49 protein-coding genes and 1 pseudogene (1 of these 50 running past the window's edge) are annotated in these 57,671 nt (G+C 64.0%); 26 read left to right on the top strand and 24 right to left on the bottom strand.

Translation table 11 applies throughout. The annotated features are described in order from the left end of the window. Both IVA79_RS18525 and IVA79_RS18520 read right to left on the bottom strand, forming a co-directional pair. A protein-coding gene (locus tag IVA79_RS18525) for a VOC family protein (protein WP_247555215.1) crosses the window boundary here: on the bottom strand, window positions 1–824 show its 5' portion. Its footprint begins 34 nt before the window's first position; the window shows 824 of its 858 coding nt (coding positions 1–824); it begins with the start codon at window positions 822–824; the stop codon falls past the left edge of the window. Window positions 825–967: 143 nt separating this feature from the next. Then, window positions 968–2,158 carry a urate hydroxylase PuuD gene (locus IVA79_RS18520; protein ID WP_247555212.1) on the bottom strand — a complete coding sequence of 397 codons (1,191 nt, stop codon included), beginning with the start codon at window positions 2,156–2,158 and terminating at the stop codon, window positions 968–970. A gap of 197 nt (window positions 2,159–2,355) precedes the next feature. On the opposite strand from IVA79_RS18520, the gene IVA79_RS18515 reads away from it, so the two are divergent. Beyond that, entirely contained in the window at window positions 2,356–3,690 is a 1,335-nt protein-coding gene (locus IVA79_RS18515; protein WP_247555211.1) for a sorbosone dehydrogenase family protein, read from the top strand. Between the two features lie 50 nt (window positions 3,691–3,740). Here IVA79_RS18515 and IVA79_RS18510 read toward each other — a convergent pair whose 3' ends face one another. Further along, entirely contained in the window at window positions 3,741–4,541 is an 801-nt protein-coding gene (locus IVA79_RS18510) for an SDR family NAD(P)-dependent oxidoreductase (protein WP_247555209.1), read from the bottom strand. A gap of 250 nt (window positions 4,542–4,791) precedes the next feature. On the opposite strand from IVA79_RS18510, the gene IVA79_RS18505 reads away from it, so the two are divergent. The 4 genes from IVA79_RS18505 to cyoD are packed head-to-tail and all read left to right on the top strand — an operon-like array spanning window position 4,792 to window position 8,639. After that, the gene (locus IVA79_RS18505; protein ID WP_247555207.1) at window positions 4,792–5,625 is read left to right on the top strand and encodes a cytochrome ubiquinol oxidase subunit II; all 834 of its coding nucleotides are present in this window, start codon (window positions 4,792–4,794) and stop codon (window positions 5,623–5,625) included. Further along, window positions 5,615–7,615, top strand: coding sequence for a cytochrome o ubiquinol oxidase subunit I (cyoB, locus tag IVA79_RS18500; protein ID WP_247555387.1), 2,001 nt, complete (start codon window positions 5,615–5,617; stop codon window positions 7,613–7,615). Before IVA79_RS18505 ends, cyoB begins: the two co-directional genes overlap by 11 nt. Further along, the gene (locus IVA79_RS18495; protein ID WP_247555204.1) at window positions 7,615–8,256 is read left to right on the top strand and encodes a cytochrome (ubi)quinol oxidase subunit III; all 642 of its coding nucleotides are present in this window, start codon (window positions 7,615–7,617) and stop codon (window positions 8,254–8,256) included. Before cyoB ends, IVA79_RS18495 begins: the two co-directional genes overlap by 1 nt. Beyond that, window positions 8,253–8,639: a cytochrome o ubiquinol oxidase subunit IV gene (cyoD, locus tag IVA79_RS18490; protein ID WP_247555202.1), complete on the top strand. Its 387-nt coding sequence runs from the start codon at window positions 8,253–8,255 to the stop codon at window positions 8,637–8,639. The genes IVA79_RS18495 and cyoD overlap by 4 nt, the downstream gene beginning before the upstream one ends. 221 nt (window positions 8,640–8,860) lie before the next feature. Here the strand turns inward: cyoD and IVA79_RS18485 are convergent, their stop codons facing one another. Then, window positions 8,861–9,649: a thermonuclease family protein gene (locus tag IVA79_RS18485; protein WP_247555200.1), complete on the bottom strand. Its 789-nt coding sequence runs from the start codon at window positions 9,647–9,649 to the stop codon at window positions 8,861–8,863. Window positions 9,650–9,850: 201 nt separating this feature from the next. On the opposite strand from IVA79_RS18485, the gene IVA79_RS18480 reads away from it, so the two are divergent. From IVA79_RS18480 to IVA79_RS18470, 3 genes are all read left to right on the top strand, one after another. Continuing rightward, complete coding sequence (locus tag IVA79_RS18480) at window positions 9,851–11,449, top strand: GMC family oxidoreductase (RefSeq protein WP_247555196.1); 1,599 nt, start codon at window positions 9,851–9,853, stop codon at window positions 11,447–11,449. A gap of 7 nt (window positions 11,450–11,456) precedes the next feature. Then, window positions 11,457–11,906, top strand: coding sequence for a hypothetical protein (locus IVA79_RS18475; protein ID WP_247555193.1), 450 nt, complete (start codon window positions 11,457–11,459; stop codon window positions 11,904–11,906). A 92-nt stretch (window positions 11,907–11,998) separates the two neighbouring features. Further along, complete coding sequence (locus IVA79_RS18470; RefSeq protein ID WP_247555190.1) at window positions 11,999–13,018, top strand: trypsin-like peptidase domain-containing protein; 1,020 nt, start codon at window positions 11,999–12,001, stop codon at window positions 13,016–13,018. Window positions 13,019–13,284: 266 nt separating this feature from the next. On the opposite strand, the gene IVA79_RS18465 is transcribed toward IVA79_RS18470, so the two are convergent. Beyond that, window positions 13,285–16,761: an indolepyruvate ferredoxin oxidoreductase family protein gene (locus IVA79_RS18465; protein WP_247555187.1), complete on the bottom strand. Its 3,477-nt coding sequence runs from the start codon at window positions 16,759–16,761 to the stop codon at window positions 13,285–13,287. A gap of 154 nt (window positions 16,762–16,915) precedes the next feature. On the opposite strand from IVA79_RS18465, the gene IVA79_RS18460 reads away from it, so the two are divergent. From IVA79_RS18460 to IVA79_RS18450, 3 genes are all read left to right on the top strand, one after another. Beyond that, entirely contained in the window at window positions 16,916–17,869 is a 954-nt protein-coding gene (locus IVA79_RS18460) for a hypothetical protein (protein WP_247555182.1), read from the top strand. Window positions 17,870–18,175: 306 nt separating this feature from the next. Beyond that, window positions 18,176–18,874, top strand: coding sequence for an isochorismatase family cysteine hydrolase (locus tag IVA79_RS18455; protein ID WP_247555180.1), 699 nt, complete (start codon window positions 18,176–18,178; stop codon window positions 18,872–18,874). Between the two features lie 10 nt (window positions 18,875–18,884). After that, on the top strand, window positions 18,885–20,537 hold the full coding sequence (locus IVA79_RS18450) for a regulator (RefSeq protein WP_247555178.1): 1,653 nt from the start codon (window positions 18,885–18,887) through the stop codon (window positions 20,535–20,537). Window positions 20,538–20,605: 68 nt separating this feature from the next. On the opposite strand, the gene IVA79_RS18445 is transcribed toward IVA79_RS18450, so the two are convergent. The 11 genes from IVA79_RS18445 to IVA79_RS18395 all read right to left on the bottom strand — a co-directional run bounded on the left by IVA79_RS18445 (window position 20,606) and on the right by IVA79_RS18395 (window position 30,153). Then, a complete protein-coding gene (locus IVA79_RS18445; protein WP_247555176.1) occupies window positions 20,606–20,902 on the bottom strand; it encodes a hypothetical protein in 297 nt (98 codons plus the stop codon). Between the two features lie 96 nt (window positions 20,903–20,998). Then, window positions 20,999–21,823 (bottom strand): carbohydrate ABC transporter permease, encoded by an 825-nt coding sequence (locus IVA79_RS18440; protein WP_247555386.1) that lies wholly within the window; start codon window positions 21,821–21,823, stop codon window positions 20,999–21,001. A 5-nt stretch (window positions 21,824–21,828) separates the two neighbouring features. Next, window positions 21,829–22,767, bottom strand: a complete 939-nt coding sequence (locus IVA79_RS18435; protein WP_247555174.1) for a sugar ABC transporter permease — start codon at window positions 22,765–22,767, stop codon at window positions 21,829–21,831. Further along, on the bottom strand, window positions 22,764–24,089 hold the full coding sequence (locus IVA79_RS18430) for a sugar ABC transporter substrate-binding protein (protein ID WP_247555172.1): 1,326 nt from the start codon (window positions 24,087–24,089) through the stop codon (window positions 22,764–22,766). The genes IVA79_RS18435 and IVA79_RS18430 overlap by 4 nt, the downstream gene beginning before the upstream one ends. Before the next feature lie 79 nt (window positions 24,090–24,168). Beyond that, on the bottom strand, window positions 24,169–24,948 hold the full coding sequence (soxA, locus tag IVA79_RS18425) for a sulfur oxidation c-type cytochrome SoxA (protein WP_247555170.1): 780 nt from the start codon (window positions 24,946–24,948) through the stop codon (window positions 24,169–24,171). Then, window positions 24,945–25,262, bottom strand: a complete 318-nt coding sequence (gene soxZ, locus IVA79_RS18420; RefSeq protein WP_247555169.1) for a thiosulfate oxidation carrier complex protein SoxZ — start codon at window positions 25,260–25,262, stop codon at window positions 24,945–24,947. The genes soxA and soxZ overlap by 4 nt, the downstream gene beginning before the upstream one ends. After that, window positions 25,262–25,729 (bottom strand): SoxY-related AACIE arm protein, encoded by a 468-nt coding sequence (locus IVA79_RS18415; protein ID WP_247555167.1) that lies wholly within the window; start codon window positions 25,727–25,729, stop codon window positions 25,262–25,264. Before IVA79_RS18415 ends, soxZ begins: the two co-directional genes overlap by 1 nt. An 8-nt stretch (window positions 25,730–25,737) precedes the next feature. Continuing rightward, window positions 25,738–26,190, bottom strand: a complete 453-nt coding sequence (gene soxX, locus IVA79_RS18410) for a sulfur oxidation c-type cytochrome SoxX (RefSeq protein WP_247555165.1) — start codon at window positions 26,188–26,190, stop codon at window positions 25,738–25,740. Beyond that, entirely contained in the window at window positions 26,183–27,454 is a 1,272-nt protein-coding gene (locus tag IVA79_RS18405) for an NAD(P)/FAD-dependent oxidoreductase (RefSeq protein ID WP_247555163.1), read from the bottom strand. Before IVA79_RS18405 ends, soxX begins: the two co-directional genes overlap by 8 nt. 54 nt (window positions 27,455–27,508) lie before the next feature. Next, entirely contained in the window at window positions 27,509–29,692 is a 2,184-nt protein-coding gene (locus IVA79_RS18400; protein ID WP_247555160.1) for a molybdopterin cofactor-binding domain-containing protein, read from the bottom strand. An 11-nt stretch (window positions 29,693–29,703) separates the two neighbouring features. Next, the gene (locus IVA79_RS18395; RefSeq protein WP_247555158.1) at window positions 29,704–30,153 is read right to left on the bottom strand and encodes a (2Fe-2S)-binding protein; all 450 of its coding nucleotides are present in this window, start codon (window positions 30,151–30,153) and stop codon (window positions 29,704–29,706) included. A gap of 261 nt (window positions 30,154–30,414) precedes the next feature. Here IVA79_RS18395 and IVA79_RS18390 point away from each other — a divergent pair, with 261 nt between their 5' ends. Next, window positions 30,415–32,016 carry a B12-binding domain-containing radical SAM protein gene (locus tag IVA79_RS18390; RefSeq protein WP_247555156.1) on the top strand — a complete coding sequence of 534 codons (1,602 nt, stop codon included), beginning with the start codon at window positions 30,415–30,417 and terminating at the stop codon, window positions 32,014–32,016. Between the two features lie 15 nt (window positions 32,017–32,031). Here the strand turns inward: IVA79_RS18390 and IVA79_RS18385 are convergent, their stop codons facing one another. Further along, complete coding sequence (locus IVA79_RS18385) at window positions 32,032–33,420, bottom strand: MFS transporter (RefSeq protein WP_247555154.1); 1,389 nt, start codon at window positions 33,418–33,420, stop codon at window positions 32,032–32,034. 1,132 nt (window positions 33,421–34,552) lie between these two features. Between IVA79_RS18385 and IVA79_RS18380 the strand changes: the two genes are divergently transcribed. The 4 genes from IVA79_RS18380 to IVA79_RS18365 all read left to right on the top strand — a co-directional run bounded on the left by IVA79_RS18380 (window position 34,553) and on the right by IVA79_RS18365 (window position 38,557). Further along, entirely contained in the window at window positions 34,553–36,187 is a 1,635-nt protein-coding gene (locus IVA79_RS18380) for a hypothetical protein (RefSeq protein ID WP_247555152.1), read from the top strand. A 61-nt stretch (window positions 36,188–36,248) separates the two neighbouring features. After that, a complete protein-coding gene (locus tag IVA79_RS18375; RefSeq protein ID WP_247555150.1) occupies window positions 36,249–37,289 on the top strand; it encodes a TAXI family TRAP transporter solute-binding subunit in 1,041 nt (346 codons plus the stop codon). Beyond that, window positions 37,286–37,915, top strand: coding sequence for a hypothetical protein (locus IVA79_RS18370; RefSeq protein ID WP_247555149.1), 630 nt, complete (start codon window positions 37,286–37,288; stop codon window positions 37,913–37,915). Before IVA79_RS18375 ends, IVA79_RS18370 begins: the two co-directional genes overlap by 4 nt. Before the next feature lie 24 nt (window positions 37,916–37,939). Beyond that, window positions 37,940–38,557, top strand: a complete 618-nt coding sequence (locus IVA79_RS18365; protein ID WP_247555147.1) for a hypothetical protein — start codon at window positions 37,940–37,942, stop codon at window positions 38,555–38,557. 196 nt (window positions 38,558–38,753) lie between these two features. Here the strand turns inward: IVA79_RS18365 and IVA79_RS18360 are convergent, their stop codons facing one another. Together IVA79_RS18360 and IVA79_RS18355 are read right to left on the bottom strand one after the other, a co-directional pair. Beyond that, entirely contained in the window at window positions 38,754–39,566 is an 813-nt protein-coding gene (locus IVA79_RS18360) for a Crp/Fnr family transcriptional regulator (protein WP_247555145.1), read from the bottom strand. Between the two features lie 339 nt (window positions 39,567–39,905). After that, a complete protein-coding gene (locus tag IVA79_RS18355) occupies window positions 39,906–40,649 on the bottom strand; it encodes an SDR family oxidoreductase (RefSeq protein WP_247555384.1) in 744 nt (247 codons plus the stop codon). Between the two features lie 160 nt (window positions 40,650–40,809). On the opposite strand from IVA79_RS18355, the gene IVA79_RS18350 reads away from it, so the two are divergent. From IVA79_RS18350 to IVA79_RS37000, 4 genes and pseudogenes are all read left to right on the top strand, one after another. Beyond that, a complete protein-coding gene (locus IVA79_RS18350; RefSeq protein WP_247555144.1) occupies window positions 40,810–41,580 on the top strand; it encodes a methyltransferase domain-containing protein in 771 nt (256 codons plus the stop codon). Window positions 41,581–41,776: 196 nt separating this feature from the next. Next, window positions 41,777–42,778 carry a DctP family TRAP transporter solute-binding subunit gene (locus IVA79_RS18345; protein ID WP_247555141.1) on the top strand — a complete coding sequence of 334 codons (1,002 nt, stop codon included), beginning with the start codon at window positions 41,777–41,779 and terminating at the stop codon, window positions 42,776–42,778. Between the two features lie 155 nt (window positions 42,779–42,933). Further along, window positions 42,934–43,407: pseudogene (locus IVA79_RS37005) on the top strand (TRAP transporter small permease); the annotation flags it as partial. A 222-nt stretch (window positions 43,408–43,629) separates the two neighbouring features. Beyond that, window positions 43,630–44,910: a TRAP transporter large permease subunit gene (locus IVA79_RS37000; protein ID WP_247555382.1), complete on the top strand. Its 1,281-nt coding sequence runs from the start codon at window positions 43,630–43,632 to the stop codon at window positions 44,908–44,910. 216 nt (window positions 44,911–45,126) lie between these two features. Here IVA79_RS37000 and IVA79_RS18330 read toward each other — a convergent pair whose 3' ends face one another. Next, window positions 45,127–46,197, bottom strand: coding sequence for a glycosyltransferase family 4 protein (locus IVA79_RS18330; RefSeq protein WP_247555139.1), 1,071 nt, complete (start codon window positions 46,195–46,197; stop codon window positions 45,127–45,129). A 273-nt stretch (window positions 46,198–46,470) separates the two neighbouring features. On the opposite strand from IVA79_RS18330, the gene IVA79_RS18325 reads away from it, so the two are divergent. The 4 genes from IVA79_RS18325 to IVA79_RS18310 are packed head-to-tail and all read left to right on the top strand — an operon-like array spanning window position 46,471 to window position 52,346. Beyond that, complete coding sequence (locus tag IVA79_RS18325; protein ID WP_247555137.1) at window positions 46,471–48,234, top strand: ABC transporter ATP-binding protein; 1,764 nt, start codon at window positions 46,471–46,473, stop codon at window positions 48,232–48,234. 58 nt (window positions 48,235–48,292) lie between these two features. Next, on the top strand, window positions 48,293–50,497 hold the full coding sequence (locus IVA79_RS18320; protein WP_247555135.1) for an amylo-alpha-1,6-glucosidase: 2,205 nt from the start codon (window positions 48,293–48,295) through the stop codon (window positions 50,495–50,497). 20 nt (window positions 50,498–50,517) lie between these two features. After that, window positions 50,518–51,036, top strand: coding sequence for a PRC-barrel domain-containing protein (locus tag IVA79_RS18315; protein WP_247555133.1), 519 nt, complete (start codon window positions 50,518–50,520; stop codon window positions 51,034–51,036). Between the two features lie 23 nt (window positions 51,037–51,059). Further along, window positions 51,060–52,346 (top strand): MFS transporter, encoded by a 1,287-nt coding sequence (locus IVA79_RS18310; protein WP_247555131.1) that lies wholly within the window; start codon window positions 51,060–51,062, stop codon window positions 52,344–52,346. A 58-nt stretch (window positions 52,347–52,404) separates the two neighbouring features. On the opposite strand, the gene IVA79_RS18305 is transcribed toward IVA79_RS18310, so the two are convergent. The 4 genes from IVA79_RS18305 to fixL form a co-directional block, all read right to left on the bottom strand. Continuing rightward, the gene (locus IVA79_RS18305) at window positions 52,405–53,103 is read right to left on the bottom strand and encodes a helix-turn-helix domain-containing protein (protein WP_247555129.1); all 699 of its coding nucleotides are present in this window, start codon (window positions 53,101–53,103) and stop codon (window positions 52,405–52,407) included. A gap of 84 nt (window positions 53,104–53,187) precedes the next feature. Continuing rightward, window positions 53,188–53,622 (bottom strand): response regulator, encoded by a 435-nt coding sequence (locus IVA79_RS18300; protein WP_247555127.1) that lies wholly within the window; start codon window positions 53,620–53,622, stop codon window positions 53,188–53,190. Window positions 53,623–53,664: 42 nt separating this feature from the next. Further along, window positions 53,665–54,285 (bottom strand): response regulator FixJ, encoded by a 621-nt coding sequence (fixJ, locus tag IVA79_RS18295; RefSeq protein WP_346658194.1) that lies wholly within the window; start codon window positions 54,283–54,285, stop codon window positions 53,665–53,667. Next, window positions 54,285–55,802 (bottom strand): sensor protein FixL, encoded by a 1,518-nt coding sequence (gene fixL, locus IVA79_RS18290; RefSeq protein ID WP_247555124.1) that lies wholly within the window; start codon window positions 55,800–55,802, stop codon window positions 54,285–54,287. Before fixL ends, fixJ begins: the two co-directional genes overlap by 1 nt. Window positions 55,803–55,997: 195 nt before the next feature. On the opposite strand from fixL, the gene IVA79_RS18285 reads away from it, so the two are divergent. Both IVA79_RS18285 and IVA79_RS18280 read left to right on the top strand, forming a co-directional pair. Beyond that, window positions 55,998–56,831 (top strand): universal stress protein, encoded by an 834-nt coding sequence (locus tag IVA79_RS18285; RefSeq protein ID WP_247555119.1) that lies wholly within the window; start codon window positions 55,998–56,000, stop codon window positions 56,829–56,831. Window positions 56,832–56,864: 33 nt separating this feature from the next. Continuing rightward, on the top strand, window positions 56,865–57,290 hold the full coding sequence (locus IVA79_RS18280) for a CBS domain-containing protein (RefSeq protein ID WP_247555116.1): 426 nt from the start codon (window positions 56,865–56,867) through the stop codon (window positions 57,288–57,290). Window positions 57,291–57,671: the final 381 nt, after the last annotated feature.

Below are 57,671 nucleotides of genomic sequence, written 5' to 3'. Positions count from 1 at the left end.
GCCTTGGCCGGCGGCACGCAGATCGCGGGTCCACTGCGCACGGCAGCGGAGCCCAGCGCCTTCTCCGTTGCCGCAAGATCGCCGCTGACGAGCACCAGCGCCGCGCCGCCCCGCTCGGAGAGGCTGGCGAGCGGCACGCCGGGATAGCGCTTGGCGAGCTGGTCCAGCGTCAAATAGACGAAGTCGGCGCGATCGCCGCCGGAGGGCACCGTGACCGCGCCATCGGCTTCAGCCTTCGGCTCACGGTCGATCAGCCGTCCCAAATGCGCGGCTTCCTGCGCGGGTTCGGGCGTTGCGATCAGCGTCTGCTTGATCCGCTTGGCCGCATTGGCGTGCGTCATCAGTTCGGGAATCCAGACCGTCTCGCGGGTCTTGTGCTGGCAGGCGAAGATGCGCACGCCGCCCGGCGCTTCCGCGGTCGGCCACATGAAGGTACGGAATTTCGCCGCCGAGACCGTGCCATCAGGCAGCATCACCGGCCGTTCGAAATCGGTCGGACCGATCGGCGTCAGGCCACGCGCGCGGATCTCCTCCGCGCCTGCGGCGGAATCGACCGCGGTGAAGGCGATGCGCTCGATGCCTTCGCCGCGCTTCTCGAGGAAAGCGCGCGCCGGTGCGTTGTGCTCGGTCGCAGCGAGCACGCCGAGCAGCTCCATATAGTCGGGGTCGAACATGATGGTGTAGTTGCCGGTGCCCATATGCGCACTATGCGTGCCGCGCGGCGAGATGGTGAAACCGAGCCGCCGGTAGTTCTCGGCCGCCTTGTCGAGGTCCTGCACCATGACCACGGCGTGGTCGATACCGATGACGTTGTTGAGGGCCACTGTTCTTTCCCCGCGAATGCAAACTGACTTCAGGCCGCGCCGGCGACCGCAGCTCTTGTCTACGCCGGATAGGCGGTCGAGTCATTTTCTAATCGATGCGAGATGCGGAATTACATTCAACGAAATGCGCCATTGGATGACGATCAGTGCGCCTGCTCGATATAGGCGGCAAGGATCGCACGCTCCTCGCTTGTCATCTCGGTGATGTTGCCCGGCGGCATCGCGCTCGACCAGGCCGCGACACGGCCGATCAGGCGGATGTTGCGATGGATGTGCTCGGGCGCATCGAGCAAGATGCCCTTCGGCGCGGTGACGATGCCGGCCCAGACCGGTTCGGCGGCGTGGCACATGCTGCACCGGGACATCACGATCTCCTCGACGGCGGCGAGCGTCGGCGGTGCGGGCAATGCGGTTGTCTTGACGTCGCGCGGGCCGGCCGCGGAGAGAAGCAAGATCGCGATCACGCCGATTGCGGTCACGCCCCACACCCACCACGGCGATTTGCGTCCCGCATGGCGCTCGTTGAAGAAGTGGCGGATCACGGGGCCGAGCGCCAGGATGATCGCGACGATGATCCAGTTGAAGCGCGTGGCGTAGAGCAGGGGATAGTGGTTGCTGATCATCAGCACGACCACGGGCAGCGTCAGATAATTGTTGTGGACCGAGCGCTCCTTGCTGGCCTTGCCGAGCTTCGGATCGGGCGCCTCTCCCGCGATCAGGCTGGCCACGATCTTCTTCTGGTTCGGGATGATCAGCGCGAAGACGTTGGCGACCATGATGGTGCCGATGATCGCGCCGATCTGGTTGAAGGCGCCGCGTCCGCTGAGCACATGGGTGAAGGCATACGTTAGGCCGACCAGGAACAGATAGCCGCCGATGGCAAAGGGCAGCTCGCGCTGCGCAAGCCCGGTGCGGCAGGCGGCTTCATAAAGCAGCCATGCCAGCGCCAGGCTAAAGAAGCTGAACAGCCCGGCCTGGAATGGCGTGAGGTCGAGGATCGACTTGTCGACCAGGAACAGATCGGCCTCGAGATAATAGACCACCACCATCAACGCGAAACCGGACAGCCAGGTGGTGTAGGCCTCCCATTTGAACCAGGTCAGCTCGTCCGGCATTTGGCTCGGGGCCACCAGATACTTCATGATCCGGTAGAAGCCGCCGCCATGGACCTGCCAGGCCTCGCCCTGCACGCCATCTGGCAGCTCGGCCTTCGGCTTCAGGCTGAGATCGAGGGCGATGAAATAGAAGGAACTGCCGATCCAGGCGATCGCGGCGACCACGTGCAGCCAGCGGAGCAGCAGGCTCGCCCATTCCGATATGATGGATCCCCACATGATCATCCCGTCAATTGCGACAGCGATGCCGCAGCTTTGATGACCGCAACCCCCGCTCTACCAATGTGTCGCACCTATCCGCGGTGATTTCCAGTACGATGGGTTGCACCTGATGCCCATCGTGCGAGCATCAGCTGACGTGGGATGCGGCACAGCCGCGGTGGTCGAAGTTCGAGACTGCAGGCCGGGAGGTCAACGTGAAGAGCCGAATTTTGTCCGTAGCGATATCCGCGGGACTTCTGGTTGCGACTGCCGCGCAGGCGGAGCCGGTGCTGCAGGGCAAGGACGCCTATGGCGATTGGCGGGCCGACAAGCCTGGCACGGTCAGGCTGATCCGGCCGCAGGATCTGGTCAGGCCCGGCGCGACGCGGTCGGTGGCGAGCTCGTCGCGCGTGGTGCCGCGTCCGTCGGACGCGGAGCTTCGGGTGCCGGCAGGATTCAAGATCGAGCTATTCGCCGAAGGCCTGCGCACGCCGCGCGTCGTGCGGGTGGCGCCGAACGGCGACGTGTTCGTCGCGGAGACGCGGGCGGGCAACATCCGCGTGCTGCGCGCAGGCGAGGGCGGCAAGGTCGCGACCAACGAGGTGTTTGCGACGGGGCTCCGGCAGCCATTCGGCATCGCCTTCTTTCCGAATGGCGACAATCCGCAATGGGTCTATGTCGCCAATACCGACAGCGTCGTCCGCTTTCCCTATCAGGCCGGTGATCTCAAGGCGCGCGGCAAGGCCGAGACGATCGTGGCGAGCCTGCCGCATGATGGTGGCCATTCCACCCGCGACATCGTCTTCACGCCCGACAACAAGCGCATGCTGGTGTCGGTCGGCTCGCTCAGCAACGTCGCGGAAGGTTTGGGCACGCCCCCGGGCGGGATGGAGGCCTGGGCGAAAGCGCAACCGCTCGGCGCGGCCTGGGCGAGCGAGACCGAGCGCGCCGCCGTGCTGGCTCTTAGTCCTGACGGCAAGGACCGGAAGATCTACGCCACCGGCATCCGCAATTGCGTCGGCCTTGCGATCCAGCCGCAGACCGGACTGCCCTGGTGCTCGACCAACGAACGCGACGGCCTCGGCGACGACCTCGTGCCCGATTACGTGACCAGCGTGAAGGAGGGTGGCTTCTACGGCTGGCCGTGGTTCTATATCGGCAGCAATGAAGATCCGCGCCACGTCGGCGCGCGGCCGGACCTCAAGGATAAGGTGACCGTGCCGGATGTGCTGATTCAGCCGCATTCGGCCTCGCTCGGCATGACGTTTTATCAAGGCACGCAGTTTCCGCAGGAGTACCAGGGCGATGCCTTCGCCGCCGAGCACGGCTCCTGGAACCGGTCGAAGCGCACCGGCTACAAGGTGATCCGCATCCGCATGAAAGACGGCAAGCCGACCGGAGAGTACGAGGATTTCGTCACGGGATTTGTCGTGAGCGATACCGAGGTGTGGGGCAGGCCGGTGGGAGTCGCCGTGGCGAAAGACGGATCACTGCTGATCTCGGAAGATGGCAATGGCACGATCTGGCGGGTGACAAGCGTGCGGCAATGACGGTGCATGCTTCGCCTCTCCTCGCAAGCGGGGAGAGGGAGAAGAAAGATCTACCCCCGCCGCACGCTCGCCCCGCCGTCCACCGGCAGTGTCACGCCGGTGATGAAGTCCGCTTCATCCGACGCCAGGAACAGCGCGGCGTTGGCGACGTCCCATCCGGTGCCCATTTTCCTGCGCAGCGGCACCTTGCTGTCGCGTTCGGCTTCGACCTCGGCGCGGGACTTGTGCCATTCGCGGGCACGGGTATCGACCGCCATCGGCGTGTTCATCAGGCCGGGCAGGATGACGTTGGCGCGGATACCGTATTCGGCGTTCTGGTAGGCGAGCTGTTCGGTGAAGGCAATCATCGCCGATTTCGTCGCCTTGTAGGCGACGTAAGGGTAGGTCGTGATTGCCGCCATCGAGGAGATGTTGATGATGGCGCCGCTTCGCTGCGCACGCATGATCGGGATCACCTCTTTCGCCGCGAGAATGCAGCTCTTGAGGTTGATGGCGACGACGCGGTCGAACGCCTCTTCGGTCAATTGCAGCAGCTCGGCATCGCCGCCGGCAAGGCTGACGCCGACATTGTTGTGCAGCACGTCGATCCTGCCCCAGCGCGATTGCGCATCCGCCACCATCGCCTTGATGTCGGCAGCTTTGGTCACGTCGGCCTTGAAGGCCGTGGCGGTGCCGTGTTTCGCGGCGATCATCGCGACCGTTTCCTGCGCAGACTCCAGATGATGGTCGACGCACAAGACCTTTGCACCCTCGCGCGCGAAGGTCAGCGCGGTGGCGCGGCCGTTGCCCATGCCTTCGCCGGGGCTCTGGCCGGCGCCGACCACGATGGCAACCTTGTCCTTCAAGCGCATCTCGGTTCACTCCCTGATCCCGTATTTCCCATTATTTTCGTGCAGATTAGCAATGGCTCCGCGCGGAGAGAAGGGCGCGGCTCCTGCGTTCATGTCATTGACATCACATGGAATTGCATGTTGCGGCCGGTCCACCGCGCATAGCTGACCCCGGCGGTTCAGGAACCGTTCCGAGGTCGCCGCGTTTGTTGCGGAGCCTTTCCCGCGCTAGGCTCTGTCCCGGGGCTTCCCAACCGCCAGTGGCTTGCCGATGAATCTGCTCGATCCGCAAGGGCCCGTAGCTGCGGCCAACAGCACCATCCTGGTCGATTCCGTCTTCATCATGCTCGTGATCGTCGTGCCGACCATTGTCGCGATATTGGCCTTTGCGTTCTGGTTTCGCGCCTCCAATACCAAAGCGCGCTACCAGCCTGACTTCGTCTATTCCGGCCGGGTCGAGATGGTGGTGTGGTCGATCCCGGCGCTCACCGTCATCCTGCTCGGCGGCGTCGCCTGGATCGGTTCGCACCAGCTTGATCCCGCAGCCCCCGTGCCCGGCACCGGCAGCCCGGTCCGCATCCAGGCCGTCTCGCTCGACTGGAAATGGCTGTTCATCTATCCGGACCAGCGCATCGCCACCGTCAACACGTTAACGGTGCCGGCCGGTGCCGAGCTGAATTTCCAGCTGACGTCGTCGAGCGTGATGAACACATTCTTCATCCCGCAGCTCGGCAGCATGATCTACACCATGAACGGCATGGTAACGAGGCTGAACCTGCGCGCCGACAATGAAGGCAAGCTGCAGGGACTGTCGGCGCATTTCTCCGGCGACGGCTTTCCGGACATGATGTTCGACGTCAACGTGATCTCGCCGCTCGCCTTTCCGGATTGGGTGGCAACCACAGCGAAGACCGACGCCGTGTTGAACGAAGACAGCTACAAGAAGCTGATGCAGCAGGGCATCGAGAAGGGCAGGCCGGCCTATCGCCTCGAAGATCCACGCCTGTTCGATTTGATCGCGACCCAGCACATTCCGCCGGGGCCGGGCCCGGAACTGACCTCCGATGCCGGCCGTCCGCACAGTGGAGGCCATGATGCTCGGTAAGCTCGATTGGTCGGCCATCCCGTTCGACCAGCCGATTCCGCTCGTCGCGGGCGCGGTGGTGCTGATCGCGATTCTCGCGGTGCTGATCTGGGTCGTGGTGAAGGGGCATCTGCCCTATCTCTGGCACGAGTGGATCACCAGCGTCGACCACAAGCGGATCGGCGTCATGTACATTCTGCTGGCTTCGGTCATGCTGCTGCGCGGCGGCAGCGACGCCATCATGATGCGGATCCAGCAGGCGGTCGCCTATCAATCGCAGGGCTATCTGCCGCCGGAACACTACAACCAGATCTTCTCGGCGCACGGCACCATCATGATCTTCTTCGTGGCGATGCCGTTCGTGATCGGGCTGATGAACCTGGTCGTGCCGCTCCAGCTCGGCGTGCGCGACGTCGCGTTCCCGACGCTCAATTCGGTCGGCTTCTGGCTGACCGCGACCGGCGCGCTGCTGGTCAATCTCTCGCTCGTCATCGGCGAATTCGCGCGCACCGGTTGGCTCGCCTTTCCGCCGTTGTCGGGACTGTCCTATTCACCGGGTGTCGGCGTCGATTACTACGCCTGGTCGCTGCAGATATCCGGCGTCGGCACGCTGGTGGCCGGCATCAATCTCGTCACCACGGTGCTGAAGCTGCGCACCAAGGGCATGAACTATCTGCGCATGCCGATGTTCTGCTGGACGACACTTGCATCGAACCTGTTGATCGTCGCGGCCTTCCCGATCCTCACCGCCACGCTCGCGATGCTCTTGCTCGACCGCTATCTCGGCTTCCACTTCTTCACCAACGAGGCCGGCGGCAACGTCATGATGTTCATGAATCTGATCTGGGCCTGGGGCCATCCGGAGGTCTACATCCTGGTGCTGCCTGCGTTCGGCATCTTCTCCGAGGTGGTGTCGACCTTCTCCGGCAAGGCGCTGTTCGGCTATCGCTCGATGGTGCTTGCGACCATGGCAATCTGCGTCGTCTCCTTCATGGTCTGGCTGCACCATTTCTTCACGATGGGCGCGGGCCCAGATGTGAACGCCATCTTCGGCATCGCCAGCATGATCATCGCGATACCGACAGGCGTGAAGATCTACAATTGGCTGTTCACGATGTATGGCGGCCGCATCCGTTTCGCGACGCCGATGCTGTGGTCGGTCGGCTTCATGGTGACATTTATCATCGGCGGCCTGACGGGCGTCCTTCTCGCCGTGCCGCCGGCCGACTTCATGCTTCACAACAGCATGTTCCTGGTGGCGCACTTCCATAACGTCATCATCGGCGGGGTGCTGTTCGGCGCCTTCGCCGGCTTCGAATACTGGTTTCCGAAGGCGTTCGGCTTCCGCCTCGACGAACGCTGGGGCAAGGCGGCGTTCTGGTTCACTTTCATCGGCTTCTTCGTCACCTTCATGCCGCTCTACATCGCCGGTATGCTCGGCATGACCCGCCGCATGCAGCACTATGATGTTGCGGCGTGGCGGCCCTGGATGATCGTTGCGGCGATCGGCATGGCGGTGCTGACGATCGGCGTGATCTGCCAGATCGTGCAGCTCGTCGTCAGCATCCGCAATCGCGAAGTGCTGCGCGACCGCACCGGCGATCCCTGGGACGGCCGCTCGCTGGAATGGGCGACCGCGTCGCCGCCGCCGGTGTTCAATTTCGCCTTCAATCCCGATGTGCGCGGTGAGGACGCCTATTGGGACATGAAGGTCCATGCCCGGCAGCAATCGTTCGAGCACGAAGGACCCGAATACCAGGACATCGAGATGCCCCGGAATTCGCCGACCGGCTTCGTCTGCGCGTTCTTCGCCACCATCATGGGCTTTGCGCTGATCTGGCACATCTGGTGGATGGTGATCTTGGGTGGTCTTGGCGCGTTCGCGACCTTCGTCGTGTTCGCCTGGCGGGACCATGACGAATACGTCATTCCGGCCGAGGAAGTCGCCCGCATCGACCGCGTCAATCTCGAGGAGCGGCGCAGCCTTGTCAGCATGGCGGGGGCAGTCTGATGACGATGACCGCAACCGCCGGCCACGCGCACGCCGATCCCCATCACATCGGGATCGTCATCGAACATCCCGGACCCGCCTCGAAGCGGATCGTGACCGCCTACGGCTTCTGGGTCTTCCTGCTCTCGGACATCGTGATGTTCTCCTGCTTCTTCGCAGCCTATGCGGTGCTGTCAGGCCAGACCGCCGATGGCCCGAAGGGCTCTGAGATATTCGAGCAGAGGAACGTCGCGATCGAGACGGTCTGCCTGCTCTTGTCGAGCTTCACCTGCGGCATGGCCAGCATCGCCGCCGACGTGCGCAACCGGTTCTGGTTCTATCTCGGCATGAGCGTGACCTGCGTGCTCGGGCTCATATTCCTCGTCATCGAGTTCCGCGAATTCGCCGATCTCGTCACGCGCGGCTATGGCCCGTCCCGCAGCGCGTTCCTGACCGCGTTCTTCTCGCTGGTCGGCTGCCACGGCCTGCATGTCTCCGCCGGCGTGTTGTGGCTGCTCACCATGATGGCCCAGGTGTTCGCAAAAGGCTTCCGCGCCGATATATTGCGCCGGATGATGTGCTTTGCGCTGTTCTGGCATGCGCTCGACATCATCTGGGTCGCAGTGTTCTCCGTCGTCTACCTGCTGGGGAGTGGCGCATGAGCGATCAGACGCATATGCCGGCCGGGCACGATCTCGCGCCGGGTGACGAAGAGCAACACAGTGTCGGCACCCGGATCCTGGGTTACGTGGTCGGCCTTGTTCTGGCGCTGCTGCTCACGGCGACGTCGTTCTTCATCGCCGGCACGGATCTGGTCTGGCAGCCCTCCATCCCCGTCGCACTGATCGTGCTCGCGATTGCACAGATGGGCGTGCACCTGGTGTTCTTCCTCCACATCACCACGGGCCCCGACAACACCAACAACGTGCTGGCGCTCGCCTTCGGGCTGCTGGTGGTCTTCCTGGTGGTCGGAGGCACGGTCTGGATCATGGCGCATCTGAACGCCAACATGCCGCCGATGGACCACATCATGCGGATGCAGTGAGAGAACCTGCACACAAAGAAGAAGAGCCGCTTGTGATGACAAGCGGCCCAAGTCTAGGGAGGAAACGCCCAAGCAAAGACAATCCGATAAGATCGTCTGCCAAGGAAGCGCGCGCGCAAAGCGCGTGCGCACTTTGATTGAGTGCCGCAACTCCCGCCGAAGTTCAATTCCGGAGCAATACGGTCCCGGACTACCACTCACGGGTGCGTGAACGGCTTTGTTCACTTCGGCCGGCGGCAATTATACGCCTTGCGGAAACCGGCCGCCTGGGCGTCGTCCTCCGAGCAGAACCAGCGGTCCGGCTTGGTGGTCGCCGGGTAGCTCGGGCAGCCCCGCAAATGATAGATGCCGATATTGCCGGTGACGCGGGCGCGCACCGCAAGCTTGCCCTTGATGCTGCAACTCGGCGGCATCGTCAGCTCCTCCGGGAACAGCGCGGCGCGGATTTCCTTGTCCCGGTCCTGGCGGCAGGCAGCGCCCAGCAGTGCGCCGTCCTTCTTGCCGGCGCGGAAGTCCTGCGGTGCGACAAAGCAGCCCTTCCAGATTCCCATGGCGGTTGTCTTGGCCTCAGTCGCAGCCGGCTTGACGTTCGCCTTGATCGGCTCCCGCGCGACGGCAAAACCGAGCTTGACCAGCTGCTCGTTCAACGTCGCCTTGTCGCCCTCGGCCGTGCAGATCGCCCGGTGCCGCTTGCCAAAACTCTTCTCCGGCCCGACGTCGTCGCAGCGCACCGTCCGTTTGTTGATCAGCTTGGTCAGCTGGTCGCGGGCCTCGATGCCGCAGGTCCAGGAATCGGCGTGATCGTCGATACAGATCTGGTCCAGCTCGGGCGCATCGACGCCATCGAGCCGGTAGGTGACGTCGCCAAGCTGGATGGAGTTGCCGTCGCGGACCGTCGCGGCGGCCGTCAGCGCGGAAGCCGGCTCGGACGATGCCAGGAATCCGGACAGGGCGAAAAACCCAACGAGCGCAAAAGCGCGGGCGGCGGCAATAACATTTCGGAAGGACATACGGTCTCGCTATCGATGGCTCGGGCGCCTGTTCCTAGCATCCGGACGTGGCGATACCAATGGTCTGCACCCTGCGAAGTGCGACATTCCGGCCTCGCGGCTTTACTCCCCGCCCGCTCTGATCCTATCGTTCGCGGGCCTTGCGAACGGTGCAGGCCGAATCGCCCGGAAAGCGGCGAGGGCGGGAGGAAAAAGGTTGCGATGAAAGACCCCGTGGACGTCCTGATCATCGGCGCCGGCGCATCGGGCGCTGCGGTGGCGTGGTCACTGGCCGAGACCAAGATGCACATTCTCTGCCTGGAGCAGGGCGGCTGGATGAACCCGGCGGAATATCCGAGCACGGGCCGGGACTGGGAGGCGAAATTCTACGGCGAGTGGTCGTCGAGCCCAAACGTTCGCGGCCGGCCTGAGGACTATCCTGTTAACGACGACAATTCGCCGATCAAGGTCGTCAACTACAATGCGGTCGGCGGCTCGACGGTGATGTACACCGCGCATTGGCCGCGGCTGCATCCCTCCGATTTCAAGGTGAAGACGCTCGACGGCGTCGCCGACGACTGGCCGATTGATTACGACGCGCTGACCCCGTTCTTCGAAGAGAACGACCGAATGATGGGCACGTCGGGGCTATCGGGCGATCCGCTCTCGCCGCTGACGCATCCGCCGATGCCGCAGCAGCCGCTCGGCCTGTCCGGCGCCATCATCGCCAAGGCCATGAACAAGCTCGGCTGGCACTGGTGGCCGTCGGATACCACTGTGGCGACGATGGACTATGAGGGCCGGGCGCGCTGCATCAATCTCGGCCATTGCACGCCGGCCTGCGCCCAAGGCGCGAAGTCTTCCACCGACATCACCTATTGGCCGCATGCGATCCGCGCCGGCGTCGAGCTGCGCACCCATTGCCGGGTGCGCGAGATTACCACCGACGAGAACGGCATGGCTTCGGGCGTGGTCTACTACGACAAGGACGGCGTCGAGCAGTTCCAGCCGGCGCATGTCGTCATCATCGCCTGCAACGGTGTCGGCACGCCGCGGCTGCTGCTGAACTCCGCATCGAGCCGCTTCCCGAACGGACTTGCCAATTCGTCCGGTCTCGTCGGCAAGAACCTGATGTTCCACCCCTACGCGCAGATCTACGGCTATGTGAAGGAGCCGACCGACTCTAACCGCGCGCCGCCGACCTGCCTGTGGAGCAAGGAGTGGTACGACACCGACCCCTCGCGCGGCTTTGTGCGCGGCTACGGCGTCCAGTTCGTGCGCGGCGCAGGTCCCGTGTTCGAGGCCGTGGTCAGCGAGCAGAAGGGCATTTTGCCGTGGGGCGAGGATCATCATCGCATCTTCCGCAAGCTCAACGGCCACCGGCTGGGCTTCTCGGCGATCTGCGAGGATCTGCCGGAGGAGCATAATCGGGTCACGCTCGATCCGGTCCTGAAGGACAGTCACGGCATTGCCGCGCCGAAGATCGACTACACCATCAGCGAGAACAGCCGGAAGATGATGGAGCATGCGCTGGCGCGGGGTCGGGAGGTCCTCGAGACGGCCGGGGCGACCGACATCTGCATCAACTCGCCAATCCCCTGGGGCGGCTGGCATCTGCTCGGCACCGCGCGGATGGGCACCGATCCCGCGCGCTCCGTGGTCAACGAATGGGGGCGTACGCACGATGTGAAGAACCTCTTCATCGTCGACGGCAGCATCTTCGTCACCTCGGGCGGTGTGAATCCGACCTCCACCATCCAGGCCCTCGCGCTGTACATCGCCGACCAGATGAAGCAGCGCCTCGCCAATTTGTTTGATTGAGGCCGTCATGTCCGCAGACACTCAACTGACGCGCGTGCAGCGCGATGACCTCCGCACCGTCGCCGCCATGATCGTTCCGGCCAGCGACGCGTACAAGGTGCCCGGCGCCGACGATCCCACGATCCAGGCCGATATGCTGGCAACGCTCGGCCGCGACACCAAATTGGTGGCGGCGGCGCTGGATCATCTGGCGCGGCTGGCAGGTCGGCCGCTCGCCGAGCTCGATGCCGCCAGGCGCGATGCGGTGGCGCAGGAGTTTCGCGCGGCCGGCGGCGTGCCCGCCGCAACGCTCGTCCGTGTCGTGCTGCAATGCTACTACCGCGACGACCGCGTTCTGGGATCGCTCGGGCTCGAGCCGCGCGCGCCGTTTCCCAAAGGCCATGTGCTCCCGGACGGTGATTGGTCGCTGCTCGATCGGGTCAAGGCCAGGGGCGGCTCGCTGCGGCGCGCGCCCTAGCCATCTGGGCAGTCCAGCCCCTGCACTCCAGGCGGACATCTTGCGCGGCAGGGAACAGGCCACCATCTGTGTGAGCCTCACGGACTCTTGCCATGCTGGATTTCACCTCAGATATCGCCGATGACGCACCGTCATCGCGAACGGCGGCGGCTGCCCCGGTCGACGACCGGGCGCTGCTGGACGCCTATTCCAATGCCGTCATCGACGTGACCGACCGCGTCGGTCCTGCGGTCGTGCGGGTCGAGACCGGGCCAAAAGTGCCGAACGGCCGCGAGCGCGGCGGGCTCGGCTCGGGCATCGTGATCTCGCCGGACGGACTCGTCCTCACCAACAGCCATGTGGTCGGCACGTCGAAGGAGATCCGGCTGCGCGACGTCGAGGGCCATGTCGGCGAGGCCCAGGTGCTCGGCGTCGATCCCGACACCGATCTGGCGCTGCTGCGCGCCAACGGCGTGCGCCATTTGCCTTATGCCGCGCTCGGCAACTCCAAGACCTTGCTTCGCGGCCAACTCGTGATCGCGATCGGCAATCCGCTTGGCTTCGAATCGACCGTGACCGCCGGCGTGGTCTCCGCGCTCGGACGCTCGATCCGCTCGGTCAGCGGGCGCACCATCGAGGACGTGATCCAGACCGATGCCGCGCTCAACCCCGGCAATTCCGGCGGCCCGCTGGTGTCGTCGAATGCCGAGGTGATCGGCATCAACACCGCCATCATCAACGGTGCTCAAGGCATCTGTTTCGCGGTCGCCAGCAACACGGCGCAATTCGTGCTGTCGGAGATCATCCGCCACGGTTATGTCCGCCGCGCTTATATCGGCGTCGCCGGGCAGACCGCGCCGGTCCCGCGGCGGCATGCGGTGTTGGCCGGGGTCGAGAACAAGATGGGCGCGCTCCTGATGCAGATCGAGCCGGATGGCCCGGCGGCGAAGGCAGGCCTGTTGCCCGGCGACGTCGTGATCAGGCTCGACGGCGTCGAGATCAACGGTGTCGACGATTTGATCCGCGTGCTCGACCGCGACCGCATCGGCCGGCGGCTTGCCATGAACGTGCTGCGGCTCGGCCGCCTGCGGGCGATCGACATCGACCCGATCGAGCGAAGGCCACAACGCTAGCGCTCGCCGGGGGCTGCGCTGACGTTCGAGTACATCACGGAGCGGCATCTGGCGAAGGGTGGGGTGGCGGCGTCGGTGAGTGCTGCGACGGCGGCAGTCTAAACCGTCATTTCCGCTATATCCGCGTCATTGCGAGCGGAGCGAAGCAATCCAGAAATCTCTCCGCGGCGGCAGTCTGGATTGCTTCGTCGCATCAGCGCAAAATTGCTACGCAATTTTGTCGCGAGCTCCTCGCAATGACGTGGAGTGAGTGCGGGCTGGCCCCGCTACTCCGCCGCCGCGGCAAAGCGGCTGTTCTCGAGCTCCGCTTCCAGCCGCGCCGCCTCGGCCGCCGCGAGCTTGACGTTGGCTTCCTTGACATGGCCGAAGCCGCGGATCGTCTCCGGCACGCGGGCGAGCCTTGCCAGTAGAGGAATCTGCTCCGCCTTCAGCCCGGACATCCGCTGGTCGATCATCGCCAGATAATCCTCGATCAGCTTTCGCTCGGTCCGGCGCTCATCGGTGCGGCCAAATGGATCGAATGCGCTGCCACGCAGGAATTTGAGCCTGGCGAGAACGCGGAAAGCGTGGATCATCCAGCTGCCGAACTCCTGCTTCTGGAGCCGGCCCGTCGCCCCGTCACGCTTGGCGAAGATCGGCGGCGCCAGATGGTATTTCAGCGTGAAGTCGCCGTCGAACTTTTCCGACACCTTCTTCGCGAAGCTGCCGTCGGTATAGAGCCGCGCGACCTCGTACTCGTCCTTGTAGGACATCAGCTTGAACAGGTTTTTTGCGACGGCTTCGGTGAGCTCGTTGGACGCTGGCGAGGCGGCGGCTTCCGCCTTCCGCACCTTGGCGACCGCGGCGAGATAGCGGTCCGCATAGGCCTTGTCCTGATAGGAGGTCAGGAATTCGGCGCGCGTCGCGATGACGTCGTCAAGCGACTTGGTCGGCGAGGCGGCGCGGCTCTTGAACTGTAGCACGCTGCGCACCCGCGACATGTCGTGGGCGGCCAATCGCCCCCAGGTGAAGGCGAACTTGTTCATCTCGATCGCGGCGCCGTTGATCTCGATGGCGCGGAGCAGGGCCTCAAGCGACAGTGGGATCGCGCCCTTCTGGAAGGCGAAGCCGAGCATGAAGGGATTGGTCGCGATGGAATCGCCCATCAACGCTGAGGCAATGCCCGTGGCGTCGATGATGTCGAGGTTCTTGTCACCGATGGCGTCGCGCAGCACGGTCTGCATCGTGCTCATCTCGAAATCGAGATCGGGGTTTTGCACGAAGCTCGCGGTCGGTTGCAAATCGGCGTTGATGTATGCTTTCGTCACGCCGCGCTCGGTACGGCTGAGTGCGGAGGGACCTGCCGAGACGATCATGTCGCAGCCGAGGATGACGTCGGCACCGCCGGTGGTGATGCGAACTGCGGAGATGTCCTCCGGCTTCGGAGCGATACGGACATGGCTCATCACCGCTCCGTTCTTCTGCGACAGGCCCGTGAAGTCGAGCGCCGAGCAGCCGCGGCCGTCGACATGGGCCGCCATGCCGAGCAGCGCGCCGATGGTGATGACGCCGGTGCCGCCGATGCCGGTGACGAGGATGTTGTAGGGCCCATCAAGCTCGCGCGCCGGCGGAAGTGGCAGGTCGGCGAACAGCTGGCCGGAGTCCACTGCCGAGGTCTTCATGCGCTTGAGGGTGCCACCATGTACGGTCACAAAACTGGGGCAAAAACCTTCGACGCAGGAAAAGTCCTTGTTGCAGTTCGACTGGTCGATCTGGCGCTTGCGGCCGAACTCGGTCTCCAGCGGCTGCACCGAGACGCAGTTGGACGCCTGCGAGCAATCGCCGCAGCCTTCGCAGACGAGTTCGTTGATGAAGGCGCGCTTGGCGGGATCGGGATAGAGCCCGCGCTTGCGGCGGCGGCGCTTTTCGGCGGCGCAGGTCTGGTCGTAGATCACGACCGTGAGGCCCTTGATGTCGCGCAGCTCGCGCTGCACGGCGTCGAGCTCGCGGCGATGATGGATGGACGCGCCTTGCGGGAAGTAGTTTCCTTGCGGGTACTTGGTCGGATCGTCCGAGACGATCGCGAGCCGCTTGACGCCCTCGGCCCAGACCTGATGCGCGATCTGCGCGACGTTGAAGGCGCCTTCGGCCGGCTGGCCGCCGGTCATCGCCACGGCGTCGTTATAGAGGATCTTGTAGGTGATGTTGACGCCGGCCGCGGAAGCGGCGCGCAGCGCCAGCAATCCGGAGTGAGTGTAAGTGCCGTCGCCGAGATTCTGGAAGATGTGGGTCTCGCTCGTGAAGGGCGACTGACCGATCCAGTTCACGCCTTCGGCGCCCATATGCGAGATCAGATCGGTGCGGCGGGTCGGCATGCTCAGGGCCATGCCGTGGCAGCCGATGCCGGCCATGGCGCGGCTGCCTTCGGGCACGCGTGTCGAGGTGTTGTGCGGGCAGCCCGAGCAGAAGAACGGCGTGCGCGCGAGCTTGATCGGAGCGCTGGAGGTGACGGGATTGTCGAACGCCTCGAGCCGCGCGAGGCGCTGCTCCAGCACGGGGCTGTGATGGCCGAGCTTGCGCAAGCGCGCCAGCAGCGCGGAAGCGACGATGGTCGGCGTCAACTCACCCTCGCTCGGCAACAGTGGCGCGCCGGTTTCGTCGCGCTTGCCGGTGACGGTCGGGCGTCTGGATGCATCGATATTGTAGAGGATGCGCATCAGCTGGTCTTCGATGAAGCCGCGCTTCTCTTCGACCACGAGCACGTCCTGAAGACCCTCAGCGAAACGTTTCGCGCCGCTTTCCTCCAGCGGCCAGGTCAGCGCGACCTTGTAGATGCGAAGGCCGAGATCCTGTGCGTCCTTGTCGATAATGCCGAGATCGGCGAGTGCCTGGCGCAGATCGAGATAAGCCTTGCCGGTCGCGACGATGCCGAGGCGTGCCGGTTTGGAATCGAGCACGATGCGGTCGAGGTGGTTGGCGCGGGCGAAGGCCTGCACCGCTTCCATCTTCGGGCCGAACAGGCGCCTCTCGGCGTCCAGCGGCGGATCCGGCCAGCGGATGTTCAGGCCGCCGGGCGGCATCTCGAAATCATCGGGCAGCCTGATCCGGATACGCTCAGGGTCGCTGTCAATCGACGCTGAGCTCTCGACGGTCTCGCTGATCGCCTTGAAGCCGACCCAGCAGCCGGAGAAGCGCGACAGCGCGAAGCCGTAGAGGCCGAGGTCGAGATAATCCTGGAGTGTCGCCGGATTGATCACGGGGATCAGCGCCGCCGCGAACACCTGCTCGCTCTGATGCGCCAGCGTCGAGGACTGGCAGCCATGGTCGTCGCCGGCCAGCGCCAGCACGCCGCCACTCCGCGAGGTACCGGCCGCATTGGCGTGCTTGAGCGCGTCGACCGAGCGGTCGACGCCGGGGCCCTTGCCGTACCAGATGCCGAACACGCCATCGACCTTGGCGCCGGGAAACAGGCCGACCTGCTGGCTGCCCCAGACGGCGGTCGCCGCCAGGTCCTCGTTCAGGCCGGGGACGAAGGCGATGTCGTGCTGCTGGAGGTGCGACTTCGCGCGCCACAGCGCGTGATCGTACATGCCGAGCGGGGAACCGCGATAGCCCGAGATGAAGCCGCCGGTGTTGAGTCCCTGAAGCCGGTCGCGTTCGCGCTGCAACATCGGCAGGCGGACCAGGGCCTGTGTGCCGGACAGGAAGATCCGCTTCGATTCGAGCCGGTATTTGTCGTCCAGCTCGACCTGCAACAGCGTCATTTCGGAAGTCCCCGGCTCTCTGGGTTTGCGCTGCGGGAGGGATTGGCGGCGGCGCGACGCGAATTGTGACAGTCAAGAGCATGGCCGGCGAAGTCAATATCGCTGGCCGCATCCGTGGCGCTCCTGCTAGTCATGGCTGCCTGTGGAGAGCACCATGACTGCAAACGCATTCGTCACTGAGATCATCGAGACCGGAGGGGCCTTGATCGGGCCGTGGCGTCAGCCGCGCCAGATGCTGCAAGCGCAAACCTACGATGCACACGCCTCGATCCATGATGACTCGACGGCACAGAAGCTGGGCTTCAAGGGCGGCACCATCGAGGGACCGACTCATTTCAGCCAGTTCGCACCGCTCGGCGAACGGCTGTGGGGACGGACCTGGTTCGAGACGGGGTGTCTCTCCGCGCATTACCGCAGCGTCTGTTATGAAGGCGAGGAGGTGCAGGCCATCCTGTCGAAGCCGCTGCCCGCTACGCGCCAATGCCAGATCCAGATGGTCAAGCGCGACGGCACCGAGGTGCTGCGCGGCACGGCCTCGGTCGGCGAGCCGCACGCGGCGACCGCGCTCGAATCGCGTCTTGCCGAGCTGAAGCCGCTCGCCGATCCCGTGATCCTGCGTGACGTGAAGGTGGCGCAGACCAGCAGACGCCAGACGGTGCGGATGGCGTTCGACCAGATCATGGGAGACCTCTACCCGTTCTCCCTCCGGCAGAAGCTGGCGGTTATCACCGAGAGCTCGCCGTACTATTCCAGCGCCGACAATCCGTGGCGCAGGCCCATCATCCCGATGGAGATGCTGAGCGTGCTGTTCCAGTACCGCTCCAAGGACGATCCGCTGCCGGCCAAGGGACCGGCCGTCGGTCTGTTCGCCGATCAGGAGATCCGCCTGGTGAAGGGGCCGCTCTTCGTCGACGAGGACTACGAAGTCGAGCGCGAGGTGGTCGCGCTCTCCGGCAGCCGCCGCACCGAAAGCGCCTGGGCCAAGACGCGCGTGTTCGACAAGGCGGGCACGTTGGTGGCGACCATGCTGCTGAACATGGCGACGCTGAAGGAGTCCTATGCGCCGTATGAAGAAGAGTATCGGCAACTGTATGGGGCAGGGCGATAACGCCATTCCGTCATTCCGGGGCGCGCGTAGCGCGAGCCTGGAATCCATTTCACCTCACGTTCTGCGGCCCGATGGATTCCGGGCTCGACGCTTTCGCGTCGCCCCCGAATGACGGCGGAGACCGCTCATCCTTTAAGCAAATGCACGTCGCAAAGCCGTCGCACAGGGAATAAGCAGGTGTCGATCGCCGACGTAACCTTCTGAGCACGCAACGAATTCCCTCGCCGCCTGCGCCCCACCGCAATTGTACACAATGGCACGGCGTTTGCAGAACTCCTGGCGCAGTTCTCGCGAGGGGCGGGCGTCATGCTGAGTTCGAGCAAGCCGACATTGGGCGTCATCAGCGCCGAGCCCGAGCCGATCATGCTCGACTGGCCTGCCACCGCGCTTCTGATCATCGACATGCAGCGCGACTTCATGGAGCCCGGCGGCTTCGGCGAGACGCTCGGCAACGACGTCAGCCAGCTCGCGCGCGCGGTGAAGCCGATCAGCGCGGTGCTGAAAGCGGCGCGCGACACCGGCATGCTGGTGATCCACACCCGCGAGGGTCATCTGCCCGATCTTTCCGATGCGCCGCCGGCGAAAGTCGAGCGTGGCGCGCCGTCCTTGCGTATCGGCGATCCCGGCCCGATGGGCCGCATCCTCATTCGCGGCGAGGCCGGCCACGACATCATCCCCGAGCTCTATCCGCTCGACAGCGAAATCGTGATCGACAAGCCCGGCAAGGGCGCATTCTACGCCACCGAGCTTGCCGACGTGCTGGAGAAATACGGCATCGAGAACCTGCTGGTGTGCGGCGTCACCACCGAAGTGTGCGTCAACACCACCGTGCGCGAGGCCAATGACCGCGGCTACCGCTGCGTCGTCATGTCAGACGGCTGCGCGTCCTACTTCCCCGAGTTTCACGAGATGGGCCTGAAGATGATCAAGGCCCAGGGCGGCATCTTCGGCTGGGTCGCGGACTCCGCCGCAGTCCTGGAGGCAATGAAGGTTTCGACCACATAGGGGTATTATCATGAGCACATTGACTGGGACGGCCGGCAAATCCGACTTCAAGCCGGCACTATGGACTTCGGGCGACTGGAATGCGTTTTTCGGCTTCGGCACCAACATCCTCGTCAACATGCTGGTGCTCACGGGCCTGCTGCGCTTCGTTTTGAAGATGCCGGACAGTCTGGTGTTCGGCCGCATCCTGCCCGCGCTCGGGTTGATGATGTGCCTCTCGACTTTCTACTACGCCTATCTTGCCTACCGTCTGGCGCAGAAGACCGGCCGCAACGATGTCTGCGCGCTGCCCTCGGGCGTCAGCGTGCCGCACATGTTCATCGTCACCTTCGTGATCATGCTGCCGATCACGCTGAAGACCGGCGACCCGCTCAAGGGCTGGTCGGCGGGGCTGGTCTGGGTGTTCTTCCAGAGCTTCATCCTCATGATCGGCGGCTTCATCGCGCCCTTCATTCGCAAGATCACGCCGCGCGCGGCGCTGCTCGGAACCCTTGCCGGCGTCTCTGTCACCTTCATCTCGATGCGGCCGGCGCTGGAGATGTACATGACGCCGCAGATCGGTCTCGTCTGCTTCGCCATCATCCTGGTGAGCTGGTTCGGCGGCGTGAAATATCCGCGCGGCATTCCCGCGGGCCTCGTTGCCATCGCCGTCGGCATGATCATCGCATGGGGCTCGAACCTGTTCGGGCTCGGCCTTGGCGGTTTGAGTCTCACAGGCGTCGGCGCAGCGTTTGCCAATTTCGGCTTCTCGGTGCCGATTCCCGCCGTGGGCTACGTCTTCTCCGGCTTCGAATTCCTCGGCATCATTCTCGTCACCGCCATTCCGTTCGGCATCTATGACCTCGTCGAAGCCATGGACAATGTCGAGAGCGCGGAAGCTGCCGGCGACGAATATCCGACCACGCGGGTGCTCACGGCCGACGGCGTCGTCAGCCTGATCGGCTGCCTGATGGGCAATCCCTTCATCAACGCCGTCTATATCGGCCATCCCGGCTGGAAGGCGATGGGCGGCCGCATCGGCTACTCGGCCGCAACGGGAATCATGGTGATCGTGCTGGCCTGGTTCGGCATCATCTCGGTGCTGCTGGCACTCGTGCCCGTGGTCGCGATCTCGCCCATCCTGCTTTACATCGGCATGCTCATCGGCGCCCAGGCGTTCCAGACCACGCCGGTCAAGCACGCGCCCGCGATCGTGCTGGCGCTGACGCCGCATCTGGCCGCCTGGGCCAAGCTGCAGATCGACACGATGCTCGGCTCGACCATGAATGCGGCGGCAACCGTGGGCGGGCTTGCTGCCGACAAGGCCGATGCCGTGAAAGCGGCCGCGATCGCGGCGCTGCCGCAGCAGGGCGTGTTCTACCACGGGCTGGAGGTGATGGGCGGCGGCTCCATCCTCGGTGGCCTCGTGCTGGGGGCGATCGGTGTCTTCATCATCGAGCGTGACTTCGAGAAGGCATCCGCCTTTGCGCTGGTCGGTGCGGTCCTGACCTATTTCGGCTTCATGCATGGCGAGGCCGTCGGCATCGGCGGCGGCTTTGGTGTCACGCCGGCTGTCGCGCTTGCCTATGCCGTGATGGCCGCCGGCCTGTTCGCCGCCAGCAAGTTCGGCGCCAGCGCACCCTATGCCGCGCATCCGGAAATGTCGGCCGCGCCGGCGGAGTAGACCTGGGCAACAAGAATCTGCGGCTGGACGGCATCGCGTCGTCCGGCGCATTCTACCTCTACCGACACTTACGCACTGGATTCCATACTTACCAGAACGTCCCCGGCGATGATCTCGGGGTCTCCAAGATTGAGGTCGGGCAGGCTTGCCTGAACGAAACCCAGCACTTTGTCGTTCGCCGCATTGGCGCTCTCGCGGTCCTCGAATATCATCACGGCGACGCCGACGCCGTCGCCTCCGTCCAGCACGTAATAGGATTTGAAGCCGGGCGATTCCCTCAGGATGTGACCGATGCCGCTCTTGGCACGGCGAGCCGCGTCCGCAACCGAGCGAACCTTGGTGTACTTTCGAACGAACATGTACATCAGGGCACCTATGCGTCTCAGTCCCTGCCGCACGCATCAAAGCATATCAGGACGGTGCCGGACAGGCCCTTCGGGGGACGACTCCCGTCGCGCAATTTAGCCGCCCTTGACGGCTCCCGCCGTCAGCCCGGCGACGATCTGCCGCTGCGCCAGCACCGTCAGCAGCAGCACCGGGAAGGTGACGATCAGCGCGGCGGCGGCCAGCGGACCCCAGCTCAACTGGTCGAACGAGATCATGTTGTAGACGGCGACGGGCAGGGTGCGGGTCTCGCGTCCGGCCAAAACGATGCCGAAGACGAAGTTATTCCAGGAGAAGATCACGGCCAGGATGAAGGCAACCGCAATGCCCGGCCGGGCGATCGGCAGCGCGACATGGCGGAACACCTGCCAGCGGCCGGCGCCGTCGATCAGGGCGGCTTCCTCCAATTCCATCGGTGTCGTCTCGAAATAACCGATCATGATCCAGATCACGATCGGCACCGTCACCACGAGGTGGATGATGATCTGCGGCACCAGCGTGCCGAGCAATCCCAGCCACTGGAACAGCAGGAACAGCGGGATCAGGTAGGACAGGCCGGGCGTGATGCGGGCGATCAGGATCACGACCGCGGATTTGTGCGCGGCCATGCGGGCGATGCCGTAGCCGGCGGGGACACCGACGACCAGTGCCAGAAACGTCGCGCTTCCTGTCACGATCAGGCTGTTGACGAAATAGGTCAGGAAGCGGTTGGAGGCGAGCACGTCGCCATAGTTCTTCCAGGCGATGCGCTCGGGGATGAACACCGGCGGGTAGGCGGCATTGTCGACCTCGAACTTGAGCGACAGCGAGGCCATCCAGAGGAAGAACAGGATGGCCGGCGACACGATGACGAACACCGAAAGCCACAGGCCGATCTGACCGACGATCTGACGCACGTTGATTGAGGTCATGCGCCGCTCGCGATCTCTGTCCACAGCATGCGCTGGCGGGCGTAAAGCATGACGGCCGCGAGCGCGACGATGAGGAGGAAGAACACCACCGCGATCGCCGAGCCGTAGCCGAGGTCGTAATAGGTGAAGGCGACGCTGTAGAGATAGATGTTGATCGTCTCCGACGCCGAGCCAGGCCCGCCCTGCGTGATCGCGAAGATGATGTCGAAGCTTTTCACGGCGTCGATCATGCGGATCATACCGGCGATGAACAGGAATGGCATGATCAGGGGCAGGGTGATGAAGCGGAATACCTGCCAGAAGCTGGCGCCGTCGATCTGCGCGCTCTCATACGGCTCGGTCGGGATTGCGGCGAGGCCGCCGAGCACGATCAGCATGACTAGCGGCGTCCATTGCCAGGTCTCGACCAGCACCAGCGAGGGAATGACGGTTGCGGGGTGAAAGACCCAGAGCTGCGCAGGTATCCCGACCAGCGACAACAGGTAATTCAGCACGCCGAGCTGCGGATGGAACATCATGGTCCAGACCAGCGCGATCGCAACCGGCGTCGCCATCATCGGCATGATGAAGACGCCGCGCAGAAAACCGCGGCCAGCGAATTTCTGGTGAAACACCACGGCAGCGAGCGTGCCGAGGATCAGCGGCAGCACCACCGACAGCACGGTGTAGACCATGGTGTGGCCCACCGCCTCGAGGAAGCGGGGATCGGTCGTCAGCCGCAGATAGTTGGAGAACCCGACGAAGGTGGTCGGAGAGCCGACCTTCCACTCGTTCAGGCTCATCCAGATCGTGAAGACCCACGGGAAGATGATGATTGTGAGCACGACGACCAGCGCCGGCACCACGAACGGCCAATAGGACGGCGGCCGCAATTCCTTCTCCGGCGCGGCATCAGTCCGTGCCGCGGCCGGAGTCGACTGTGTCAACGCACTCACGCTTTTTCGCTACGCTCCAGGATTGGCCGGAACTGGTCGTGGGCCTTCTTCAACTCCGTAGCGGGGTCGGTGCCTGCGAGTGTCGAGGTGACTGCGGCGCCGACAAGATCGCGGAATTCGGCGACCGGGATGATCACGGGGAGGCCGAGCTTGCTGATCTTGGCGGAATCGATCACCGACTGCAGCCACTCCTTGGGCATCTTCACGCCGCTCTGGACCTCCGCATCGTTCAGGATCGAGTTGCGGAACGGCACGCCGCCGCCGGCCTGCAACAGCCGCGCGCCCTGCTGCTTCGAGACCGCCCATTGGCACAGCAGATAGGCGGCCTCCTTGTTCTTGCTCGCAGCGGCAATGCCGATGCCGTCGCCATAGGTGGCCGAATATTGCCCCTTCGGTCCGGCCGGCACCACGGTGTAGCCGACCTTGCCGACGACGCGCGAGGCGGCCGGGTCCTCCAGCGGCGGCGCCCAGCCGACGCCGTCGATCCACATCGCCGACCGTCCTTGCGTGAACGAGGCCATCGACTCCATCCAGTTGAAGCCGGCAACGCCGGGCGGGGCGACCTTCGTCAGCAGCGTTTGATAAAGCTTCGTCGCCGCGACCGCTTCCGGACCATCGGTCAGGATGTTGCCCTTGGCGTCGAGGAATTCCCCGCCATAGTTGAGGAAGAAGTTGGTCCACAACGTCATGTTGGCGTTGCGCAGTCCGCGCCCGACGAAGCCGTAGGTGCCGTCCTTGGCGTCGGTGAGCTTTTCGGCCGCCGCGACCATCTCGTCGAGCGTCTTGGGGACGGCGACGCCTTTCTTCTGGAACAGCTCCTTGTTGTAGTAGAGGATGAAGTAGTCGACCGACCAGGGTAGCGATAGCATCTGGCCCTTGTCGTTCTTGGCGTATTGCAGACCTGCGGCCGAGAAATCGCTCTCGACGAGATCAGGCGCGGTCAGCGTCGGATCCTTCATGAAAGGCGTCATGTCGGCGAGCCAGCCGGCTTTCTCGAACTGCCGCTTCTGCACGTGATAGCTGAGATGGACGACATCGAAGCTGGGCCGTCCGGAGGTGAGCTCGATCACCACCTTCTGGCGCTGCTGCTGCTCGGGAATTTGCTCGGATTCCACCTGGATGCCGGTGAGCTCGGTGAACTCCTTGATATTTTTCTGTAGGTTGTCGCCGCGCGGGCCCTTGGCGAGGATCACCTCCAGCTTGGTCCCGGCGAATTTTTTCCAGTTGACCTCGGCGCGTGCCGGCAGGCCGGTCAGGCTGAGCGCACCGGCCGCGGCGGTGCCCGTCAGCAGCGTGCGGCGCGAGATGTTGTGGTTGGCCAATTCGATCCCTCCCTCTGATTCATACTCTTTGGGACGGATACTAGCGGCCGTACCGCGCCTGCCTAGTCCTAATCTGCCATCACGGACGTACCGCGGGCGTCTCCATCGACAGGCCATGTGCCCGCGACATCAGATAGAGCTCGAGCGCGACCAGCTCGGGCGAGCCGTAATCATAGGCCTGGGCGCGCACGCCGCTCATGCAGCTGCGTAAGCGCCGCTCCAGCGATCCCAGCGTCTGCCACTCCAGCCGGTAGAGCGGATAGCCGGTCGGCTGTCCTTGCGTGATCGGCGCGCCCGCGAGGCGCTTGTCGAAATTGTCGTCGTGGCAATTGGTGCAGGCGAGGTTGAGCTGCCCCTCGCGCTGCATGAAGAGGTCGCGGCCCTGGTCCACGAAGGGCTTTGCCTGCGGATCGTCGCCAGCGGTGATCGCGACACCGCGCGATTGGTGGGCGACGAAGGCGGAGAGCGCCAGCAGGTCGCGGCTCTCGTAAGGCAGCGGCGTTGCCTGCTGATGATTGGCCCGGCAGAGATTGATGCGCTGGTCGAGCGTGACCGGGCGCGCCAGCGCCTTGTCGATGGCGGGATAGCGCGCCGCGACGCCCTTCATGCTGCTGCGCGCATCGCCATGGCAATCCGCGCAGGCCTTCTCCGCGCTGCCGGTTTTTTTGCCCCACAGCTGTTCGCCATCGAGCACGAACAGCATGCCCGGATTGGCCGTGTCGTCATCCTGCATGGCGCGCGTCTCTAGCCCCATGAACGAATAGCCGGACCGACGCGCATCGGGCGGGATTTCACCGGCGAGCAGGGCAGGGGCCGCGGCGAACAATGCCGCCGCAGCTATCGCACGCCAAACGCTCATTCGACCATGATCGATGTCGATGCGGTGGACGAATAGCCGTTGTCGCCAATCCATTCGAATTCGAACTTGCCGCTCTCCCTGGCGACCGTGAAGAATGACAAATATGGATTGGCCGCGATCGCCGGAAACAGATCGGCACGAAAGACCTCGGCGCCGTTGTAGCGGCAAATGAAGCTCGTGATGATGTCGCGCGGCACCAGCTTGCCGTCCGCGGTGTGGCGGAAGCCGGTTTCCATGATGTGCGAGGTCAGCGTCCGGATCTCGATGACGTCGCCTCGTTTGGCCTTTGCCGGAACATTGATCAGCGCGGGCATCAGTTCATCTCCTCGGTGCAGGCGGCCAGCGTCACGACGACGTCTGCGGCAACCTGCCAGAACGTGTCGTCGGAGAGGCGGGCGATCGCGACGACCTTCTGGGTGTCGGCGAGACGGATCCGCGTCGAGACTTGGGCCCGGCCGGAGGCGGGGCCGAAATAGAAATTGCCGATGTTCGGCTGCGGGTTCTTCTCGTTGAAGACGTGGATGCTCTTGACGTGGTCGTCCGCGGTCATGGGGCTTGCGACGCTGACCGTCATCGGCACGGTGTTGCCGTTTTCGACCAGCGGCGGAATGTCGAGCTTGACCTTGCCGGTGCGCAATTGCGCTTCGCCGACGACGCTGCGGATCGCGCTGGTGAGCATCGCGGGCGTCGCCTCCAGCGGACGCAGCGTCACGACCGGGATCGTGCCGGCGACCGTCACGCCGCCGGCGAGGCTTAGGAATTGTCGTCGCGTGGTTGGCATGAGCAGTCCTAGTCCCGAAGCGTTGCAAGATAAGCCACGATGTCCTCGATCTCCGCGGCCGACAAGATCGGCTTGCCGGCGAAACTGCGCCCGACGCGCACAAGGCCGTCATTGCGGTAGTAGGACGGCATGATGGTCTCTGGATTGAACTGCGAGGCATCGACCAGTCGAAGCCGCAACTGGCTCACTGTCCATCGGTTCCCGGCGCCCGCGAGGTCGGGCGCGAGATCGCCCTGGAACCGCGTCTCCGGAAACGGTCCGGAATGGCAGAGGATGCAGGTCGTCGTGCGCGCGAGCACGAGCGCATGTCCGCGCGCGGCGTCGCCGGGCGAGCCGGTGAGCGAGGTTGGAATGCCATCGCCGACGATGGTGTAGGGCGCGAGGTCGTCCGCACGCGCAACGCCGGCGAAGGCAAGGCTGGCGGCGATCAGCGCTGCGATATGGACGGATGCTCTAGCCAAAGGTGTCCGCCGTGATGGTTTCAAACCAGCGCTCCGTCTCCGCGGCCTCGCGTGCCCGCAGTTCGCGCGGTGCATCGACCGGGCTGGTCGCACCGCCCTCGACCTCGGCGAAGATGTCGCCCTTTGGCTGGTAGTTGCCGGCCAGTGAAAAACCGTAACCGGGGGCGACGGTGTTGTAGCAGACGCCCGTGAGCCGTGGTGCCGCCGGCGCTCGGCCCGCGAGCAATGCGACGATCGCGGCGGCGCAGGCCTTGCCTTGCCCGCTTGCGGCCGACGCCGATTTGGGAATGCCACCGCCGAGGCAGGCATCGCCGACGACGTGGACGTTCGGGACGAGCTTCGATTCAAAGGACACGGGATCGATCGGGCACCAGCCGGTCGCGTCCGTAGCGCCCGCGATCTCGGCAATGCGTCCCGCACGCTGCGGCGGGATGACATTGGCGACGTCGGGCGTGTAATTGCCGAACTCGGTGACAATGGTCATGGTCGCCGGATCGACCGAGGTCACGCGGCCGCCTTGCGACAGCGCGATGCGCTCGATCATGTCGCCATAGAGCTCCTTCCAGGCCGTCTCGAACAGCCGTTGCTGGGAGAAGCTGTCCTTGGCATCGAGGATCAGAACCTTCGAGCGTGGCTTGTTCGTCTTCAGGTAGTGCGCGATCAGGCTGGCGCGCTCATAAGGCGCAGGCGGGCAGCGCGAGGGATTGGCCGGGATTGCAATGGCGACCGTGCCGCCTTCCGCCATCGCCTCCAATTGCCTGCGCAGCAGAAGGGTCTGGGCGCCGGCTTTCCAGGCGTGCGGCATCTTTTCGGTCGCCGCGGCGTCGTAGCCGGGCAAGGCTTCGATTTGGAAGTCGATGCCGGGCGAGACCACGAGACGGTCGTAGCCAAACGCGGTGCCATCGGCCGTCGTCACGCTGCGCTTTTGCGTGTCGATGGCCGTGGCGGCCTGAGCGACGATGGTAATGCCTTCGGCGGCAAGCTTGTCATAGCCGAACTGCTGCGCCTCCATCTGCCGCAGGCCCGCGATCACCGCGTTGCTGAGCGGGCAGGAGATGAAGGTCTTGTTCGGCTCGATCAACGTGACCTGCAATCTTGCATCGGCGCGCTTGAGCGCCCGCGCGCAGGCGGCGCCGCCGAAGCCGCCGCCGATCACGACGATGCGACCCGCCGATTGCGCGCGCAGGATCGAAGGTACGATGAGCGATGTGGCCGCGACGGTGATGCCGAGGACGGCATTCCGCCGTGTCACCGGCACATTCATGAGTCCAGTCCGGAAAATTGCTGCGGCTGCATTTGTGGCAGCCGCAGCGCTCTGTTAGGCGAAGGTGATGTTCTGGTCGCGCAGCGGCACCGAGCGGATGCGCTTGCCGGTCGCGGCGAAGTACGCATTGAGCACCGCCGGCGCGGCGACGCCGATGGTCGGCTCGCCAACACCGCCCCAGAACCCGCCGCTCGGCACCATCACCGTCTCCACCTTCGGCATCTCGTTGATGCGCATCGAGTTGTAGGTGTCGAAGTTGGTTTGCTCGATCTTGCCGTCCTTGACGGTGCAGCCGCCATAGAACAGCGCGGAGAGGCCATAGACGAAGGAGCCCGCGACCTGCCGCTCCACCTGCGCCGGATTGACGACGTAGCCGGGATCCGTGGAGGCGACGATGCGATGCACCTTGATCTTGCTGCCGTCGGTCACCGAGATCTCGGCGGCGCCGGCGACATAGCTGCCATAGCCCATGACCTGCGCGATGCCGCGATAGATGCCCTGTGGCGCCGGCGTGGTCCAGCCGATCTTCTCGGCGACTGCATTGAGCACCGCCAGATGCTTGGGGTGATTGCCCATCAGCTTGCGGCGGAATTCGAGCGGGTCCTGGCCTGCGGCCTGGGCCAGCTCGTCCATGAAGCATTCCATGTAGATGGCGTTGTGATTGACGTTGACGCCGCGCCAGAAGCCGGGCGGAACGTGCGGGTTGCGCATCGCATGCTCGACCAGCAGGTTCGGCACCGAATAGCCGAACGCGGCCTCGCCGGATTGGGCGACACCCTGGAACGCCGCCGGATCCATGCCGTTCTGCAGCGCTTCGGGGCGAAGCGAGAACAGGATCGATTGCCCGGACAGACGGTAATGCAACGCGACCAGATTGTTGTTGGCGTCGAACGCGCCGGTCATCTTGCACTGGGTGATCGGGTGATACCGGCCGTGCGCCATGTCCTCTTCGCGTGACCACAACAGCTTGACCGGTGTGCCCGGCATCTCTTTGGCAATCAGGACCGCTTGACGGACATAGTCGGTCTGTCCGCGTCGGCCGAAGCCGCCCCCTAGCATCACCTTGTGCACGTCACACTTCTCGGGCGGCAGGCCGGACGCCTCCAGCACCGCTGCAAACGCCGCCTCTCCATTCTGCGTGCCGCACCAGACCTCGCATTTGTCTGCCGTGTAGAGCGCGGTGGCGTTCATCGGCTCCATGGTGGCGTGGTTCTGATATGGATAGCTGTAGACGGCTTCGACTTTCTTGGCCGCGCCGGCAATCGCCGCCTTGGCATCGCCGTTCTTGTTGCCGACATAGGCCGGCTGCTTGTCGTCGAGGCCCTCGGCCAGCCATTTCGCGATCGACTCGCTGGAAACCTTGGCGTTGTCGCCTTCGTCCCAGACGATCGGCAGCGCCTCCAGCGCGGTCTTGGCGTGCCACCAAGTGTCGGCAACCACCGCCACCGCGGTATCGCCGATCTTGACGACCTTCTTGACGCCTTTCATGCCGGCGATCTTGGCTTCATCCAAACTCTTCAGCTTGCCGCCGAACACCGGGCAATCCTTGATCGCAGCGTTCAGCATGCCCGGCAGCTTGACGTCGGCGCCGTAGATCATGGCGCCGGTGGTCTTGTCGACGGTGTCGAGCCGCTTCACGCCCTTGCCGATCAGCTGCCAGTCCTTCGGATCCTTCAGCTTGACGTCGGCCGGCGGCGTCAGCTTCGCCGCAGCCTCTGCGACCTTGCCGTAGGTCGTGGTCTTGCCCGACGGCGTATGGGTGATGACGCTGTTGGCCGCCGTACATTCGGAGGCCGGCACTTTCCATCCGTCGGCGGCGGCCTGGATCAGCATCACGCGCGCAGTGGCGCCGCCCTTGCGGACATAGTCCTGCGAGGAGCGGATGCCGCGGCTGCCGCCGGTCGAAAAATCGCCCCAGACACGCTTGCGCGCGACGCTCTGGCCGGGTGTCGGATATTCGGTCGTGACCTTGGTCCAGTCGCATTCGAGCTCCTCGGCGACGAGCTGGGCGAGGCCGGTGAGCGAGCCCTGGCCCATCTCGGAGCGGGCGATGCGGATCACGACGGTGTCGTCGGGCCTGACCACGACCCAGGCTCCGATCTCGGGCGAGCCGTCGGCGGCGCGGACCACGGTGGGGCCAAAGGGGAGATCGAGGCCGATTGCGAGGCCGGCGCCGAGCGTGGCCGTGCCGATGACGAAGGCGCGGCGGTTGAGCCGCGGCGAAACATGTTTATTCATGGGGGATTTCCTTACGCGCTTGCGATCGTGTGGATCGCTTCGCGCACCTGCTGGAAGGTGCCGCAGCGGCAGATGTTGGTGATGGCCTCGTCGATATCGGCGTCGGTCGGCTTCGGCTTCTCGCTGAGCAGCGCCGCAACCGCCATGATCATGCCACTCTGGCAATAGCCGCATTGCGGGACGTCCTGGGCGACCCAGGCTTCCTGCACCTTGTGCAGGGTATCGCCCGAGCCGAGCCCTTCGATCGTGGTGATCTTCTTGCCCGCGGCCTCGCTGACCGAAACGCCGCAGGAGCGCATCGCCACGCCGTCGACGTGAACGGTGCAGGCGCCGCATTGTGCAATGCCGCAGCCATATTTTGTACCGGTCAGACCGGCATTCTCGCGAATCGCCCAGAGCAGCGGCGTATCCGGCTCGACGTCGAGGGTGAGGTTTTTTCCGTTGATTGTTAGATTTGCCATCGCAAGTCCCCTGATTGGCCCAATCCACCGATTGAACTCAGGGGCGCACTGTGTCCGGCAAACTGGAACCGTTCAAATCAACAGTCCGAGGGTTGGCCGGCGAAGATTGTCGCGGGGTGGGAGGATTTTGGCTCCGGCCGGTTGTCGTGGACGCCGCGATGCGGCTTGGTGCGACGGTTCCGTCGGGCGACAGTTTGTCCCTTTTGTTGGGTGCAAGATGTGAGCGCTTTGATACACTGGGTCGAAACCAAAAGGAGTTCCATGAACGTGCCGAGTCCCTGCAACGTGCTGATGCTCTATCCGCTGTTCTCGGCAGAGTCGTTCTGGAGCTTCGGGGAATCCTGCAAAGTGATGGGGGTCAAGCGCCCTGCCGCCCCTTTGGGCCTGATCACCGTTGCCGCGATGTTGCCCGAGAGCTGGACGGTTCGGCTGATCGATTGCAATACGGCGTCGTTCAGCGACGACGATCTCGCCTGGGCCGACGTCGTGTTCACCGGCGGCATGATGCCGCAGCAGGCCGACACGCTGCGCCTGATCGAGGTGTGCCGTGACGCGGGCAAGCCGGTGGTCGTCGGCGGTCCCGATCCGACCTCCAGCCCTCACATCTACGAGAGGGCGGACTTCCGGGTGCTCGGCGAGGCCGAGAGCGTCATCGACGAATTCATCGCGGCCTGGGAGCGCGGCGCACGGTCAGGCGTCTTCACCGCGCCGAAATTCCAGGCCGACGTCACCAAGACTCCGGTGCCGCGTTTCGACTTGCTCAAGTTCGAGGACTACCTCTATCTCGGCGTGCAATATTCCCGCGGATGCCCGTTCACCTGCGAGTTCTGCGACATCATCGAGCTTTACGGACGCGTGCCGCGGACCAAGACGGTCGAGCAGATGTTCGTGGAGCTCGAGACGCTCTACAAGATGGGCTATCGTGGTCATCTCGACTTTGTCGACGACAATTTCATCGGCAACAAGAAATCGCTGCGGCAGTTCCTGCCCAAGCTCGCCGAATGGCAGCGCGCCCACGGCTATCCGTTCGAATTATCGACCGAGGCCTCGGTCAATCTGGCCGATGATCCCGAGTTATTGGAGTTGATGGGGCAGGCGAATTTCTTCGCCATCTTCGTCGGCATCGAGAGTCCGGACCCGGCGACGCTGGTCGCGATGCGCAAGAAGCAGAACACGCGGCGCAACATTGCCGAGAGCATCCACAAGATCTACGCCGCCGGCATGCTCGTCACCGCCGGTTTCATTGTCGGCTTCGACAACGAGAAGGCCTCGATGGCGGAGGCCATGATCGATTTCATCGAGGAGGCGGCGATTCCGGTCGCCATGGTTGGCCTGCTCTATGCCTTGCCGAACACGCAGCTCACGCGCCGCCTGGAGCGCGAAGGCCGGCTCCACGCGGGCCACGATGTGGCGCCGACGATCGGCGCCGATCAGTGCACGGCCGGGATCAACTTCGATCCGGTGCGCCCGCTGCGCGACATCCTGATGGACTACAAGCGGGTGCTGGAGCACGTCTACAGCCCGGTTGCCTATGCAAGACGCGTCGATCGCCTGATGACGCTGCTCGACCGGTCCAGGCAGCGCCACGAGCTCGCCGAAGGCGATATCCGCGCCAGGCTCGGGGCGATGGAGACGGTGCACAAGGTGGTCACCGCCCTTCCCGAGGCGCGCGGGCCGCTGTGGCAGACTTTCATGAACTGCGCCAAGCGCGACACGACATCCGCGCGCATTGCTGTGCAGATGCTCGCCGCCTATGCCCATCTCGGACCGTTCTCGCGCAAGGTCATCGCTGCCATCGATGAGCGCCTGGCGGCGCTGGACAACGAAACCACGCCGGCGACTGTGGATGTGACGGCGGCTTGAGGCCTGGCTCGAGAGTTACTTCACGGCCAGCCGCAAAAAGCTCATCACGCTGCCGAATGCGGCAAAGCCGGCGCCGAGGGCCAACGCCGATGTCGCGCCGTCGTGACCGGCGAGCGCGAAGCAGAGAGCGGCGAGCGCAGCTCCCGTGGTCTGTCCGGTCAGCCGCGCGGTCGCGACGATGCCGGAGGCGCTGCCGCTGCGATGCGGCGGCGCGCTTGACATCACCGCCTTCATGTTCGGGGCCTGGAAGAAGCCGAACCCCATGCCGCAGATCACCATCCGCCAGATGATGTCGGCAATGGCGGGGTTGGCCGGAAGCGTTGCGAGCAGCGCCATGCCGAGGCCGAGCAGAACGAGGCCGATGCCGCCGAGCAGGCCGACCGCGTGGCGGTCGGACAGGCGCCCCGCGATCGGCGCCATGATGCCGACCACCAGCGGCCACGGTGTCATGAAGAAGCCGGTCTCGACTTGCGAGCGGCCGAGCACGTCCTCGAAATAGAACGGCAGCGAGACGAAGGCGAGGCCCTGCACCGCGAACGAGCAAACGGCGGTTGCCGCCGACAGCGCGAATATCGGCCGTCCGAACAGGTCGATCGGCAGCATCGGTGCGGGATGATCGGCGTGGCGGCGCGTCAGGATGAAGCCGAGCGCGAGCGCGGTCACCAGCTCGATGCCCACGATCACCGGCGACAGATTGTGTGCCGCGCTGCCGATGCCCGTAATGAACAGGCCGAGGCAGGCCGACGCCAGAATCGCGCCGAGGAAATCGAAGCCGTGATCGGCGCGCGGCGTCTTCGGCAGCATCGCAAAGCCGATGCCGATCGCGATGAGGCCGAAGGGAATGTTGACGGCGAATAGCCACGGCCACGGGCCGATCGCCAGGATCGCCGATGCGACCGAGGGTCCGAAGGTGAACGCGGTCGCAACCACCAGAGCGTTGTGGCCGAAGCCGCGGCCCTGCATCCTTCCGGGATAGACGAAACGCACCAGTGCCGTGTTGACGCTCATGATGCCGCTGGCCCCCAGGCCCTGCAGCGTGCGCGCCACCAGCAGGCTCTCCAGCGACCACGCCAATGCGCAGAACAGCGAGGCGATGGTGAACAGGATCAGGCCGCCGAGATAGATGCGCTGGTGGCCGACGATCTCGCCGAGCGCCCCGAGCGGCAGCAGCGTTGCCACCAGCGCGATCTGGTAGACGTTGACCACCCAGACCGACTGCTCCGGACTGACATGCAGATCCGCGGCAATGGCAGGCAGGGCGATGTTGGCGATCGCGGTGTCGAGCGAGGCCATCGCCAGCGCGGTGAAGATCGCGGCGATCGCCCAGCGCCGCTGAGCGGCTGGCAGGCCATCGGCGACGGGGTGGTCGGGCTCGCGCGCCACGGCAGGTAACGTGATTGTCATTGCGTTGCGCGTTGCTCCGGCGGCGTGGCCATAAGGGACTTTGGCGTCTACTACGTTGGAGCCGCCCACCACAGGCATATGCTTGCATGCTGTGTATGCACGAAGGCTGGGCGATGATGCCGGCCCCCGGCGTGTGATCGCGACGGTTGCAGGTGGCCTCAAAACAAAAAGTCGAAAACAACCCCATGCACAGTAGAAGGCCCATTGATTGACAAGGGATTTTCAAATCGTGTCGCGACGACATTCGTTACCGCCATGACGTTGACCCGTCGGGCAAAACACTGGCGGGATGTTAACGCGGCGACGATCAGGGAAAAGACGTTCGCGAGCGTGCGACGTCGCCTGTAGATGCGGGGCAGGTATTTGCCCTTGGGAGCGCTGCCCGAGCCACCAGGACAACGATCGTCGTCGAAGCAGGAGACGACAGCCCAGGTCGATTCAGTCTACATCATCACCTCGACGCTGATGATAAACCTGATGTCCCGCATCGTCGCCTATGCGGACGAGCGTCGGTTGCCGCTGATCGGCGGTTGGGGTGCCTGGGCGTCCGGCGGTGGACTGATGTCCTACGGTCCCGACGTCAACGTGATGGTGAGGCGCACGGCAGCCTATGTCGACAGGATCTTGAAGGGAGCGCAGCCGTCAGAGCTGCCGGTCGAGCGGCCGTGGTGGAAAACCGTCACTCGAATACGAGCCCCAACGCCAACCAGGTCGCAAGAGACAAGCAGACGCCAATCCCCAAATAGGGCAATGCAAGGCGCATCGGTCACTCCTCAGCTCCGAGACGCTGCGAAACGCCGTCAGCTTCGCATGTTCGCCGTGCCCCGCCCATATCCCATACGATGTACGGGCTTGGGTTTACCGCGGACGACGCCATGCTCGGCTGCGCAATGAAGGCGATACAACAGGAAGCAAACGGCGCCTGATTTAGCGCCGCATATCGTATCAGGCCGATTTAATTTGACTCCGCATTTGGTTCAAAATATATGATTATTAAACTAATTTAATTATTTAATTGCCAGTCAGGCAACCTGCCAAGTCATTTCGATCTAAGGATTTTTCTTCAATGCCGAACTGCGAAACAGGCGGAGCAGTCGCGCCGCTCTAGCCGTTATCTAACGAGGCGTGATCGATGCGCCGACCGATTGATACTGCACCCAGGGACGGAGAAGACATCTGGGTGGAAGATGCGACCGGGGCTGTCGATGTCGCCCGCTGGTCGCCTCAAGCAGGCAAATGGGTCTCCAGAGACGGCGCTGCAGTCAACGCCGAGCCGACCCATTGGTATCCCGAAACTGAGGACATTGACCCAGAGGGCGAACCATTGGGCAAGCCGTTCGCAGCGGCTGTCATTTTGCTTCCCGCCATCCTGATTGGAGCGGCCTTGCTGGGTGTGTTCGACACTTTCGGCGCACGAACGATTCCGGAAATGACGCCAATCGGCGGCGAGAACGCCCTCAGCCTCGACCAACGGCCGGAAATAGGGGCGGGGTCGCAAGCACTCCTGCAGCGAGAAGCTAAGGGAGCCCTGACGTACGCGGTGCCGGTAGGCATGGTGCAACCCGAGCCATGGCCCGATCGAGATGCTTTGCAAAGTAATGCGCGCGCCAGTGAACTGGACGGGGCGCGCAGGGAACTTGAGGAGGCGGTCCAGCACGCGGACGCGGCAAAAATTGCGGCGGACGAGTTGCGTCAGTCGCTGCAACAGGAGCAGGCGCGCAGCGCTGCGCTCGCGAACGAAGTTGCCGAATTCCGCCGCGAGATCGACGTCCGTGACGCAGGATCGCGGAAGGCGGAGGATTTGGCCGCGCAGCAGAAAGAGGCGGCGCAGCGGGAGATCGCAGAACTAGAGCAGTCTCTGCAGCGTGAGCGGGAAAATAGCGCCGTCCGCGCAAGGCAGTTGAACGCCGCACAGACAGCAGCGGCAAGTGCTGAGCAGGAACGCCACGAGGCGCAGTCGCGCGCCGCCGCGCTCGCGAGCGAACTCGCCGGAATGCCCCGCCGTTTGCTTGTGGCGGAAGCTGCGACCGCGGAGCAAAGCCAGGCAGCGGGGCTGAAGATTGCGGAACTGCGGCAGTCCCTGGCGCAGGAGCAGGAAAAGAATGCCGTTCTCATGACGGAGGCCAAAGCAGCGCAGGCCGCAGTTGCCAATGCCGATCAACAGCGCCGCGCACTCGAAGAGGCTCAGGCGCACGCCGCTGCGCTGGAGAGCGAACTTGCCGAAATGCGCCGTGAGATCGAAACCCGCAACATGCAATTGCGGGAGGCTGAAAATGCGGCCTCGCAGCAGAGACAGGCAGCGAAACGAGAGATCAGTGAACTGCGGCAGTCGCTGCAACAGGAGCTGAGCAAGACCGAGGCCAGGGAGAGAGAGCTTGCATCAGGGGGGCGGTCCACCGATGCGCGCGTCCTCGCCGAGCAAGTGAATGACGCCCCGGCCTTGCCGGCGACGCGGAGCGTGGAAGTGGCGGAGCCGCCGACCGCCGCAATCCGGAACGAGGCGGAAGCCCGTTTGATCCCGCGTGCCAGGGCGCTGCTCGATCAGGGAAATATTGGTGGAGCACGCATTGTACTCGAGCTCGCAGCCGAGAAAGACATTGCGCAGGCAAGCTTCATGCTCGCCGAGACCTACGATCCGGCGGTTCTTTCCGCCTGGGGCACTTACGGAACGCGCGGGGAAGCGGCCAAGGCGCGAGAACTCTACGCGAAGGCACACAGGGGCGGTATTCGCGAAGCGAAGGAACGGCTGGATGCGTTGCGACCCTGAGAATGAGCTTCTGCAGTCTGAGGGACGAAAGCTTGCGGTGGCTGAGCCGGAAGGGAACGACATGAACAAGGCGCCAAAGTCACGCTCGTTGCCCCTGCTCACTTGGTTGGTGCCGGTCGCGATGATGCTTCAAACGACCTGCCTGGAAGCGCAAACGGCGAGAAATGCCAAGGCCGATGCACAGATCGTCCGACCGCTCCCGAAAGAGAACGAAAAAGACCGGATGAACGCCTGGACGGTCGGGCTCGCCGGGGGCCTGCTCGAGGGCGCGCCGATCCGCCTTGCCGCAGAAATGGCTCGCGTCGTCGACGACGGAGCAGACCTGCATCTCCTGCCGATCGTCACCCGGGGGGCGACCGACAATCTGAATGCGCTGCTCTATTTGCGCGGCGTCGATACTGCCATCATCAATTCCGATGCGCTCGAGGAGTATAAGATTCAGGCACCGCAGATCCGAAGCCGCATCACCTATCTGCTCAATCTCTTCCCATCCGAGCTGCACATTTTTGTGCGGCCAGAAATCACAAGCCTGCAGGATCTTGTCGGCAAGAGGGTGAACTTCAACACTCTGGGCACCGCGGCCGCCTATTCAGGCCCACTGATCTTCAGCCGTCTGGGGATCGATGTCGATAAGACATTCATTCCGCATCAAGTTGCCCTGGAACAGATGCGTAAAGGCGAAATGTCGGCCGTGGTTTTCATCACGTCGAAACCCGTCGACGCCTTCGTAAAGGGCCGCTGGGAGGCTGGATTCAAATTTCTCCCGATCCGTTATGACAAGACGTTCGAGGACTATTATCTGCCCGCGACCTTGGACGCGAATGAGTATCCTAATCTGATCAAGCAAGGTGAGCGGGTCTCGACCATTGCGGTCCCGACAGCGCTTGTCGCTTTCAACTGGCCGCTACGCTCCAATCGCTACCAACGCGTGGCTCGCCTTGTCGAGTACCTGTTCTCGCGCATCGACCGCCTGCAGGCACCAGGCTACGATCCGAAATGGCAGTCGATCAATCTTGCAGCAACCGTCCCGGGTCTCACCCGCTTCCAAGCCGCGCAGGAATGGCTGGATCGCAAAGCGCGCAGCGTGCAGGCGAGGCCATGAAGACTGCCGCTCCTCCGCTCGCTATCGCCTTCAACGTCGCCTGCGGTATCGCCTACGCGCAAAGCACGCGCGATCCCTTGGAAACACTCAGGGCTTGTTCGGCGATGGAGGGACAAGCCCGGCTGGAATGTCTGCAAGACTTATCGCGCAAGATTCCACCGTCCGGTCGGGGGAGCCGGGATGCTGGCTGGATCGTCAGCGAGACGACTTCGCCAGTCGATTATCTGCCGGTCGTCACCGCCACCGCCACGTCTGTCGGCAGCTCGGGTGGCGCCGCGATGCAACTCGCAATCCACTGCCGCAGAGGCCGCACGGAAGTCATAGTCGCCGGACCGGCGCTGTCACGCAGCGCCAACGAATACGTCATCTCCTTTCGGCTGAATGCGGATACGCCAATGCAACTCGCAGCAGCGTCGCCGTCGTTCGGCTCCGGCGTCGCTTTCGGGGGCGACGTCGTGAAGTTGTTAAGCTCACTACCCGACGACGGTCACATCGTTGTGGGCCTTTCCAACCGCACTGGCCCGGTGCAAGACGGACAATTCCTGCTCAGCGGATTCGAAAACGTGCGCAAGAAAATGGCAGCTGCATGCAAATGGCCACATGCCGTCGCCAGACCGGGTAGGTGATGGTCAGGGAATGGGAGACACGAGATGATCGATCCGAGATTGGCGATGGCAGTCATCAGCGGCTTGGCGATGCTGCTTCTGGTCGGACCAAGCGCGCAGGCGCAGCAGGACAACCAGTGGATCCCGCAGGCGCACGAGAAGAGCCAAGCGAGCAACCCGAAGCATCCGGGTGCACAGAAGCAGGCGAGCAAGCCGCGGCAGAATCACGCAATCAGGCAGGATCCTCCGAACAACACGAAGATGGCTCAGGCTACAAAAAACGAGAGCGCGAAAAAGCCGCACCGGCTGGTGCTGCAGGTTAATTCCAACGAACCTGCGATGATGAACCTCACGCTCAACAATGCGAGCAACGTCGCGCAATACTATCGCGATCTTGGTGAACAAGTGTCGATCGAGGTCGTCACCTTTGGTCCCGGCCTTCACATGCTGCGCGATGACACCTCGCCGGTCAAGCCGCGCATCGAGGTGCTCGCGATGAGCCATCCCGAAATCTCCTTCAAGGCTTGCGGCAACACCCAGGACAACATGCGCAAGGCGGAGAACAAGGATATCAACCTGATCCCGCAGGCGACGGTCGTCAAATCCGGTGTCGTCCGCGTCATGGAGCTGCAGGAACAGGGCTGGAGCTACGTCAAACCGTAAGGTCCGCGTGCCAAATTGGGCACCGCATGCGTTCGCGGGCCGGGGGATTCAGGCGTCCGCCCCTAGAACTGATACCTTCTCAGCCCCATCCGCCGGGATCACCGTGCGGTTCGGGAAAATGACAGCCTGCGTCGCCCGATTGGAGCAGCGGATGGGAATCCGCGACCTAAATCGCGATTGTAGGCTCTGCTCCCTATTATTTTCCGGCCCGCGAAGCGCATCTGGAGTCACCGTCCGCTCCCTCCGAGGCGCCGATGACGCTTTGCCGGAATGGCCGGTCGGCGGGCTGCGGTGCCGACAATTCCTGGCAATACATCCGGTCGATGTTGTGCTGCATGAGCGCATAACAATCGCATGCGACCCTCTCGAGCCGTGCCCGATCGATCTCTATAAACCCGCGCCGGTCGGACGGGACGGCGCCGGCCTCGCGTAGCTTGCTCATCGTCAGCGTCACTGTCGTTCGCCGCACCCCAAGCAGTTGCGCAAGCGCCTCCTGCGTCACCGGCAGGAGGTCGTCGGGAACGCGGTCGTGAAGCTGCAGGAGCCAGCGCGCCATGCGGCCATCCACCCGGTGCAGCGCGTTGCAAGCGGCTACGTGCTGGAGCTGCAATAACACGGCGCGGGCGTGGACCTGCACGACATTCCTGATGGCTGTACTTTGCGCATAGGCAGCCCTGAATTTGGCGGCGGAAATCATCGACGCCGTGCCGGCCATGCGAGCAATCGCGGTCACGGATGAAAGCGCCGGGCCGAGCACGGAAAACGAGGCCAAAGCGCCTTCCCGTCCCATCAGGGTGGTTGCGACCGATTGCCCGTCCGGCATATCGAGCATGAAGGCGATTGCGCCGCTATGAGGAAAATAAACCGGGTCGAGCTCATCGCCCGATCGCACCAGGACGGCATCGGTTTCGAACGAGACTTTCTGGAAATACGGCGTGAGCAAGCCGAGATCCGCAGGCGGTAACGCCGCCAGTAGCCGATTGCCGATTCCCGTGCGGTGGACGGTCATGATGCTTTCTCGTGAACGTGCACCCGACGAACGAGGATATCCATTTATTTCATTCACCATGATTATCCGAAATGCGAATTGCCCGAACGAAACTATCCAAACAGAGGCATCAGTCGAGATCAAGCGCGGAGAACTGCGGAGAGCTTGCCCCTATTCTCGCAAAGCAGGCTGTTGCATACATCATACTATTTAGATCTTTGCCCATTCAGGGGCTTTGGCAATGCAGCCTGTAGGATGGGTAGAGCCGTTGCGAACCCATCATGGTTCACCTTGGATGCTGTCGAAAAAGGCCGCCCGCAACACTCACGCCTTGCGATACCGAACGCATCCCGCGAATTCCTAAAATTGATACCGCCTCAGCCCCCCATCCACCGGGATCACCGTGCCCGTGATGTAGCGCGCCACCGGTGAGGCCAGAAACACCGCGAGTGCGGCGAGGTCTTCCGGCTCGCCCCAATAGCCGACCGGGATTTCCTCTTCTGCAAAGCGCTCGCGATAATCAGGCGCGTAGTTGCGGCGGATCTGCTCGCTCATGATGCGGCCGGGCGGGATGCAATTGATGGTGATGCCGTGCTTGCCGATCTCGCGCGACAGGCCCTTGGCCCAGGCGTGCACGGCGGCCTTGGCGGCAAAGGCGGCGTTGAGCCCTTCCGGCTCGGACTTGCCGGTGATGTTGACGATGCGGCCCCATTTGCGTTCGATCATCTGCGGCAGCAGCGCATGCGCGATGCGGCGGTAGCTGGTGAAATTCAGTGCGATGGCTTCGTCCCATTTGCTGTCGGGCGCATCGACCGGCAGAGGCCGGCTGCCGCCGGCGTTGTTGATGAGGATGTCGACATGGCCGAGCTCTTTCAGCGCGAAGGCCGCGATCCGCTCCGCCGCGTCCTTGGCCATGACATCCTGCTCGAACGGCGTGATCAGCCCGAAGCCTGCCTCTTTCACCAACTCGGCAAGCAGGTCGGTGCGCCGCGCCACACCGACGACGCGCACGCCTTCGGCGGCCAGGCCCTTGGCGATGGCGCGGCCGATGCCGATGCTCGCTCCCGTGACAACAGCGGTTTTCGATTTGAGCCCGAGGTCCATGGTCACACGCTCTCTTATTTGCTTTTGCTTGCTGCTGTTCGTTTCCTGCCCTGTCCGGTCGGGTGATTTGCCCGACGGGGATGAGCAGTGGTAACCAAGAGCCTTGACTAAGGACAAGAGCCTTGGCGAAGGAAACATCAAAAAGAAAAGGCGTCGGGCGATGGTCTGGGATCCGCAGCAATACCTGAAATTCTCCGGCCACCGGCTGCGGCCCGCCGTTGACCTCTTGATGCGGATTCCGGATTTCGGTCCGCGCGCGATCGCCGATCTCGGGGCGGGCGCCGGTAACGTGACAAAGCTGATCAAAGAGCGCTGGCCGGAGGCAAGCGTGACCGGCGTCGAGGGTTCGGCCGAGATGGTCGCGGCCGGGCGCAAGACAGCGCCGGATGTGGAGTGGTCGCACGAAGACCTCGGCCACTGGCGCCCCGCCAGGCAATACGACTTGATTTATTCCAATGCCGCACTGCACTGGCTGCCCGATCATGCGGCGCTGTTTCCCGCGGTGATGGAGAAGGTGACGCCTGGCGGCATGCTTGCCGTGCAGATGCCGCGCAACTTTACCGCGCCCTCGCATGTGCTGATCGGCGAGACCGCGCTCGACGGTCCGTGGCGGTCCAAGGTCGAACATCTCGTCACGCCGCCGCCGGTCGAGGGGCCGGCCTTCTATCACGATCTTCTCGCGCCGATGTCGGCCAACATCGACATCTGGGAGACCGAATATCTGCAAGTGCTCGAGGGTGAGAACCCCGTCAAGGAATGGACCAAGGGGACCTGGCTGACGCGCTATCTCGACGTGCTCGCAGGCGACGAGAAGATCGCGTTCGAAGCCGCCTATGGCGCGCGCGTTGCGAAGGCCTATCCGAAGAATACGGCGGGACAGACCCTGTTCCCGTTCCGGCGCCTCTTTATGGTTGTTCAGCGCAAAGGCTGAGTGCAGTGCCGCAATGCGGCATAAGCGCTCGTTTCCTTGGACGGGCGAGGGGCCGGGTTGCCTAGACCGCGCTCGCCAAGCTAGCTTGGCTGCGGCAAATTGGGCTTAGGTCTAGTTGTTCGGCTCGCGGATTGCTGCCACTACTGACCTGCAAAATAAGAAGAACCGGGTTTTCGAGGTTGTTGGGGAGGTCTTCATGCGCAAACTGCTCCTCGCGGTCGCGGCGGCCGCACTCGTTCTGGCCCCTGTCGTTGCGCAGGCTCAAACTCCGATCGTCATCAAGTTCAGCCATGTCGTCGCCAACGACACCCCGAAGGGCAAGGGCGCGCTGAAGTTCAAGGAGCTCGCCGAGAAATACACCGACGGCAAGGTCAAGATCGAAGTCTACCCGAACTCCACGCTCTACAAGGACAAGGAGGAGATCGAGGCGCTGCAGCTCGGCTCGGTGCAGATGCTCGCGCCCTCGACCGCGAAATTCGCGCCGCTTGGCATCAAGGAGTTCGAGGCGCTCGATCTGCCCTGGCTGTTCAAGGACGATGCGACCTATTCCAACGCGATGAAGGGCACGATCGGCAAGTGGCTGTTCCAGAAGCTCGAGACCAAGGGCATCACCGGGCTCGCCTATTGGGACAATGGCTTCCACATGCTCTCCTCCAACCGTCCCTTGCTGAAGCCGACCGATTTCCAGGGCCTCAAGTTCCGCATCTCCGGATCGAAGATCGCCGACCAATATCTCCGCATCATGGGCTCGATCCCGCAGATCATGGCATTCTCCGAGGTCTACCAGGCCCTGCAGACCGGTGTGGTCGACGGATGCGAGAACACCGCATCGAACTATCTGACGCAGAAGTTCTACGAGGTGCAGAAGGACATCACCGTGTCCTATCACGCGCATCTGCAATATGCCGTCATCGTCAATTCGAAGTTCTGGTCCGGGCTGCCGCCCGATATCCGCACCCAGCTCGACAAGGCGATGGCGGAGGCGACCGACTACACCAACTCGATCGCGCGTCAGGAGAACGAGGACGCGCTGGCCGAGATCAAGAAGACCGGCAAGACCAATCTGCATTACCTCACCGACGCCGATCGCAAGGCGTGGCAGGAGGCCATGCAGCCGACCTACAAATGGGCAAAGGGCAGGGTCGGGCAGGAGGTGCTCGATCTCCTCGCCAAGGAACTCGACGTCAAGATGAACTGACGGCCACGCCCTAACAAGAACAAAAGCAACGGTCGGGGGTGATCGCACTCCCGACCGTTTCGTATCCGAATGGACGAGCCAATGCTGGGGAGACCAAGTTGCCGCGTGTGCTGAATCGTTTTCTCGATCATCTCGAGGAATGGCTGATCGCGACGATGATCGCGGCTGCGACGTCGCTCATCTTCGTCGCCGTGCTGCACCGTTACGGCGCCGGGCTGTCGATCGACATCGCCAAATGGGCGGAAGCCCGCAACCTGACTTTCCTGGCCGTCCCGACCCGCGCGGCGTTCGTCTGGCTTGCCGCGCTCGACCTGTCCTGGGCGCAGGAACTCTGCATCTACATGTTCATCTGGATGGCGAAGTTCGGCGCCGCTTACGGCGTGCGGACCGGCATCCATGTCGGCGTCGACGTGCTCGTCAATATCCTTCCCGGCGGATCGCGCCGGCGCGTCATCACTTTCGGCCTGCTGTGCGGCGCGCTATTCACCGCGATCGTCGCCTATTTCGGCGCCGCCTTCGTCGGCCAGATGTGGCAGACCGGCCAGCAGTCCAACGATCTGGAAGCGCCGATGTGGATGGTCTATCTCACCATCCCGCTCGGCTCCGGCTTGATGTGCTTCCGCTTCCTGCAGGTCGCCTGGTCGTTCTACCACACCGGCGAGCTGCCGCATCACGACATGGCCGGCGTCGAGGGCGTCGACGTGGACCCGGTGCATCCGGCCCCGGTCACGCCCATCCAAGTGGTCCGGGACGAGCGCAGCCCGCTCGGCTGGATCCTGATGCTGCTGCCGGTGCTGATCGTCGCAATATGCTTCGCGCATGCGGGCCACGTCATCACCTTGCCGCAGGGCCTGCGCGTCGCCATCGTGTTCGCGCTTCTGCTCTCGTTGATGCTGACGGGCATGCCGATCTCGATCGCGCTTGGTCTCACCGTGCTCAGCTTCATGTTCACGCTGACCGACGTGCGAACGGAATCGGTGGCGTTGAAGCTGTTCACCGGCATCGAGAATTTCGAGATCATGGCGATCCCGTTCTTCATCCTCGCCGGCAACTTCCTGACCCATGGCGGGGTGGCGCGGCGGATGATCACCTTCGCAACCTCGCTGGTCGGCCATTGGTACGGTGGTCTTGCGCTGTCGGGCGTGGTCGCCTGCGCGTTGTTTGCCGCGATCTCCGGCTCCTCGCCGGCAACGGTGGTAGCGATCGGCTCGGTGATCCTGCCGGCGATGGTGGCGCAAGGGTTTCCGAAGCGGTTCGGCGCGGGCGTGATCACGACGTCGGGCTCCCTCGGAATTCTGATCCCGCCGTCGATCCCGATGGTTCTCTACGCTGTCTCGACCAACAGCTCGGTCGGAAAGCTGTTCATCGCCGGTATCGTGCCGGGGCTTGCGCTTGCCTCGCTGCTCGGCGCCACGACGTTCTATCGGGCCTGGCGCAACGATTATCCGCGGATGCGGAAGGCCACCTTCATCGAGCGTCTCGACGCGTTCCGCAAGTCGATCTGGGGCATCCTGCTGATCGTGATCGTGATCGGCGGCATCTACAGCGGCCTGTTCACGCCGACCGAAGCCGCCGCGGTCAGCGCGGTCTACGCCTTCATCGTCGCGGTCTTCATCTACAAGGATCTGAAGCTGCGGGACGTGCCGCGGGTGCTGCTGTCATCGGCGAACCTTTCGGCGATGCTGCTGTACATCATCACCAACGCGGTGCTGTTCTCGTTCCTGATGACCTACGAGAACGTGCCGCAGGCGCTCGCGCAATGGATGATCGACCAGGGCCTGGGTTGGATCGGCTTCCTGCTGCTCGTCAACCTGCTGCTGCTGGTGGCGGGCAACGTGATGGAGCCGTCCTCGATCATCCTGATCATGGCCCCGATCCTGTTTCCAGTCGCGGTCAAGCTCGGCATCGATCCCATTCATTTCGGCATCCTGATGACTGTTAACATGGAGGTCGGCCTGTGCCATCCGCCTGTCGGCCTCAATCTCTACGTCGCCTCGGGCATCGCCAAGATGGGCATCACCGAGCTCACGGTCGCGGTGTGGCCATGGCTGTTGACGATGCTGGGATTCCTGGTGGTCGTCACGTATTGGCCAGGCCTGTCGCTGTGGCTGCCGCGGTTGCTGGGGATGTAGCTGCGCACTCGGGGCAGCCTCTCCCCTTATGGGGCTCCTTGTGGGAGAGGGTGGCTCTCGAAGCGAAGACGGATGAGGGGTCGCTCTCTCTGGAGAAAGTTTCTCTGCGGAAGCAACCCCTCACCCAAGTGAGTATGCCGCTCTGTTCTTGAGCCCTCTCCTACAAGGGGATAGGGCGCTTTGACTGGCAGCCGCGATGTGGCGAGAGGGTGCGCTCTACTCCGCGCTGCTCACCAGCTTGATCCGCGGCGCCTTTTCCTCGGCGAGGCTGCGGTAGGCCGCGAGATAGTCCAGCGCCATGCGCCGCGCCGTGAAGCGCGTCTCGAACTGCTTGCGGATCGCGGTGCGGTCGAGTTGCGGCAGGCGGTTGACCACCCCGGCGGCACTGATCACGTCCTCGACGATGAAGCCGGTGAGGCCCTCGTCGATGATCTCCGGCACCGAGCCGCGGTTGAAGGCGACGACCGGCGTTCCGCAGGCCATGGCTTCGATCATCACGAGACCAAACGGCTCCGGCCAGTCGATCGGCAGCAGAAGTCCGAGCGCGCCGCTCAGGAAGTCCGATTTCTCGTGATCGCTGATCTCGCCGATGAAGTCGACCAGCGGATTGTTCTCGATCATCGGCCGGATCAGTTCGTCGTAGTAATCCTGGTCGGCGCGATCGACCTTGGCTGCGATCTTCAGCGGAATGCCGCAATGGGTCGCGATCTTGATGGCGCGGTCGACGCCCTTCTCGGGCGCGATGCGGCCGAGCACGGCGAGGTATTCCTGCTTGGCCGGCTTCGGCGTCAGCAGGTTCTCCGGCAGACCGTGATAGATCGTCGTGACCCAGTTCGCCTGCGGCACCGGACGCCGCTGCGCATTCGAGATCGAGATCACCGGCATCTTGGAGAAGGTATTGAAGACCGGCTGGTGCTCCGGAAGATCGAGCCGGCCATGCAGCGTGGTCACGAATGGCGTCGGCTGCCGGTGGAACAGCGACCACGGATAGTAATCGAGATGGAAGTGCAGGAAGTCGAATTCCTCGTCGTCACATTTCTGCCGCACGCGCTCAAGCAGCACCATGTGCAGCGCATTGGGATCGCGCACGGAACCGTCGAGGCGCAACGCCCGGGGCCACAGCGCATCCAGCTTGCCTGAGGTTTGCGAATCGCCGCTGGCGAACAGCGTCACGTCGTGTCCAAGGGCCACCAGTTCTTCCGTCAACCAATGCACCACCCGCTCGGTGCCGCCATACAGCTTGGGTGGAACAGCCTCCGTCAACGGAGCTACCTGCGCGATGCGCATCTCACCATCTCCTCTGCGATCATGAAGTTGAAACCCCCGCCAGTATGGCACCGGCATGCCAGACAAGGGAACGTTCCCGCAGTTGCGAAGTTCCTTCCTGCGAACGTTACATATTCGACACGTCCGCGGGCCGTCTCGATACTGCCACTACATCTTCTCAGATCGTCCGCATCCGCATGTCGTGATCGCCCGGCCCGGGAACCGAGGCGAACAGGTCGATGTTCAGTCGATCAGTGACAAAACGAAAATCAAGCATAACGGGGCGATAGCCATATGGATCAGCTTTCTGGATACGCGCGCAGGCCATTTGCCTTTGTCTTGCGCTATCTCCGGCGTCGTCTCGCGTCGCATCTGGTAATCTTGACCGCTGTCGTGGCCGCCGTTGCCTGCTCCGTGGGCACGCAGTACGGGGTCAAGTCGCTGGTCGACGGCCTGTCCGCCGGACCATCGCATGGTGGAAACGTATGGCTGGCATTCATTTTACTCATGTCGCTGATCGCTGCCGACAACTTCCTGTGGCGGATCGCGAGCTGGACCGCGAGCTTCACCTTCGTTCGTGTCACGGGTGATTTACGCCGTGACATATTTCGTCATCTGACCGGGCACGCGCCGAGTTACTTCTCCGACCGGATGCCGGGCATGCTGACGAGCCGCATCACGGCGACGTCGAACGCGGTATTCACGGTCGAGAACATGTTCGTCTGGAATGTGTTGCCGCCTTGCATTGCCACAATTGCGGCAATCGCCCTGATTGGAACCGTCAGTCCTTACATGGCGCTTGGCCTGATCGTGATTGCCGGCGGCATGGTGGTTGCCATGTTCCATCTCGCCGCCGCGGGCAAGCCGCTGCACGACGACTTCGCCGACAAGGCTGCCGTGGTCGACGGCGAGATGATCGACGTCATCAGCAACATGCCGCTGGTACGGGCCTTCTGCGGCATCGGCCACGAGCACGAGCGGTTCGACGCGACCGTGAACCGGGAGCTGACCGCGCGAAGCCGCAGCCTGCGTTATCTGGAAAAGCTGCGGTTGTTGCATGCCGCTGTGACCGTGCTTTTGACGATCGCGCTGATGGCCTGGGCAGTCACGCTCTGGCAGAAGGGCGAAGCCACCACCGGCGACGTCGTGCTGGTCTGTACGCTCGGCATCTCCATCCTGAGCGCAACGCGCGATCTCGCGGTGGCGCTGGTCGACGTCACCCAGCACGTCGCGCGGCTGACCGAGGCGATCGCCACGCTGCTGGTGCCGCACGAGCTGCGCGATCACCCCGAGGCCGAGCCGCTGGTGAAGAGCGGCGCGGCGATCGCTTACAACAATGTCACCTTCGGCTATCCTGGCGGCGAGAAGATCTTCGAGCGGTTCAGCCTGCGCTTGCAGCCCGGCCAGCGCGTCGGTCTGGTCGGCCAGTCCGGCGGCGGCAAATCGACGCTGTTCACCCTGCTGCAGCGCTTCTACGACGTCGATGAGGGCAGCATCACCATCGACGGGCAGGACATTTCCAAGGTGACGCAGCTGAGCCTGCGCGAGGCGATCTCCGTCGTGCCGCAGGATATCTCCTTGTTTCATCGGTCGATCCGCGAGAACATCCGCTATGGCCGGCCGAACGCGACCGACGACGAGGTGCTGCGGGCGGCGATCGCGGCGCGCTGCGATTTCGTCGAGAGCCTGCCGGATGGTCTCGACACCATGGTCGGCGACCGCGGTGTCAAGATGTCCGGCGGCCAGCGCCAACGCATCGCGATTGCACGTGCGTTCCTCAAGGACGCGCCGATTCTGCTGCTGGACGAGGCCACCGCGGCGCTCGACAGCGAATCGGAAGAGGCGATCCGCGAGGCATTGTCGCGGCTGATGCGGGGCCGCACGGTGATCGCGATCGCGCACCGGCTCGCGACGCTGCGTAATTTCGACCGCGTGGTGGTGCTGAAGAATGGTAAGATCATCGAGGACGGCGCGCCGGACCGCCTGATGCAGGGCCACGGTCCCTATCGGGAATTGGTGACACAGGAGATGAGCCGGCTCGCGAAGTTCGCCGCGTAAACCCAACAGTCGCGTTCGCGTTGGTTGCGTTTCGAAGCAAGGCGCAGGGGAGCAGCTCATGGCAGCCGAAGCCGTAACCCAGATCATCTCCGTATCGCAGACGGTGGACGCCGTCGCGGAGCAGACGTTCTACATCCCGATGACCGGGCCCGCCGCACGACCGCGGCGGTCCCTCAAGCACGACGACATGTTCATCGTGCTCGACAGCCATGGCGACATCGGCGCCTCCGCCGGCGGGCCGGACGGACTGTTTCACTACGACACGCGCTATCTGGCGCGGCTGGAGCTCGTGCTCGACGATCTCCAGCCGCTGCTGCTCGGCTCCAATCTGCGCGACGACAATTCGGCGCTGACCGTCGACCTGACCAATCCGGACATCTACCGTCAGGGCCGCCTGGTGTTTCAGAAGGACCTGCTGCACATCGTGCGCACCATCTTCCTGTGGCGCGACACCGCCTATCAGCGCATCGGCGTGCAGAACCACGGCGATGCGCGCGCCAGCTTCGAGCTGACGCTGCTGTTCGACAGCGATTTTGCCGATCTGTTCGAGGTCCGCGGCGAGCGCCGCCCGCGCCGTGGGACCGGCACGAGCAGATTGCTCGGGCCGACCGACGTGCTGTTCGAATATCGCGGTCTCGATGACGCCGAGCGCACCACGGGGCTGCATTTCGACCCGCGTCCGACGCGGCTGTCGGTGAATGCCGCGACCTGGCAGATCGAACTGGATCCGCACGAATCGGAATCGCTGTTTGTGGCCGTGGCCTGCAACCGGCCGATCGCGGAGAAGCCTGCGCGCTTCTTCAGGGGCTTGCTCGCCCATCGCCGCGAGATGCGCCAGTCCACGATGGGCGCCGCCAGCATCGAGACCTCCAACAACATCTTCAACGAGGTGCTGTGCCAGGCCATGGCCGACCTCAACATGCTGATGACGGAGACGCCGCAGGGACGTTATCCCTATGCCGGCATTCCCTGGTACTCGACGACATTCGGCCGCGACGGCCTGATCACCGCGCTCCAGATGCTGTGGGTCGATCCGCGCGTCGCCAAGGGCGTCTTGCGCCGGCTCGCGCATTTCCAGGCCACCGCGACAGATCCGCTCGCCGATGCCGCGCCCGGCAAGATCCTGCACGAGATGCGTGGCGGCGAGATGGCGGCGCTGCGCGAGGTGCCGTTTGCGCAATATTACGGCAGCGTCGATTCGACCGCCCTGTTCGTCCTGCTCGCCGGAAGCTATTTCGAGCGCACCGGGGATGAGGCGACGTTGATCGAACTATGGCCGGCAATCGAGGCGGGTCTGGCCTGGATCGACGGTCCCGGCGATCCTGACCAGGACGGGTTCGTCGAATACCAGCGCGCGACCGAAAAGGGGCTGGCCAACCAGGGCTGGAAGGATTCGTATGACGCGATCTTCCACGCCGACGGCCAGCTCGCGGAAGGCAATATCGCGCTCGCCGAGGTGCAGGGCTACGTCTATGCCGCCAAGCAGCTCGCCGCGCGTTGCGCCTTGCGGCTCGGCAAGCCGGACCGTGTGCGCAAGCTCGAGGCCGAGGCCAGGGCGCTGGCCGAACGCTTCGAGGCGGCGTTCTGGTGTGAAGAGCTCGGCACCTACGCGCTCGCCCTCGACGGCAAGAAACGGCCGTGCAAGGTGCGGACCTCGAACGCCGGTCAGGTCCTGTTCAGCGGCATGATCCGCGAAGACCGCGCACGGCTCGTCGCAGCCGATCTGATGCGGCCGCATTTCTTCTCGGGCTGGGGCATCCGCACCGTCGCGCGAGGCGAGGTGCGCTACAACCCGATGTCCTATCATGACGGGTCGATCTGGCCGCATGACAACGCGCTGATCGCGCTCGGGCTTGCGCGCTACGGCCTCAAGCATTCGGTGGCGCACGTCTTCAAGGGGCTATTCGACGCCGCGACCTACATGGACCTGCGCCGGTTGCCCGAATTGTTCTGCGGCTTCCGGCGCGAGAAACGGCGCGGCCCGACGCTCTATCCGGTCGCCTGCGCGCCGCAGGCCTGGGCCAGCGCGACGCCGTTCACGCTGCTGGAGGCGGCCCTCGGCCTCGAGTTCGACGTGGCGCGCGGCGAGATTCGTCTGCGCAACCCGCATCTGCCGACCTTCCTCAACGAGGTGATCCTGCGCGATCTGCGCCTGGGCGAGTCCAGCGTCGATCTTCGCGTCAGCCGCCACGGCGACGACGTGGCGCTGGAGGTGATGCGCACGCGCGGCCAGATCCAGGTCTCGATCGTGCTGGCGCGCTAGCGGCGCGCAAGGAGGGCGTCATGCGTGCGATCCAAGCGTTGATTCTGGGCATAGCCGTCGTCGCGAGCCAGACGGTCGACAGCTCGCGTGCCGCAGACGAGCCGCCTACAGGCCCGAGTGAGGCGACTGCGCCGGCGACCCAGCCACCGGCTTCGACCGTGCCCGTCACGCCGAAGGACGCCGCCCCGCCGCCGTCAGTGACGATCATCGGCGCGAGCGAGGCCCACGGCGTGCTCGGCCGCGACGTGCGCAGTGCAGCCGGTGAGGACATGGGCCGCATCGTCGATGTCGTCGTCGATCGCGGCGGCCATGTCCGCGCCGCTGCGATCGATTTCGGCGGGTTTCTCGGCGTCGGCAGCCGCAAGATCGTGGTGGACTGGAACGCACTGCGCTTCGGCAAGATCGCCAACAAGAAGGACAGCATCACGCTGGAATTGACCAAGGCGCAGGTCGCGGCCGCGCCGGAATACAAGGAGGACACGCCGATCGTCGTGCTCGGCGCGTCCGGCAGCCTTCAACCGCTGCAAGCGATCCAGTGAGGTGCGGGGAGGGCTGACCGGCCGTGCTGTTGTCGAGGAAGCCGAACCATGCAGATCGCGATGGCCGCGCCGAACAGGACAACGTCGCCGTGCCATCGGCCGCTGGCATTCCGGCGCCGTCGCGCCAGAGCCTGCGCGGCCTCGACTGGTTCATCTTCTTCCTCGCCGACGTGCAGACCGGATTCGGTCCCTTCATCGCGGTCTATCTGACCACGCAGAAATGGACCCAGGTCGAGATCGGCCTCGTGCTGTCGATCGGCGGGATCGTCGCGTTGCTCGGGCAAATGCCGGGCGGGGCGATCATCGATGCCGCGAAATCGGAGCGTCTGGTCGCCGCCCTGGCGATCGCGACGATCGGCGCTTGCGCGCTGGCCTATGCGGCAATGCCGATCTTCCCCGTCGTGGTGGCCGCCGCGACCTTGCACGCGGCGGCGAGCTGCGTGCTGGGGCCGGCGATCGCGGCGATCAGCCTTGGCCTGGTCGGCCCGCTCGCGATCGGCGAGCGGCTCGGCCGCAATGCGCGCTTTGCCTCGCTTGGCAACGGCGTCGCAGCGGCGGTGATGGGCACCGCGGGCTATCTCTTGTCGAGCCGCTCGGTCTTCCTGGTCACCTTCCTGCTCGCAATTCCGACCCTGATCGCACTCTCGCGCATCCGCGAGCATGAGGTCGACATTGCGCGCTGTCACGGCGAGATGCCGCGCGAGGCGGCCGACCGCGGCGACACCAATGTCTGGCACCTGATCCGGCAGCGTCCGCTCATCGTCTTCGCCCTCAGCGTGCTGCTGTTGCAACTCGCGAACGCCGCGATGATGCCGCTGATGGCGAGCGCGGTGACGGCACGGTCGAGCCAATGGGCGACGGTGCTCGTCGCCGCCTGCATCATCGTCCCGCAGGCGATCGTGGCGCTGCTGTCGCCGACGGTCGGCCGCAAGGCGCAAGCGTGGGGCCGGCGGCCGTTGCTTCTGATCGGATTCGGCGCGCTGGTGATTCGCGGCCTGCTGTTTGCGACCGTACGCGACCCGTACCTGCTGGTAGCGGTGCAGGTGTTCGACGGCCTTACTGCGGCGGTGTTCGCGGTGATGATTCCGCTGATCGTGGCCGACGTCGCTTTCGGCAGCGGCCATTTCAACCTGGCGCAGGGCATCGTCGGCACCGCGACCGGCATCGGCGCGTCACTCAGTACGGCGCTTGGAGGCTATGTCAGCGACAAGTTCGGCAATGCGACCGCCTTCATCGGGCTGTCCGGCGTTGCCGCGACGGGGCTGCTTCTGATCCTGCTGGTGATGCCGGAAACCCGACGCACGGCATGATCGCCGCAAAAGGAAAAGTCGGCCGAAGCGGGTTCGGCCGGCCAAGTCACGGGGCCGATCAGGCGTCGAGATGCTGCAGGCGCTGACGGTTGCGCAGCAAGATCTGGCGGGCGCCGGAGAAACCGAGGATGCCCTGGGCGTGAAGCTGCGACAGTGCGCGCGACACGGTTTCGAGCGTGAGGCCGAGATAGTCGCCGATGTCGCGGCGGCACATCGGCAACGCCATCATGCCGGCAACGGCGAGGCGGCGGTCCATTTCGAGCAGGAAGGTGGCAACGCGCTCCATCGCGGTCTTGCGGCCCAGCAGCAGCATGTGGTCCTCGGCATGGCGCAGCTCGGAGGCCGTCATCGCCCAGAGCTTGCGGGCGACCTGGACGTCGGTGCCTGCAGCCTTCTCGAGGCTCGCACGCTTCACGAGACGCACGGTGGTGTCGATGATGGCTTCGGCAGCAAGGCGGTGAACGGGACCGGATTCGAGGCCGAACACGTCGCCGGGAAGATGGAAGGCACCGATCTGGCGACGGCCGTCGGACAAGAGCTTGTAGCTGCTCACTGCGCCTGACACGACCTGGTAGACGTATTCGGCCGGCTCGTCCTCGCCATAGATCTCCTCGTCCTTGCGGTAGGAGAACTCGGTGGCGACGAGGCCGACATGGCCCGTGATGGCGCCGAACTGGTCGGTAACGGGATGGGCGGGAGCAATCTTGCCGACGATCTGGGTATTGATCGCCTGGGTGTTGAGCGTCTGGGTCAGCATTTGCGCCATCTCCGTTGTGATGACGCCTTGGTACGCGGTATCGCGGGCTTCGAAAATTTCGAGCGATATCTTAAGGGGGTTACCTTACGTAGAATCCCGTAGGTAGGCGCCAGGACGGTCCTGAATGGCGTGGCGGATGCATTTGACCAGGTTTTCGTCGAGAAGCGGCTTCAAAACCACGTTTTTGATGCCTGCGGTCGCAGCGCGAGCCGAGATGTTTTCGTCGGGATAGCCGGTGATCAGGATCACAGGCGCGTCGCGGTCGGACTTGCGCAAATGGCCGGCCAGCTCGATGCCATTGATGTCCGGCATCTTGTAGTCGATGACGTAGCAGTCGGGTCCAGGCGCACCGCTGACATTGAGCAGCGCCGTGCCGCTCCTGAAGGTCCGCACGGCGAAGCCATCGGTCTCCAGCAGGAACCGCAGGGATCCCAGGACGGCGGCGTCATCGTCGACCACAAAGACGGTAAGTTGTGCGAGGGACGACGGCCGCGCACGATGTGAGCTGACCTCGATCATGTCTCTGGTTAGCACGGCGCCGCGAGGGTGCCTTGACCTGCCTCAATCGTTGAGCATGCCGGCACGCATCGCCAGCCGGACCAGCTCCGAGAGGCTGCCCGCCTGCATCTTGGTCATGACATTGGCCCGGTAGACCTCGATGGTGCGCGGGCTGATGTCGTATTCGCGGGCGATCAGCTTGTTGGACAAGCCAGCGATCAGCCCTTCCATGACTTGGCGCTCCCTGGGACTCAAGGACGCGACGCGGGCGGCGATGTCCTGCGCGACGGCCTCGCTCTTGGCGGTGGGCTCGGCCTGGCGGATCGCCGATTCGATCATGGCGATGAGACGGTCGTCATCAAACGGCTTTTCCAGGAAATCGACCGCCCCGAGCTTCATCGCCTCGACGGCCAGCGGCACGTCGCCATGACCGGTCATGATCACGATCGGGAACGCGCTTTGCTGCGCCTTCATCCGCTTCAGCAGCTCGATCCCGTCGAGGCCGGGCATGCGCACGTCCGAGACGACGCAGCCGAAGCTGAGGCCGGGGAGGGCATCGAGAAAGGCCAGTGCGTCGTCGAACAGCGTGACGCCGAATCCGGCGGAATCCAGCAGAAAATTCAGCGAATCGCGCATCGCGGCGTCGTCGTCGATGACGTAGACATGTCCCTTGTCGTCATGAATCAGCTTTCGTCGGTTGCCGGCAAGGTGAAGCGGAATGTCGCTCCGCCCGCTGCGTTGCTCTCGGCCCACATGCGGCCGCCGTGAGCCTCGATGATCGAGCGGCTGATGGAGAGCCCCACACCCATGCCGGTGTCCTTGGTGGTGAAGAAGGTCTGGAACAGGTTCGGAATGACGTCGTCGCGGAAGCCCGAGCCGGTGTCGGAGACCTCCACCTCGATCATGTCGTCGCCGACGCGGGTGTTGGCGACGACGAGCTCGCGCCGCGGCGACTGCGCCATTGCTTCGAGCGCGTTGCGGAACAGATTGACCAGCACCTGCTGGACCTGCACGCGGTCGGCAAGGACGAGATCGGCGTCAGGATCGAGGCTGAAGCGAAGCTGCACGTTCTGCTCGCGCGCACCGGCGAGCCCGAGCGCGCCGGCCTCCTCGATCAGCTTGGACAGACTCTCGACCCGCTTCTCCGACTCGCCGCGCGAGACGAAGTCGCGCAGGCGCCGGATGATCTGGCCGGCGCGCAAGGCCTGCTCCGCCGCGCGATCCAGCGCGCTTTCGACCTTCGGCGTGTTGGGATCACTGCTACCGGCGAGGAGGCGCCGCGATCCCTTCATGTAATTGCTGATCGCCGCCAGCGGCTGGTTGAGCTCGTGGGCGAGCGCGGAGGCCATTTCGCCCATCGCGGTCAGCCGCGAGACGTGGACGAGCTCGGATTGCAATTCCTGGAGCCGGGCCTGGGTCTGCTGATGCTCGGTGAGGTCGCGGACGAAGCCCGTGAAATAGGGCTCGCCGCCGGATTCCATCTCGCCGATCGACAGGTGCATCGGAAAAGTCGTGCCGTCGCGGCGCTTGCCGGTCACGATGCGGCCGATGCCGATGATGTGCGGATCGTTTGTGGTGCGGTAACGGGCGATGTAGCCGTCGTGGCGGGTGCGATCGGGCTCCGGCATCAGGATGCTGACGTTCTGGCCGATCGCCTCGTGCTCGGACCAGCCGAACAGGCGCTCCGCAGCGGTGCTGAAGAGTTGCATGATGCCATGGCCATCGATGACGATCATGGCGTCGGGAATGGTCTGGAGGATGGAGCGGAGGTGGGTCTCGCGTGTGCGCAGCGCCTCCTCGACCTGCTTCTCCTCGTCGATGTCGAGAAAGATGCCGCTGAGATGACGGGCGGCGCCGGCTTCGTCGCGAATGAGTCCGGCCCGGGCGCGGATCCACTGCCCGCTGCCGGAGGCATTCGCGACTCTGAAAGACACGTCGAAGCTGCCGCCACGCTCGGAAGCGTGCTTGATTGCGCTCTCGACCCGCTCTCTGTCCGCAGGCTGAAGCTGCGACAGGAACAGGTCGTAGCTCGCCGGCTGATCCCGTTCGATGCCGAGCAGAGCCTTGGCGGTATCGGACCAGTCCAATTCCCGTGTCGCGAGGTCGAGATCCCAGGTGCCAACGCCAAACCCTTCGATGCGAACCCGAAAACGTTCGCCCCGACCATCGTCCTGCGACTGCGTTACGCGGGTCGGCGACAAATGATGCTCCTATCCTGATGCGGCGGCCCCGGACGCGGTTACCGCTTCCTAATGTCGCCCAAGGCCGGGTCGGAGGCAAGTTCCGTCGCTTGCACACTGACGGCGAGACGGTGCCAGCGGCCTCCTTGATCTATCTCATCTCCATGTGCGGAGGCAGGCGTAAATCTTACTGAAGTCTTGCACTGGAGAACTCCGATGACATACGCGACGGTGATGGTCAGCCTGGCGCTCGATCAGTCCAACGAAGCGCGTCTTCAGGTCGCCGGTGAACTCGCCGAACGATTCGAGGCTGATATCGTCGGGGTCGCCGCGGCGCAGTTCGCGCCGCCGCTCTATTTCACCGACGGCGCCGAGGCGCAAACGCTGATCGACGAGGGCGAAGCTTCGATCAAGCGGCGGCTCGCCGGCCTGGAGGCGCAGTTCCGTGCCGCTACCAGGAATCGTGGCGGACATGCGGAGTGGCGCAGCGCCATGGATTGTCCGGCGCGATTCGCACTGGCTCAGGCGCGCTGCGCCGACATCGTCGTCAGCGGCGGGCAGAGCCCGGCCTTCTCCGACGCGTTCGCGCTCGCAAGCCCCAAGGATCTGGTGATGCAGGCCGGCCGCCCGCTTCTCGTCGTCCCCGACCGTGCCAACTGGCTCGACCTGCGCACTGTGCTGGTGGCGTGGATGGACACGCCGGAGGCGCGGCGGGCGGTGGCCGATGCGCTGCCGATGCTGCGCAAGGCGAGGGACGTCACCATCGCCACGATTCCGGAACGCGACGACGACCGTTCGGTCGTGTTGGCCGGCGTCACCGACGTTGCCGCCTGGCTCGCTCGCCACGGCGTCACCGCGACGGCACGCATCTGCGAAGGCGGCCGGAACGAAACCGCCGCCGCGCAATTGGAGAAAGTCGCCGGCGACGTCGATGCGGGCCTGATCGTAGCGGGCGCCTATGGTCATTCGAGGTTTCGTGAACTGATCCTGGGCGGCGTCACCCAGCATCTGGTCACGCAGACTGCCCGCGGCGTGCTGCTGTCGCATTGACGGCTGACGGAATCGAATCGAGGAGGACGCGCGGTGTACAGATTCATTGAACAGACCGTCGACGGCTACATGACGCGCAACGTCAAGGCGGTGCAGCGCGACCGCGACTTGCTGGAGCTCAGCGAGATGTTCGAGACCGACGACTTCAACTCCTATCCGGTCGAGGACGACGGGCAGGTGGTCGGCATCGTCACCAAGTTCGACATCCTGAAATGCTTCGCCTTCACGCCGAGCCAGATGCTGCCCCGCTATCACGACCTGATGAGCCGCAAGGTCGGCGACGTCATGACGCCCGAGTTCATCTATGTCAGTCCCGACACGCGCCTGACGCGCGTGCTCCAGATCATGGTCGAACACCGCATCAGGAGCATCATCGTGCTCGATAGTGCGCAGAAGCTGGTCGGAATCATCGCCCGCGAGGACGTCATCGCGGCACTCAAGGCGACGGCAAGGGACTGACTTGTTCCTTTCTCCCCTTGTTATGAGTCGTAGGGTGGGCAAAGCGAAGCGTGCCCACCATTTCTGCCGCGGTGTTGGATGGATGGTGGGCACGGCGCAAGTGCGCTTTTTTGCCCACCTTACGATTCTGCGCTCGCGGAGCCATACCCCTCGCCCGAGTGAGTTTGAATCTCCCGGCGGCGCTGCCCTCTCCCAGAAGGCGAGAGGGAACTTGGCGGCTCCGCAGAAATACGGGAGCAATCGCTGAAATTGTCCGTCCGAGACGACGACTGAAACGCCTATCTTGATTTCAATCAATTCCCCGCGAGGGTGAATGTGGTTTCTGGCTCTGTGTTCTTTCAGAGAGAATCCGCATGAGCCAGCCCTCCATTTCCAAATCCA

Source organism: Bradyrhizobium sp. 138, from assembly GCF_023074075.1.
Classification (GTDB): domain Bacteria; phylum Pseudomonadota; class Alphaproteobacteria; order Rhizobiales; family Xanthobacteraceae; genus Bradyrhizobium.
This window is presented reverse-complemented; position numbering and strand designations above follow the sequence as displayed.

What these genes read in the sequence shown, in the direction of transcription:
- IVA79_RS18520 (WP_247555212.1), bottom strand. Translation starts at nt 2,158, where the DNA reads ATGTGGGGATCCATCATATCGGAATGGGCGAGCCTGCTGCTCCGCTGG.
- IVA79_RS18510 (WP_247555209.1), bottom strand. Translation starts at nt 4,541, where the DNA reads ATGCGCTTGAAGGACAAGGTTGCCATCGTGGTCGGCGCCGGCCAGAGC.
- IVA79_RS18505 (WP_247555207.1), top strand. Translation starts at nt 4,792, where the DNA reads ATGAATCTGCTCGATCCGCAAGGGCCCGTAGCTGCGGCCAACAGCACC.
- cyoB (WP_247555387.1), top strand. Translation starts at nt 5,615, where the DNA reads ATGCTCGGTAAGCTCGATTGGTCGGCCATCCCGTTCGACCAGCCGATT.
- IVA79_RS18495 (WP_247555204.1), top strand. Translation starts at nt 7,615, where the DNA reads ATGACGATGACCGCAACCGCCGGCCACGCGCACGCCGATCCCCATCAC.
- cyoD (WP_247555202.1), top strand. Translation starts at nt 8,253, where the DNA reads ATGAGCGATCAGACGCATATGCCGGCCGGGCACGATCTCGCGCCGGGT.
- IVA79_RS18485 (WP_247555200.1), bottom strand. Translation starts at nt 9,649, where the DNA reads ATGTCCTTCCGAAATGTTATTGCCGCCGCCCGCGCTTTTGCGCTCGTT.
- IVA79_RS18480 (WP_247555196.1), top strand. Translation starts at nt 9,851, where the DNA reads ATGAAAGACCCCGTGGACGTCCTGATCATCGGCGCCGGCGCATCGGGC.
- IVA79_RS18475 (WP_247555193.1), top strand. Translation starts at nt 11,457, where the DNA reads ATGTCCGCAGACACTCAACTGACGCGCGTGCAGCGCGATGACCTCCGC.
- IVA79_RS18470 (WP_247555190.1), top strand. Translation starts at nt 11,999, where the DNA reads ATGCTGGATTTCACCTCAGATATCGCCGATGACGCACCGTCATCGCGA.
- IVA79_RS18465 (WP_247555187.1), bottom strand. Translation starts at nt 16,761, where the DNA reads ATGACGCTGTTGCAGGTCGAGCTGGACGACAAATACCGGCTCGAATCG.
- IVA79_RS18460 (WP_247555182.1), top strand. Translation starts at nt 16,916, where the DNA reads ATGACTGCAAACGCATTCGTCACTGAGATCATCGAGACCGGAGGGGCC.
- IVA79_RS18455 (WP_247555180.1), top strand. Translation starts at nt 18,176, where the DNA reads ATGCTGAGTTCGAGCAAGCCGACATTGGGCGTCATCAGCGCCGAGCCC.
- IVA79_RS18450 (WP_247555178.1), top strand. Translation starts at nt 18,885, where the DNA reads ATGAGCACATTGACTGGGACGGCCGGCAAATCCGACTTCAAGCCGGCA.
- IVA79_RS18445 (WP_247555176.1), bottom strand. Translation starts at nt 20,902, where the DNA reads ATGTACATGTTCGTTCGAAAGTACACCAAGGTTCGCTCGGTTGCGGAC.
- soxA (WP_247555170.1), bottom strand. Translation starts at nt 24,948, where the DNA reads ATGAGCGTTTGGCGTGCGATAGCTGCGGCGGCATTGTTCGCCGCGGCC.
- soxZ (WP_247555169.1), bottom strand. Translation starts at nt 25,262, where the DNA reads ATGCCCGCGCTGATCAATGTTCCGGCAAAGGCCAAACGAGGCGACGTC.
- IVA79_RS18415 (WP_247555167.1), bottom strand. Translation starts at nt 25,729, where the DNA reads ATGCCAACCACGCGACGACAATTCCTAAGCCTCGCCGGCGGCGTGACG.
- IVA79_RS18405 (WP_247555163.1), bottom strand. Translation starts at nt 27,454, where the DNA reads ATGAATGTGCCGGTGACACGGCGGAATGCCGTCCTCGGCATCACCGTC.
- IVA79_RS18400 (WP_247555160.1), bottom strand. Translation starts at nt 29,692, where the DNA reads ATGAATAAACATGTTTCGCCGCGGCTCAACCGCCGCGCCTTCGTCATC.
- IVA79_RS18395 (WP_247555158.1), bottom strand. Translation starts at nt 30,153, where the DNA reads ATGGCAAATCTAACAATCAACGGAAAAAACCTCACCCTCGACGTCGAG.
- IVA79_RS18390 (WP_247555156.1), top strand. Translation starts at nt 30,415, where the DNA reads ATGAACGTGCCGAGTCCCTGCAACGTGCTGATGCTCTATCCGCTGTTC.
- IVA79_RS18385 (WP_247555154.1), bottom strand. Translation starts at nt 33,420, where the DNA reads ATGACAATCACGTTACCTGCCGTGGCGCGCGAGCCCGACCACCCCGTC.
- IVA79_RS18380 (WP_247555152.1), top strand. Translation starts at nt 34,553, where the DNA reads ATGCGCCGACCGATTGATACTGCACCCAGGGACGGAGAAGACATCTGG.
- IVA79_RS18375 (WP_247555150.1), top strand. Translation starts at nt 36,249, where the DNA reads ATGAACAAGGCGCCAAAGTCACGCTCGTTGCCCCTGCTCACTTGGTTG.
- IVA79_RS18370 (WP_247555149.1), top strand. Translation starts at nt 37,286, where the DNA reads ATGAAGACTGCCGCTCCTCCGCTCGCTATCGCCTTCAACGTCGCCTGC.
- IVA79_RS18365 (WP_247555147.1), top strand. Translation starts at nt 37,940, where the DNA reads ATGATCGATCCGAGATTGGCGATGGCAGTCATCAGCGGCTTGGCGATG.
- IVA79_RS18360 (WP_247555145.1), bottom strand. Translation starts at nt 39,566, where the DNA reads ATGACCGTCCACCGCACGGGAATCGGCAATCGGCTACTGGCGGCGTTA.
- IVA79_RS18355 (WP_247555384.1), bottom strand. Translation starts at nt 40,649, where the DNA reads ATGGACCTCGGGCTCAAATCGAAAACCGCTGTTGTCACGGGAGCGAGC.
- IVA79_RS18350 (WP_247555144.1), top strand. Translation starts at nt 40,810, where the DNA reads ATGGTCTGGGATCCGCAGCAATACCTGAAATTCTCCGGCCACCGGCTG.
- IVA79_RS18345 (WP_247555141.1), top strand. Translation starts at nt 41,777, where the DNA reads ATGCGCAAACTGCTCCTCGCGGTCGCGGCGGCCGCACTCGTTCTGGCC.
- IVA79_RS18330 (WP_247555139.1), bottom strand. Translation starts at nt 46,197, where the DNA reads ATGCGCATCGCGCAGGTAGCTCCGTTGACGGAGGCTGTTCCACCCAAG.
- IVA79_RS18325 (WP_247555137.1), top strand. Translation starts at nt 46,471, where the DNA reads ATGGATCAGCTTTCTGGATACGCGCGCAGGCCATTTGCCTTTGTCTTG.
- IVA79_RS18320 (WP_247555135.1), top strand. Translation starts at nt 48,293, where the DNA reads ATGGCAGCCGAAGCCGTAACCCAGATCATCTCCGTATCGCAGACGGTG.
- IVA79_RS18315 (WP_247555133.1), top strand. Translation starts at nt 50,518, where the DNA reads ATGCGTGCGATCCAAGCGTTGATTCTGGGCATAGCCGTCGTCGCGAGC.
- IVA79_RS18305 (WP_247555129.1), bottom strand. Translation starts at nt 53,103, where the DNA reads ATGCTGACCCAGACGCTCAACACCCAGGCGATCAATACCCAGATCGTC.
- IVA79_RS18300 (WP_247555127.1), bottom strand. Translation starts at nt 53,622, where the DNA reads ATGATCGAGGTCAGCTCACATCGTGCGCGGCCGTCGTCCCTCGCACAA.
- IVA79_RS18285 (WP_247555119.1), top strand. Translation starts at nt 55,998, where the DNA reads ATGACATACGCGACGGTGATGGTCAGCCTGGCGCTCGATCAGTCCAAC.